44 protein-coding genes (1 of these 44 running past the window's edge) are annotated in these 42397 nt (G+C 41.6%); 25 read left to right on the top strand and 19 right to left on the bottom strand.

Annotated features, from left to right (window positions below; all coding sequences use genetic code 11):
• The 9 genes from ABD985_RS13430 to ABD985_RS13390 all read right to left on the bottom strand — a co-directional run.
• Positions 1-1208: hypothetical protein (locus ABD985_RS13430; protein ID WP_345372534.1), on the bottom strand; the 1208-nt coding region annotated here is incomplete at its 3' end.
• 279 nt (positions 1209-1487) lie between these two features.
• On the bottom strand, positions 1488-3173 hold the full coding sequence (locus ABD985_RS13425; protein ID WP_345372532.1) for a hypothetical protein: 1686 nt from the start codon (positions 3171-3173) through the stop codon (positions 1488-1490).
• Between the two features lie 140 nt (positions 3174-3313).
• A complete protein-coding gene (locus ABD985_RS13420; RefSeq protein WP_345372530.1) occupies positions 3314-4561 on the bottom strand; it encodes a DUF6371 domain-containing protein in 1248 nt (415 codons plus the stop codon).
• A 12-nt stretch (positions 4562-4573) separates the two neighbouring features.
• Positions 4574-5749 (bottom strand): AAA family ATPase, encoded by a 1176-nt coding sequence (locus ABD985_RS13415; protein ID WP_345372528.1) that lies wholly within the window; start codon positions 5747-5749, stop codon positions 4574-4576.
• A 77-nt stretch (positions 5750-5826) separates the two neighbouring features.
• Entirely contained in the window at positions 5827-6123 is a 297-nt protein-coding gene (locus tag ABD985_RS13410) for a hypothetical protein (protein WP_345372527.1), read from the bottom strand.
• 89 nt (positions 6124-6212) lie between these two features.
• Positions 6213-6446, bottom strand: a complete 234-nt coding sequence (locus tag ABD985_RS13405) for a hypothetical protein (protein WP_345372525.1) — start codon at positions 6444-6446, stop codon at positions 6213-6215.
• A complete protein-coding gene (locus ABD985_RS13400; protein ID WP_345372523.1) occupies positions 6443-7597 on the bottom strand; it encodes a hypothetical protein in 1155 nt (384 codons plus the stop codon). The genes ABD985_RS13405 and ABD985_RS13400 overlap by 4 nt, the downstream gene beginning before the upstream one ends.
• Positions 7598-7619: 22 nt before the next feature.
• Complete coding sequence (locus tag ABD985_RS13395) at positions 7620-7901, bottom strand: hypothetical protein (protein WP_345372521.1); 282 nt, start codon at positions 7899-7901, stop codon at positions 7620-7622.
• A 181-nt stretch (positions 7902-8082) separates the two neighbouring features.
• Positions 8083-8298: a hypothetical protein gene (locus ABD985_RS13390; protein ID WP_345372519.1), complete on the bottom strand. Its 216-nt coding sequence runs from the start codon at positions 8296-8298 to the stop codon at positions 8083-8085.
• Between the two features lie 273 nt (positions 8299-8571).
• On the opposite strand from ABD985_RS13390, the gene ABD985_RS13385 reads away from it, so the two are divergent.
• Positions 8572-9375, top strand: a complete 804-nt coding sequence (locus ABD985_RS13385; RefSeq protein WP_345372516.1) for a helix-turn-helix domain-containing protein — start codon at positions 8572-8574, stop codon at positions 9373-9375.
• Between the two features lie 559 nt (positions 9376-9934).
• Here ABD985_RS13385 and ABD985_RS13380 read toward each other — a convergent pair.
• Positions 9935-11065, bottom strand: a complete 1131-nt coding sequence (locus ABD985_RS13380; RefSeq protein WP_345372515.1) for a tyrosine-type recombinase/integrase — start codon at positions 11063-11065, stop codon at positions 9935-9937.
• A gap of 331 nt (positions 11066-11396) precedes the next feature.
• Positions 11397-11822 carry a helix-turn-helix domain-containing protein gene (locus tag ABD985_RS13375; protein ID WP_345372513.1) on the bottom strand — a complete coding sequence of 142 codons (426 nt, stop codon included), beginning with the start codon at positions 11820-11822 and terminating at the stop codon, positions 11397-11399.
• A 258-nt stretch (positions 11823-12080) separates the two neighbouring features.
• Here ABD985_RS13375 and ABD985_RS13370 point away from each other — a divergent pair, with 258 nt between their 5' ends.
• The 4 genes from ABD985_RS13370 to ABD985_RS13355 all read left to right on the top strand — a co-directional run bounded on the left by ABD985_RS13370 (position 12081) and on the right by ABD985_RS13355 (position 16716).
• Positions 12081-12674: a hypothetical protein gene (locus ABD985_RS13370; protein WP_345372511.1), complete on the top strand. Its 594-nt coding sequence runs from the start codon at positions 12081-12083 to the stop codon at positions 12672-12674.
• A gap of 30 nt (positions 12675-12704) precedes the next feature.
• Positions 12705-14141, top strand: coding sequence for a hypothetical protein (locus tag ABD985_RS13365; protein ID WP_345372509.1), 1437 nt, complete (start codon positions 12705-12707; stop codon positions 14139-14141).
• Between the two features lie 350 nt (positions 14142-14491).
• Positions 14492-16279 carry a hypothetical protein gene (locus tag ABD985_RS13360; RefSeq protein WP_345372507.1) on the top strand — a complete coding sequence of 596 codons (1788 nt, stop codon included), beginning with the start codon at positions 14492-14494 and terminating at the stop codon, positions 16277-16279.
• A gap of 5 nt (positions 16280-16284) precedes the next feature.
• Entirely contained in the window at positions 16285-16716 is a 432-nt protein-coding gene (locus ABD985_RS13355) for a hypothetical protein (RefSeq protein ID WP_345372505.1), read from the top strand.
• Between the two features lie 717 nt (positions 16717-17433).
• Here ABD985_RS13355 and ABD985_RS13350 read toward each other — a convergent pair.
• The 8 genes from ABD985_RS13350 to ABD985_RS13320 form a co-directional block, all read right to left on the bottom strand.
• Complete coding sequence (locus ABD985_RS13350; RefSeq protein ID WP_345372503.1) at positions 17434-18225, bottom strand: cation efflux transmembrane domain-containing protein; 792 nt, start codon at positions 18223-18225, stop codon at positions 17434-17436.
• Positions 18226-18305: 80 nt separating this feature from the next.
• Positions 18306-19193, bottom strand: coding sequence for a cation diffusion facilitator family transporter (locus tag ABD985_RS13345; RefSeq protein WP_345372501.1), 888 nt, complete (start codon positions 19191-19193; stop codon positions 18306-18308).
• Positions 19194-19197: 4 nt separating this feature from the next.
• Positions 19198-19566: a DUF3703 domain-containing protein gene (locus ABD985_RS13340; protein ID WP_345372499.1), complete on the bottom strand. Its 369-nt coding sequence runs from the start codon at positions 19564-19566 to the stop codon at positions 19198-19200.
• A gap of 126 nt (positions 19567-19692) precedes the next feature.
• Entirely contained in the window at positions 19693-20874 is a 1182-nt protein-coding gene (locus tag ABD985_RS13335; protein ID WP_345372497.1) for an efflux RND transporter periplasmic adaptor subunit, read from the bottom strand.
• 15 nt (positions 20875-20889) lie between these two features.
• On the bottom strand, positions 20890-25266 hold the full coding sequence (locus ABD985_RS13330) for a CusA/CzcA family heavy metal efflux RND transporter (RefSeq protein WP_345372495.1): 4377 nt from the start codon (positions 25264-25266) through the stop codon (positions 20890-20892).
• A 99-nt stretch (positions 25267-25365) separates the two neighbouring features.
• Positions 25366-25671 carry a DUF6660 family protein gene (locus ABD985_RS21285; protein ID WP_425550444.1) on the bottom strand — a complete coding sequence of 102 codons (306 nt, stop codon included), beginning with the start codon at positions 25669-25671 and terminating at the stop codon, positions 25366-25368.
• Positions 25672-25798: 127 nt separating this feature from the next.
• A complete protein-coding gene (locus tag ABD985_RS13325) occupies positions 25799-26200 on the bottom strand; it encodes a Fur family transcriptional regulator (RefSeq protein WP_345372494.1) in 402 nt (133 codons plus the stop codon).
• A 145-nt stretch (positions 26201-26345) separates the two neighbouring features.
• The gene (locus tag ABD985_RS13320; RefSeq protein WP_345372491.1) at positions 26346-26540 is read right to left on the bottom strand and encodes a hypothetical protein; all 195 of its coding nucleotides are present in this window, start codon (positions 26538-26540) and stop codon (positions 26346-26348) included.
• A 310-nt stretch (positions 26541-26850) separates the two neighbouring features.
• Here ABD985_RS13320 and ABD985_RS13315 point away from each other — a divergent pair, with 310 nt between their 5' ends.
• The 20 genes from ABD985_RS13315 to ABD985_RS13220 form a co-directional block, all read left to right on the top strand.
• On the top strand, positions 26851-27336 hold the full coding sequence (locus ABD985_RS13315; RefSeq protein WP_345372490.1) for a hypothetical protein: 486 nt from the start codon (positions 26851-26853) through the stop codon (positions 27334-27336).
• Positions 27326-29149: a cell envelope integrity TolA family protein gene (locus tag ABD985_RS13310; RefSeq protein WP_345372488.1), complete on the top strand. Its 1824-nt coding sequence runs from the start codon at positions 27326-27328 to the stop codon at positions 29147-29149. Before ABD985_RS13315 ends, ABD985_RS13310 begins: the two co-directional genes overlap by 11 nt.
• A gap of 47 nt (positions 29150-29196) precedes the next feature.
• Positions 29197-29814 (top strand): hypothetical protein, encoded by a 618-nt coding sequence (locus ABD985_RS13305; RefSeq protein WP_345372487.1) that lies wholly within the window; start codon positions 29197-29199, stop codon positions 29812-29814.
• Positions 29815-29904: 90 nt separating this feature from the next.
• Entirely contained in the window at positions 29905-30519 is a 615-nt protein-coding gene (locus ABD985_RS13300; RefSeq protein ID WP_345372485.1) for a hypothetical protein, read from the top strand.
• A 6-nt stretch (positions 30520-30525) separates the two neighbouring features.
• On the top strand, positions 30526-30909 hold the full coding sequence (locus ABD985_RS13295; RefSeq protein WP_345372484.1) for a hypothetical protein: 384 nt from the start codon (positions 30526-30528) through the stop codon (positions 30907-30909).
• Positions 30906-31175 (top strand): hypothetical protein, encoded by a 270-nt coding sequence (locus ABD985_RS13290; RefSeq protein ID WP_345372482.1) that lies wholly within the window; start codon positions 30906-30908, stop codon positions 31173-31175. Before ABD985_RS13295 ends, ABD985_RS13290 begins: the two co-directional genes overlap by 4 nt.
• The gene (locus ABD985_RS13285) at positions 31172-32311 is read left to right on the top strand and encodes a hypothetical protein (protein WP_345372480.1); all 1140 of its coding nucleotides are present in this window, start codon (positions 31172-31174) and stop codon (positions 32309-32311) included. Before ABD985_RS13290 ends, ABD985_RS13285 begins: the two co-directional genes overlap by 4 nt.
• Before the next feature lie 47 nt (positions 32312-32358).
• Positions 32359-33819, top strand: coding sequence for a hypothetical protein (locus ABD985_RS13280; RefSeq protein WP_345372478.1), 1461 nt, complete (start codon positions 32359-32361; stop codon positions 33817-33819).
• 9 nt (positions 33820-33828) lie between these two features.
• Positions 33829-35652 (top strand): hypothetical protein, encoded by a 1824-nt coding sequence (locus ABD985_RS13275; RefSeq protein ID WP_345372476.1) that lies wholly within the window; start codon positions 33829-33831, stop codon positions 35650-35652.
• 19 nt (positions 35653-35671) lie between these two features.
• Positions 35672-35905 (top strand): hypothetical protein, encoded by a 234-nt coding sequence (locus ABD985_RS13270; protein WP_345372475.1) that lies wholly within the window; start codon positions 35672-35674, stop codon positions 35903-35905.
• Positions 35883-36407: a hypothetical protein gene (locus tag ABD985_RS13265; RefSeq protein WP_345372473.1), complete on the top strand. Its 525-nt coding sequence runs from the start codon at positions 35883-35885 to the stop codon at positions 36405-36407. The genes ABD985_RS13270 and ABD985_RS13265 overlap by 23 nt, the downstream gene beginning before the upstream one ends.
• A gap of 206 nt (positions 36408-36613) precedes the next feature.
• Positions 36614-37537 (top strand): hypothetical protein, encoded by a 924-nt coding sequence (locus ABD985_RS13260; protein ID WP_345372471.1) that lies wholly within the window; start codon positions 36614-36616, stop codon positions 37535-37537.
• A gap of 87 nt (positions 37538-37624) precedes the next feature.
• A complete protein-coding gene (locus ABD985_RS13255; protein ID WP_345372470.1) occupies positions 37625-38059 on the top strand; it encodes a hypothetical protein in 435 nt (144 codons plus the stop codon).
• On the top strand, positions 38056-38472 hold the full coding sequence (locus ABD985_RS13250) for a hypothetical protein (protein WP_345372468.1): 417 nt from the start codon (positions 38056-38058) through the stop codon (positions 38470-38472). Before ABD985_RS13255 ends, ABD985_RS13250 begins: the two co-directional genes overlap by 4 nt.
• A 99-nt stretch (positions 38473-38571) precedes the next feature.
• Positions 38572-39240, top strand: a complete 669-nt coding sequence (locus ABD985_RS13245) for a glycoside hydrolase family 108 protein (protein ID WP_345372467.1) — start codon at positions 38572-38574, stop codon at positions 39238-39240.
• 173 nt (positions 39241-39413) lie between these two features.
• On the top strand, positions 39414-40376 hold the full coding sequence (locus ABD985_RS13240) for a DNA cytosine methyltransferase (RefSeq protein WP_345372465.1): 963 nt from the start codon (positions 39414-39416) through the stop codon (positions 40374-40376).
• A gap of 13 nt (positions 40377-40389) precedes the next feature.
• Positions 40390-40536 (top strand): hypothetical protein, encoded by a 147-nt coding sequence (locus ABD985_RS13235; protein WP_345372463.1) that lies wholly within the window; start codon positions 40390-40392, stop codon positions 40534-40536.
• Positions 40533-41291, top strand: coding sequence for an Eco57I restriction-modification methylase domain-containing protein (locus tag ABD985_RS13230; RefSeq protein WP_345372461.1), 759 nt, complete (start codon positions 40533-40535; stop codon positions 41289-41291). Before ABD985_RS13235 ends, ABD985_RS13230 begins: the two co-directional genes overlap by 4 nt.
• 150 nt (positions 41292-41441) lie before the next feature.
• Entirely contained in the window at positions 41442-41978 is a 537-nt protein-coding gene (locus tag ABD985_RS13225; RefSeq protein WP_345372459.1) for a hypothetical protein, read from the top strand.
• A gap of 96 nt (positions 41979-42074) precedes the next feature.
• Positions 42075-42397, top strand: partial view of a hypothetical protein gene (locus tag ABD985_RS13220; RefSeq protein WP_345372457.1) — the 5' portion only. The gene runs 718 nt beyond the window's last position; the window shows 323 of its 1041 coding nt (coding positions 1-323); the start codon lies at positions 42075-42077; its stop codon lies beyond the right edge, outside the window.

The following is a 42397-nucleotide window of genomic DNA, read 5'->3' as shown; positions in this document are numbered from 1 at the left end:
GACGTGTTATCTGATACTGCCAAGGTCGCTAAACTGGAGGTGCCGCTGGAACTTAAATCCGTGAAACTGGAGGTGCCTGTTACAGATAACATACCTGTTATGCTCGTATTATCTGATACTGCCAAGGTCGTTAAACTTGAACTACCTGCTACCGACAAATCTCCTCCTACTGTTGCACCTCCGCTTACATCTACACTCGATAAATCCATTGTTCCGCTGACCGATACATCCGTAAAACTAGATGCGCCTGTAACCGATAATGTACCACCCATCGACGTGTTATCTGATACTGCCAAGGTCGCTATACTAGAGGTTCCGCTAGAACTAAAATCAGTGAAACTGGATGCCCCTGTTACAGATAACATACCTGTCATGCTCGTATTATCTGATACTGCCAAGGTCGTTAAACTTGAACTACCTGCTACCGACAGATCTCCTCCTACTGTTGCGCCTCCGCTTACATCTACACTCGATAAATCCATTGTTCCGCTAACCGATACATCCGTAAAACTGGATACCCCTGTAACGGATAATGTACCACCCATCGATGTGTTATCTGATACTGCTAAGGTCGTTAAACTGGAGGTGCCACTGGAACTCAAATCAGTGAAATTGGACGCGCCTGTTACAGATAGCATACCTGCCAGGCTCGTATTATCTGACACTTCCAAGGTCGTTAAACTGGAGGTGCCACTGGAACTCAAATCAGTGAAACTGGACGCGCCTGTTACAGATAGCATACCTGCCAGGCTCGTATTACCTGACACTTCCAAGGTCGTTAAACTGGAGGTACCACTGGAACTCAAATCAGTGAAACTAGACGCGCCTGTTACAGACAACATACCTGCCAGGCTCGTGTTATCTGATACTTCCAAGGTCGTTAAACTGGAGGTACCACTGGAACTCAAATCAGTGAAACTTGATGCGCCTGTTACAGACAACATACCTGCCAGGCTCGTGTTATCTGATACTTCCAAGGTCGTTAAACTGGAGGTGCCACTGGAACTCAAATCAGTGAAACTGGACGCGCCTGTTACAGATAGCATACCTGCCAGGCTCGTATTACCGGCTACTGATAAGTCTCTATCAATAGTAACCATTTCTGAAAAAATTCCGGCCCATTTGTAAGAAGGTGTACCTAACGTAATAGAGGGGACTAAAGGATAAAGAGCTTTTCCTGAAAAATCAAGTTCTTTTATTGACATCAAAGATCCTGCTGATGAATTCGAATTTTCAGAATTTTTATCTTTCTTTTGAGAAAATCCCACCAAAGAATATAGTGACAATAATAAATAAAAAAGTATACCTTTTCTCATCTAAATAACTGTTTTTGATTCACAACAATAACTTGATTCTGGATAAAAAATCTATCTAACTACTTTCAGGAGATTGTAAAAGTAAATACTTCCCAAACCTACTTTTCTATAGAAAAAAGTCTCTAGAATAATAAATTGAAACATATTCTTATACTCATAATAAATGAGTATTTATTTACCGAAACCAATCCTTACAACCCAAGGTGAAGAATTAACCGGAGTGCTTTCTTGATATGTTAAATTTCTCATAATATTAATTGAATAAGAAAATAACCCACCTATACTAAATTGATGTTTAGCTCCAAAATAAATGGAGCTACACCAGACTCTTTTGTATTCCTCGATTCTATAATCTGAAGCATTAATACTTTCTACCTCCAACTGCAGTGAAGGCCAAAATTGGCTAGGGTTATACATCCCCTGTAATCTACCTCCATAAGAAACTAAATCTCCATATTCTTTTACTCTTGAAAAAGAGAGTAAGGGCATCATCGATAGTACCCATGGTTTTACTTTTTGTTTATTTTGTTTTCCAAAACGATATGAAATATTAGGAGCTAACTCAACTCCTATTGGTTCTTGAATACTTATGTTAAGTTCTCCTCCCAACTTCAAAAATTGACTTAGATCAAAATCAGGCTTAGGTAATTCAACCCTATTAATTTCTTTATCGATGTAGGGCATATCTGTTGAAAAAGAAAAACGAAAATCCCACGGTTCTGATGTACTTTCAAAATCTCCTTTATTCATTCTCAACTTACGAAACAAACTCATTTCAATATTATTAGATGACGTCACTCGAAAAGAATACCCTATTCCTAGTAAATAATCAGCTTTCCAATTCAAAGATTCAATTTTCCATTTGTCCACATATTGCCTTGATACCGTTTGAATGAGTCCTCCATATTCTGCCTGTAGATAAGGCAACCATTTCTTGTTAATAGGCTTGTAACGTAAAAAAAACCTACCACCCAAATCAAAAGCTGTTTGTAGACTATCATATACTCCTAATATTTTTGGACCTATACCAAAAGTGAGTGATTTACTTAACGGAAGCTTCACAGCAGGAGCATACTGTATTTTCATGGAGTCTCCTTGAGGTATACTGAATACTTGTTCTGTATCTATAGATTGAGTAACCAATTTAAATAAGCTAATTAAAGGTTGTGATTTATTGTCACTCAAATACTCTAACCGATCCTTAAAAGTTAATACTTGTTTCAATTTCCCTTTACCCTTTGCCTTTACTTCCTCCATTTTCACTTCTGATTCCCGCTTTAATTTATCTATCTTACGATCACTCAAAACTAAAGGAAAACCCATTCCTACATTTATAAATGGATGCTGCTTTTCTATTCCCCCTTCTATCTTAACATGAAAAAGATATTTTTGAAAAATATTAATATTATACCCTATAGCTCCAGAATATATATGAGATAACTTGCTAGTTTCAACTTTCCTATCACTAGACGTAAGGGGCAATAAAGGTACAGATAATGCATATGCCGATTCTACAAACCATTTTTTATAAATGCTATACCTAACCGCTGACCTCCCCCCTACTTCATACTTAATATTATTATAGTTTTCGACATTCATCAAAGTCGAAATCTGAACAGTCCAATGAGCATAATTTAAATTCCCTCCCAAATAACCTTTCAAACACTTATTGGGAAAAGAAAGAGAAACACCTGTTTCAGGTATAAATTTAAAATTGAAAGGTAAAGTATCTACTTCAGTAGCTAAAGCGCCAGTAAAGTCATTTTTCTTCACCTCTATTTTTTCATATATAACTTGAGATAAAACAGTCGTTTTAACATTTAAAAAAAGGATTATTAAAATCAATAAAAATCTCACTTTCAGTATTATTTTGTTGAGCAAACTTATCTTTCAAAATAAACACAACAAAAACATTATTAGATTTTTAATATTTATTCTTTCTTTTTTCATACATAAAATATAAAACAATGTATACAGTTAATCACTATAGATATAATCTAAACTAGATCATCCCACCAAACCGGATACTGCAAATTCTCCACAATCAGAAAATCCGCCAAGTCCGCCCCTTTCTCCCGCATCAAATGCGAAGCATTATCCTCCAGTATTCGATCTACTCTCACCTCTAACTTCAATCGCTTACGAAGATAAAAAGCGACTTCAGACCATTTCTCATAAGGCTGCAATCCTCCTGTTTTCCCTAAATCAGGAAATAGGATCACTTTTCTCCCTTGTAATACCTTTGCTTTTTCAAGGGTCAATCCGCCCAGGCTTCCGGTGGCTAGCCATAGGTATTGGGGAAAGAAAAAGGAAGCAATCAATGCGGATTTCTCACTTTCTACTACCGCAACAGGTAGTGTTGCCGCCCATTCACGGTTGAGCAGATGTTCTCCAAAGAATGGTTCTGCTGGCAAGGCATAGTTTTCTTTGTACAGCAACTTATGGACAGACGTTACCAAGCCTCTCCCATTCACTTTTACCCGCTTAATGTCGTCTAAGGAAGTGTCCAGGACATTCGGACACTGTCTGTAGGCCATAACTTTTCCACGTCGGACTTGCTGGTTGTGGGCGATATACCAGAAAATAATCGGCGATTGATCAAATCCTCTGAACCGATAGGTACTGCCGGACAGCAAGTAACGATCTATCACTACTCCTGCTCTGCTTTCTCCGAAATACGTATAAAGAAAACCCATCAATGGGTTAGGAATATGCCGGGCATAGGTACGTAAAGGAAGCTTTTGATCTAATAGGGTTGTCTTTTCTGTCTGAGACACCTCTTGTTGTCGTGGTCCATCGAATAAAATACGGCTCGATTGCTGAAACGGAAGCTTATAGGAATCCGTCCATGACTGTATCATTTTAGTGTCTGTCCCGGACGGAGTATGGACCGCAACACGGGTCGAATTGGGTCGGGATAACAGTCTGTTAGGTTGGTGTATAGAGGACAACACCTCATTTTCTCTCCCTATTCCCCCTATATCTGCCACAACAGCGACCGCTTCCTGAAAAGACAGCTTATGATAGTGCTGTACAAAGTGAATAGCATCTCCTCCATGTCCGCAGGCAAAACATTTATACATATTACGACCTACAGACACCGATAAACTAGGTGAATGGTCTTCGTGAAAGGGACAAATCGTCCAATAATCCTTTCCTTTTCGCTTTAAGGAAAGAAAGCGCCCCACCACCTCCAAAATGGAGACGGTACGGACGCTGTCCAAAATAGATTCGAAAGTCAGCATAAGCGATAAGCATTAAATGAATGATGTTGTGGTCGTCGTTGCGGCAGGTTGCAGTAGCATTTCATTGATCATATACATCCCATCCTCTTCCCGCTTATAGACAAACGCATATTCTATCATCTCCTTGATCCGTTTCTTGGCGGTACTTTCGCCAATGGAACGGGCATTTTTATCCAGTTGTACCTCCACCTGATAACTCTTTTCCATACAACGCTTAACGAACTCCTTATGCGTAATCGCTGCCCCGGTCTTAAAGCAAGCCAAAGCGAGTTGCTGTCGTTGTTGCCGCTTGCGGGTTTCCTTATCAAAGGCAAGTGCCGCTGTTTCTTTTTGTTCTCCGGACAATTGGGTTACCCGATGCAGTGTCTTATCCCAACCAAAATAGACTGGCTCAAAATCCTCACTTCCACGAATCATACGAGCCTCAATTTGGTGTATTCCCTCTTTCTTCTTTACCGTGATTGCTCCTCCACACTTTCTGTCTGCCTCACTCCCTAAATGTCCCCGCAACTTGTCTGAGTTGCCGCCGTTGAGGTGCAAGTATAAAACAATCGCCGTCTGTAATTCCTCTGCTTTTCCCATCATGGTATTGATCACCTGAAAGCTTTCCTCTGCATTGTTGGGATCACTCACCAAGTCCGCTATACCGTCAATTAACCACAAATGGGTGTCTGGATATTCTTTCATCAAAGACAGTACTGCTTTCAGACGTTGCGGAGCCGTCATGGTCCGGAAGTTATAAATATGCAGATTGGAAGGTTCCTGCTCTACCCCCAACAGATGACAAACGGTCTTTCTGACCTTGTCGGTATAACCGTTGGGCTGCTCGGTATCAATATAAATCACAGGCTTGCCTTCCGCATAGACAGAACGAATCTCCAGGGTATCCAGCTCATCAGAAATCTCCTCCATAAGGGCTGTTGCGAGCATAAAGGCAGCAATAGACGTTTTTCCAGCTTTCGGCAGCCCCGCAACAAAGGAGATATCGCCCTTAATCGCAAAGGTGCTTTCTCGAATGGTAATCATAGGCACTATTTCAGGAATTTGGGTTTGATGGGTAATCCGGAATCGGTGCAAATAACTTAAGGACATATATTCCGAATCCTGCACAGACTGTTCTTCCACAGCCTTAGTAATACTTTCTTTTGCATACTTTTCGTTCGTATGCGATATATTGATTATACTCATGTAGTTTAAGACATTTGGAAAACCCCTCTCCCGCATTCATGCCGTTGGACAGGGGCTTTTTTGTGGTTAATCATTGATTAGTTGCGGCCAAAATTCTTTACCGATTCCGCATAGATATAGATCTTCCCTCCGGTCGATTCCTGATATCCCTCTAAAGCTCCCTTGTTGAAGAGATTTCTCACCTGGGTTTTGCTCATTCCTAATCGGTTGGCCGCTTCCAAAACAGAGTAAGTGGATTTGTCTACATCCCCATTTTTAAGATCAATGATTTCCTGTCTTAAAGTCTCAATGGTCTGTTTCAATTCATTCGTCTCCGCAACAATGATATCTCGAATGGTTTCTTTAAACAATTCTTTATAGACGTTCTGTGTCATTTTTACTACATTTGGTTATTGAATATAATTAATGAAGCTCCTCCATACGCCCGCCAAGTTGTACGGAGGGGCTTTTTTTCTGCTGGTTGTTATTTTTGGGAAGACATCTTTTCCAGTCTGCTGATTTTCCGTTTGACCTTGCTGTTGTGTTCCCGGATCTTTTCTTCTGCCAACTCCAACAGCATTAGTGCTTGCCGCAACGGAGTTGAAAGCTTTTTGCATTGATGAATTTGCTTTTTGGTTTCCTCTAAAGGATACTTGAAAGCCCACACGTGCGCATCGCCCAATGCCTGCAATGCCTCATTTTTTTCGGTTATTGTCATGTTGTCGCATACTTGTTTAAATACTCTTTTACTTGTAGTGGATTAAAACCGATTCGACACAATGCCCTCATGTCCCGACAGCCACCACGAATGGCCGCAACGATCAAGTCATGCTTACTACTTTCACATGTAATGCCTGTTTCTCTTGATTCTTCTTGTGTTTTCAAAGGTTTTTCAGGTCTTTGAAAGCCAATCTGAACAGGTTCCTGAGCAACTGTTTTTGCACTACTTGCCTCATTACTTGTCTCACTACATGCACTACTTGTCTGTGGAAGTGCCATGACTTGGGGCGCTCCTTTCCACAACTGCATGAGTTCCTGAATACGATAGTTCCCGGTAAACCAATCCTCTTGTTCCCTGGATACCAGCAACTGCATTTCCTCTACGACCATCTTGTGATAATAAGGGATATACCAATTAACCAACAAGATCAATAAGTCCACCAACAACGCCATAACCACAAAGACCATCGCATTGCTTTCCGTATTTGCATTCGCCAATGCTAATGCCTGCACTTTTTCTTCCCGCAATGCCTTCTCATTGCGGTGGTATTTTTCCTCCAATGTCTTTAACTGCTCCTGATAATTGAGCAATTGCTTATTCTCCGATGCCGAAAGCAATCCTCCCCAACGGGTTTCCTTATACTTTTCAATCGCTTCCATCTTGGTGGCTATGTCTTGTTTTTCTTGCTGCAACGAGGTCCACAATGAGTCTTCTTGCTGCTGATAGACCAAAGCAACTTTGCGAACTTCCCCATCCATCTCCTTATACAAAGCTTCTGCTCCATTGACCGACATATACACACTCCCAGCTGAGAATAATAGCGCCAACACTCCCAAATAAATAGAGCTTTTGATACCGCTATAATAGTTGCGGAAACTTACCGTCACCATCTCTGCCTTTGCAAGCTCCCATCCTCCCAACAACACTCCCGCAACACCTACCGCAACCCACTCCGGAAAGAGTTTTAACAATAGGGCAGACATAAACCATATGCTGGTCCCTATTCCCAAGGCAGCCAATAACCAACGAGACACCTCTGCCATTCGCTTAAACTGCTTGTTCCGTTCGCCGTAAAAGCGAGGGGTATTTTGATCCAGAGACTCTTCTACTTGTTTCACATACTGTTTTAGGCTTAATACATCTTTCATGATTCTAGTTTGGGTTACATGATTATCTATTCTGAATAATTAATATTTCTGATTTCATACCCTCCCAAACACACAGCAACAACCCCGCAACAAGCACTGTAACATAAAGACACAATACCCTTATAATCATAGAGGCTAGAATACTAATAGGAACCAAAAAGAAGGTCTTACCTTCAATTTCTATCACAACTTTAAAATGGGGAAATTGAATGACCACAGGTTTGTAGTCAGAGTACTGGTAGATCATAAGCCACAGCTTATAACCTACCAATCGAAGAAAGTCAGCAACGTTGTACACTTTCATGTTTTTGGTATTAAAGGTTTAAAAATGATCCATTGCGAACCTCCAAAAAAATCAATACCTTTAAAGACTTACTTATGAAGAGCCTTACAGGTTACGATTAAGGAAGTTCATTCTTGCCCTTTTGGAGACTTGCTTGCCGGCGGTGATCCATTAGGGCTTTTTCGTATGTAATAATAATCTACTACTTCAGATCCTCATCACTAATCAGGTCTTCCATCTCGACCATAAACATCTCTGCTATTTTCTTTAGTTGAATATAGCTTGGGTCCTTTCTGTTCTCACGAAACATCGCGAATTCTTTTGGGTTAGAACCAATTGCCTTGTACCAGTCCCTTGTTGCTCTAAATCGAAAGCCTCTTTGTTCAATGTTTTGGATTACGTCGTTGATCTTATTCATTGTGTTTTAGCATTTTAAATTTAAAAGTATCATATTTTATATCATTGATATCAATTTACACAACAATGATATTTAAATATATTCACTAAATCAACAATGTGAGTCATATTTTTATCAATAATCATGACATTCTGAAAAGCATCTCTAACGTTTCGCCATACATATGTCATACATATGTCATACATTTGTACTACTGAGTATTACCCAGTAATATTAAATACTACCGAAATACTTTTTACGGCATAGCTAACAACAACAGATTTCAGTGTGATCATGCATAAAACAATATCAGATACTATTAAGGATATTAGAGAACGACTTAGGATAAAGCCTGTTGAGGTAGCGAATAAACTCGGTATGGAGAGAGGAAATTATTCTAGGTTGGAAAAGAGAGGAGATAAGCTGACCTGGGAACAAATCTGTAATATTGCAGATGCCATGAAAATCCCTCCTTATCAGATCATTCAAGAAACCTACAATCTGCAGCCTACTAACAATGGTGAGATTACTTCTCTAGAAAATAAAATCAAACATCTAGAAAGTATTATTGATGCATTAACCAGGAAAGACCGTAGCACCCTTATTTCTCTGGAAAAAGTCGGAGCAGAATATATCTGTATGTTACTTTTGAAAAACATACAAACAATGTTTCTATACCTTAAACCTTATGGCTCCACTATTACAAAAAAAGACTATTGTGAAGGGCTCGCGAATCAAGTTCGACACATCAATTTACAATTGTCCTCTAAAGATAACGTACTCGTATCACAGCTGGTAAAACTTTTGGAACCTTGTCCAGAAGACCGACCCTTAGTTCAATTACTAAAGGAGTATTTACAAGTTGACAATGTCAATGAGTTAATGAAGTATCTTTTATTTAAAGATAATCTTCAGTTAGATATAGTTTTCAAACAGGTAGTAGAACTTTCAAAGATACAATCCAATCATGAAGATGGTAGAACTTATGCAGAGATCACCTTCCTCATCAAAGAGCGAACTGACGAAAAAATCAGTGATAAGGTAATTGAAAAGATGTTCTTTCCGATAGGCGTAGATAGCGAAACTGGAGAAGAATAATAGCATATCGAAAAAAGGGTAATAGCCACCTGCTTAAACATGGCTATTACCTACTCGATAGTTTATTCAGGCAATTGATAGTAAGTATTTCGGGCTTTTCCCTTTTTCTCTATCCACGCCTTATTGACCATTTCTTTCAACAACTCCCTGATCCTACTTTCCTTTAACTAAAGGAGCTCCTCCACCTCTTTGGACTTAATACTTCCATGAGCATACAAGTACATTAGCACTTCCCTTTCCTGCGCATTAGAATCCGACAGTATCCGACGGTTCTCCACCAATTTTAAAGTTAGGTCAGGTTATTTCCCCCTATAGATATAACAACCCTAACCTAACCCTATATATAAAGATAGCCAACCATACACTAGTAGCTACTTCTTTATCAATATCCGAATACATCAAAAGTATCCGACGGTCGAATAGTAAGAATCCGACGGTATCCGACGGTTCTCCTCCAATTTTAAGGTTAGGTCAGGTTATTTTCCCCTATAGATATACTAACCCTAACCTAACCCTATATATGAAGATAGCCACCCAAACACAGGTGGCTATTTCTTTATCAATAATCAAAGCCTGACATTACTTTCTCCAGTTGACTTTCCGGAACATACTTCGCATAGATGAGTGTACTCTTATAATCCTTATGCCCTAGCAAAGTTTGTAAGTCCTTCAACGTACAACCACCTCTCCTCAAAAGGTTGATTGCAAAAGTATGACGGGCAGAATGTGTCGTGATCTGTTTATCAATGCCAGCAATCTTCATAACCTCCTTAAGGTACTGGTTCGTCTTCGTATTACTCAATATATGGTATTGCCCCAATAGCAACTCTTTCGCTCTGGGAACAATTGGAACCGCTACATGGCTTTTTGTCTTTGACATCATTATACGAAACGTATCTTCTCCTTTATAAAGATTGAACTTCGCATAGTCAGAAAAACGAAATCCTGTATAACAAGCGATCAAGAAGTAGTGTAAGACATTGTGTAGCCTTGAGGGTAGCTCTCCACTATCCAGAAAGGCATTTAGCTTCTGTACCTCATCTGGCTCCAGGATCTCCTTCTCTGTAGGCTCATGCTGGAAGCGAATACTCTTGAAAGGATCATTATCCGTCAAATCCCTTTCCCTGGCAATTCGGATATACGTCTTTATCAGCTTCAATTTCATATTGGCCGTATTGCGGTTGTTCCCTTCCTGGAACATCAACCACTCCAACAGCTTATTCAGAAAGTCTTTGGTGATCTGGTTAAATGCCAGTTGCGGTGAGAACTCCCTGATACGATTCAATCTGTTGAGCTGGCAACGATGCGTATCATAGGCAATCTCCTTCATTCGGAAACGTCGGTTGATCTCTTCCTCTGCAAACGAATAGAAGCAATCCGTACTTCCTCCATGATAAGCCTTCTTTAGCAGGTCATACGTGATCGTCACACCCTGCAGCTCCAGACGATCCACAATATCATCCATGGTCCGCTTCGCCTTGTTGAGTTTCATATTGAGGGCCTTATCCCTTGGATGCTCTCGCTTCACTTTATCCAGATCTTTCTCCTCAATCCAGAAGCGAGGATCTATGCTCTCCTTGAGGTTCATGCTATGGACCTTTCGCCCAATAAAGATATTCAGGTAAATGGCACAAGTGCCGTCTTTCTTTTGGTAGCCTTTTCTTAGTGTCAATTTCGTCTTCGTAGCCATGTCTTTTGCCTTGTTATGTTTTACAAATTTTTCCGTGTTCGTGACGATTGTAAACCGATTGTCACAACATTGTAAAGCAAAAGTGGTATCAAGGTGGGCGGGCAGCAATTTCTGTGTAAAAGAAGTATGCCCTTACGGGGCCGTAAGAGCATATTTTGCGCAAAATGCGCATTTTGTAATGAGGGTAGTAGCACCACCAGAGCATGAGTCTGGTGGTTTAAATTACTCATTTAAAGGGCTTTAGCATTTACAAATGCTCGACGTAACCGAATCCGTAACCTCTTGGTGTCAAAATATAGCTGACTGTCGTAACAACCAGCTAACGAAGTGGTTAGGACGCCCTAACAATTACGCCATTAAGCTTTCCCAGTCGGACTTCTTTGCCTCCCCCCATCAGGGATTGGAAACGTTGTATGAAGTCGTCGTGTGCCGCAACGGTCTTTTTGATACTGGACAGTTCTTGAATTACTTTGTCCATTTTTGAACTTAAATTACCATTTTGGTCCTGTTGCGGTATTTTGGGTTCTAACTCTTCTGAATTAAAAGGCTCTCCTTCTCCCTTCAGCAACCAGTTATAGTCTACTTGTGGAAAGTCATCCATCACCTGCAACAGGTTTTTTGAAGGGATTAGGGTTTCCCCTGTAATCCATTTACGAAATGCTCTCTCCCCTACGCCAAAGCGTTCTGCGATTCTTATATAGTCACTTCTGCTTTGGATATCATAGAGTTCAGAAAGTCTTTTTCCTATATTATCCATATCAATGATTGAATATTTTATTCTAAATGAATAATTTTTTCAATTAATAATTGACACTTTGAATTTTTTATTCTTACATTTGAATCGTGTCATCCACAATGTACTTATAATTCCATAAAAATGGAAGAGTGTTTTCAAAGTTGGAACTAAAAAACCTAAAAATAGGCGATTTAAGGCATTGAGGGGAGACTAGACGTACAACATAATTGTACTTACTATTCAATTGTTTTACTCAAAGTTGCTCAAAATTCACGGATTATGACTGCTTCAACTGCCTCAAAAACTGTATTGAATCCAGAATACCAACAATTCTACCCTATTCTTCAATTTATCGGTAAGACTTTCAAAAAACCGGAAGTCTACCTCTTCAAGGAGATCTTTAAAGGTTCTTATCTGCGCTGGGAGTACTTCTATTTTGAGAAGTATTACAAGAAAAGATCCAGTGACCGTTCCTTCCCGGAGCTTTATCTAGACTTGGACAATAAGCATCGATTGATGGTTGCCGAATATGTTGTTGAGGAAACCGCAACGACATTAAGTGCTCAAAAAGTCGCTGACCTAATGACACTCTGGTATCGCTGCTGGTACAACTTCGATAGCGGCATGTGGTCATGGGTATTTGGAGAGGAAGCCCTGGATTATAAAGTCCGCATGAGTAAAGGTTGCGGTGTCAATACGGTCAAGATGTGTTCCCTCTTTACCAAAGTAAAGCGAGCATTTCAATACCAAATGTACCGCTACTGTATGGAAGGGTATAGAGACAACATTCATGGCTTTGAGAAACTGCAACAAGCCAGAGAAAGGGAAGAACGATTCCTGGAACAAATGAATGCTTTTACTGACAACAATTAATTTTCATTTCAATATCAAAACCCAATAACCATGAAAAAACAATGGATGCTAATGCAATGGCAAGATGACCTGCAGCATTTTGCAGATCGGTTGGGAGAGAAGCCCTATTACCTGAAGAAAGCGAAGGAGTATAAGATTGCGATCGTTCTCTCCTATGTGTTTAGTACGCTGAGTGTGCTGACTGCCTTTGTATTTGCTGCTGACTTTACTTCTAAATTGATTCCTGAAGATTGGCTGAGTGTAGAGATTCGTTTTGGAATTGCGGGAATGGTTTGTTTTGTCCTGCTCTATGCTTTGGAGCTATTTAAGCGAAACCTTTGGTCAGAAGTATTTGAGGCTAAACTAAAGAAAAGTGGGTTGCCTTTTCTTGCCGGAGTACTTGCGGTGGTGTTGCTGTCTATGTCTGTCTATCTGAGCGTAAAGGGCGTAGAGCTTTTTACCCGAAAGTCTATGGATAAAGAAGAAGTAATAACTGCTAATTACCAGGATCAAAAAGCAGTAGTTGATCAGGAGTTTGGAGCATTGATCCAGAATGAGCAAAAGGAACTGGCGGATTATAAGGAATCGGTTTCTTACAGAGGGAAAATCAATATCCATAATAAAACGACTCGTAATGTGATTGATGCACATACCGATCGTATCGCAACGCTCCGCAACGACTGGAAGTTGCGGCTGCAAGAAATCAAGACAGATCACGAGCAAGCGTTAACACAAAATGCGACAAGTACGGATAATATGGCTTTCAAGATGATGGTCTTCTCCTTTAGTGTGGAGATGCTGATTGCGGGTTTACTGTACTTTATCCTGTATTTCGAATATCGATGTCTGAAGGAAAGTGGAAATGACCCTAAAGACAATCCGCAACCGCTGTCTATGTACACTCCTGATACCCCAAACCCCAATGATCCGGGAGGAAGGAGAACGCATTCCGAATCGCAACAGGAGTCAGAAGGAAATGTCATTACCATGCAACATCGAAATGCGAATCAGGGAAATTTTACGACAACCGTTAGCAGTTATGCTCCCCTGTTAACGGGTTATCAGATACCGTTAGCACCCCAGGAACAGGTGTTAGCGGGTGGAGCAAATCCATTTCTATTTAACCCGTTAGCGGGTATTGACAAACCGTTAACGCCTTCGGAGAACCCGTTAACGGTCAAAGAAAAAGCGTTAACAGGTAAGGCTCATAATCGTTTTGAGATACACCGCAACGAGGAGCCACAACAAGAAGAGGAAGAGCAAACCAAGAAAAAGGATAAGGAAGATCTCATTCCTTTCTATTGGAGAGAACGGACAGAGTTATGCCATGATCTTGTCGATAAGGCTAAAGGTAAATTAAAAATAACCAATGTCGCACTGGCGAAGAAATACAAATGTTCTGAGGCGACTATTCGCAATGTCAAGCGAGCCATAATCGATGTACCTGCTGAGGAACAGGTGCAACGACAAATGAAAATCAGTTTCTAAACCAGCTATGTCTATCAGTGCAAGCTAAGGCATTATACCTATCACTCACACTTCATTCATTGCCCCTTGCACTGAAAGCAGCATTTACAAGGTGGTTGCACGAGAAGCATCCTGCCGATACTTCTCACCGCAACTACCCATATGATGCGTACAACAAGACTGTCTGCGTCTTGTCGGGTATCGTGGTTCGAGTCCACACGCATCACGAGGAAGAAGAAGCTTCACGCTTCAAGGAGTGGAGAGTATTCTGACTGTGACAGGTCGTTATGCTTCTCCATCTCCAAATTAAAAAGGGAATCATCCCACATTGTTTTTGCTTTATAATTTTGAATAAACTCAATTAAAAACCGATGGTTAGTCAACGAGAAGTTTTCATGCCTTTGCTCAGCGAGGAGCATAGCTTGTATGTGATTACCTACAAGGCTGCCTACCAAAGATGTAAAGCTTATCTGGATGCTTATTTTACCCTGGATGATATCTCCAGAGAGGCTGCTGCTTTCCGTAATGGGAAAGGGCCTTATACAGCAATGACCGCACAACAACTGTGCAATCAGCACCGAAGAATAGTGTTGAATACGATAGATCGTTTGGAGGGTGTAACAGAGGGAGTTTCATTGGATTTACTTCATGAGTTTGAAACTCTTACCAAAGACTTAAAGATCTATCAAGAAGAAGGAATTACCGCTATACGCCTTCACAAGAGCGTTTTACACACCGCATTTGAGTTGTTGCGCCTATATCTGGCGGAATATGAAAATGCTAAGAAACTAAAGCTAACCACTTACTACAATAACCTCCCATATCTACATACCAGACAGTCTTCTTTGGCTTCTCTAACAAGGTGTCACCGCAACACCATGCGAGATCATATTGACCGCCTTAAACAGATTGGTTTTGTAGAACAATACCGTGAGCGTTATTCAGGTGGACTAGAGATTTTGGTCAACTGGGACGTGGTTTTCGGAAAGGAAATTGCTGCCTGGGTGCGCCAATGCTTTGGAAAAAGCTTTGAAGAAACCAAAGAGTTATTCACAATTAGATGTGAACAACTTGAAAATAACTCATCCAAAAAAGACACAAAAAATCCTTTTTTTAAGGGAGTTGCACAGAAATTCACACCTTTATCTTCTGAGACATCTATACAGAACAATAGTAAAGTTATTAAAACAGTAGAGGGTGTTGATAATGTGAATAAGTCCGCAACGACAGTACCTCACGCCCAAAACCAAAAAATTACCAATGATTCGCTCAATCCTATCGCTGGTTTTGGTAACGACTTTTTTGGAAACGAGGAAAAAGAAGCTTTGGAGACCAAAGTACCAAACCGCCAAGGAGAAAATTTCAAACCAGCATCCAACCAAAGTACCTCCCAAACCACCGAGCAGGAACATCCACTGTCTACGCTCCGAAAGAAGTTAGCTCTTTCTCTCCACGGAAAGACCTATACACCAAAACAAAACCGACAAAAACTAACCACAACGCCGCAACAACAGTCCCAACAGCAGGCGGCATCCGTGGAGCAAAAGCCTGTGATCACCACCAAGCCAACGAAAACCATTCAGTACGGCTATAACGAGCGTGAACACGCTTATTACCTCAAATTTGCTACCTACTTCTGGAAATCTGCCCGTAAGAAGCTGTATCCATACCATTTCTTTACGCTTGATCAAGAGGTAGACATGATCCACAAAGTAGCGGAAACTGTCTTCCAAAACTTCCAGAATGACCAAAACTGGCAGCACGAGGACTGGACACGCTACTACAAGCACTGTATTGCGGCACTGGATTTCCAACACCTGGCATTGATCAACTATGGAGCGTATGTCACGCATCCAGCAAGCTATTTCAGCCTGAAGAATACCCGCAACGGCTGGAAACAGAACGTCCAACGTTTTGAGGATTACAAGCAGAAAGCCAAATACTACGCACTGAAAAGTGAATTGAAGAAAATAGAACTTGAAGCTGAGGAATACCGCAACCGAGAAGGAAAGTACCTGGATAAAAGTCCACAGCAACTCTTCCAGATACACAAACGCCGTTTGCTCAAACAGAAAAGTCCAGAGCTACTACAAGCGTTCTACGAGCTAGTAGCCCAAAAGAACATCTATACCCAAAGAAGTTTTGACCTCAAAATCTGATCATCATGAAAAATAGACCGCATGTGCTGCATATCACCTATGTGGATGCCAACAAACGAAAATATGTATGCGATAGCCTAGAGCGAGCTAGAAAGCTCCTCAGTCGCTACACAAAGCTTGACCGGGTCCATACTTATGGCATCTATGAATATGATAAGCAGACAAATACCCAAGGGCTACTCGTTGAGCGTGATCACCTGCAGCCGCTACTTAGTAAAGTCGATGAGTGGTTTGTGCTCTATATTACTTTCGTGGATGGGAATCAGCGGAAATTTGTATGTAATGGAAAACAACGGGTGAACCATGTGGTGAAACAGTTTTTGGGGAGAATACATGATTATGGGGTTTATGAGTATGATAAGGGGAAGGGGAAGCAGGGGATAGAAGTGATTAGGAAAACCTTTAACAAGACTGTAGACAGAACTCTACCTAAGTAGAGAAATGTGTAAATTTCAACAATTCCCAAACAACTCAACATATAGGACATTGGAAGAAACAAAAAACATAATATCAAAGTATTAGAGCTACTGTAGAGTTGCCTATCACTGACAAAAAAGTGGGGCTTTTACTTCCTTAATGGGACAATTTATAGAAGAAACATTCACAAAAAAACTTCAGGATAAAAAGGGCTTTATTGCAACGGCTAGTGGACTAATCGCTAAGTTTCCTTATACAAAAAAGACATCTGCTCTAAGAGTTCAGTCTAGGCTGCGAAGTACGAGCAAGGCGAAACGCTCTTATAGTTAAATAGCAGTAAACTACCAGTTTATTTAACGTTTAGTCCACTAGTGATACTAAAAATGAAGGTTTAACTGTTTTCAAACGAGAAAAACACCCAAAAATCGAGCATTTCATTCAATTTTAAGTATCCAAACTAGGTAAAACCCTCGATTTTAGCCTCCTATGCGTTGCAACAACGCCATAAAAAGTACAAGAAAGATAATTTGCTCAATGAATTTAAGACAAAAATAGGCCCTCATCAGAAAACTTCATTGATACATCTTAAAGTCGGCACAACAATTTTTTCTTATCAAGCAACAGTGGTACCCGATCTGCCCTGAATCTCCCAATAAAACTGTTTAACTATAGTAGTAACTACCTATTCAGGTAACTATATCAAACCTGATAAGACTCTTATTTTCAAACGATGTAATTTATTTTGCAATTTTTAGAATCCTAACAGCTCCTCGCATCACAACCACAAAAACAATCCCCCCAACGATTAAGTCAGGCCATCTGCTTTCGAGCCAGTAAACCAAAGCTCCCGCCAGAATCACTCCACCATTCACTATGATATCATTGGACGTGAAGATTGCACTCGCCTGCATGTGAGCTTCACTACTTTTGGCTTTGCTAATTAACCAAAGCGAAACAACGTTACCAATTAAAGCTAAAAACGAAATAATGATCATCCACTGAAAAAGGGGGACTTCACTGTCACTTATAAACCTACGTAGCACTTCTGAAAACCCTAACAAAGCCAGTCCCATTTGAAAAAAACCGCTAATCTTTGCTACTTTTTTCTTACGGGTTAAGGTTGTGCCAACAGCAAACAGACTTAATCCATATACAATAGAATCAGCCAACATATCTAAGGAATCAGCCACTAATCCCATGGACTTTGAAAGCCATCCCGTTGCCATTTCAATCACGAAGAAAGTAAAATTAATCCCCAATACCCACCATAGTATTTTACGCTGTTGTATTTCATTATTTTTTGCAGACAATGTAGCCTCTATTGTCTCAATCCATTGGTCGTTGAGGTTTAATTGCCTAATTGCTTCCTGTATAGGTTTTACATCATGATAATGAAAGACATCCAGTTTCCGGCAAGAAAGATCAAACTCCAAATGTTTTATCTGATCGAATGATTCCAACTTCATTCTAATCATTTGCTCTTCTGAAGGGCAATCCATTTTACTTATTTTGAAAGTACTTTTATTCATAGAATAGTTTGTTTGTTAATTTGAATACCTTTTTTCTTTGAAAAGACTCTCTTAAAATTAAGATTACAAATTTCCTGTTCTTAATGAAAGCAAGAGCAGTACTTATTATTCCCCCATTCTTTCTCAACCTGTAAAGTGGTGTGTGTGATATTAAAAGTCTGATGTAATTTATCCCTAACGTCATATAAAAGTTGGTCTTCATAACCCTTGGGAATCACGAGATGAGCTGTCAGTGCTGTTTCTGTTGTACTCAAAGCCCATACATGTAGATCGTGTACGTCTTCCACATCTTCTATTGTTTTCAAGTAGTCCTCAACTTCATTTACATCAATATTTTTAGGTACGGCATCGATTACCAACTTGACCGAATCTACCAACAACCCCCAAGTTCCATATAGTATAACCCCAACAATAAGGAAGCTAAGGCAAGGGTCAACCCAAAAAGCATCGGTGTATTTCATTACCAGTCCACCAATTAATACTGCTAATGTTACTCCTGCATCCGCTGCCATATGAAGAAAAGCCCCTTTAATATTTAAATCATGCTGACCTTTCATAAACATAAGTGCAGTACCGGCATTGATAAACAAGCCAATACTAGCGACTATCATAATTGTACTACTTGGTACCGCAATTGGGTTTTGAATTTTTTCAATAGCATCCCAAAGAATAAACCCTGATGCCAAAATGATTAGCAAACTATTGAGAAGTGAAACAAGTATTGTGGTTTTCCTGAGTCCGTATGTATACTTACCACTTGGTTTCTTTTTCGCAATCCAAATAGCTGCCCAAGCCAAAACCAAACCAAATACATCACTTGTATTATGACCTGCATCTGCCAAAAGTGCCGATGAGTTGGTGGCAAAACCATAGAACGCCTCCAATGTTATATAAACAGTATTCAGCCCAATACCAATGGCAAACGCTTTTCCAAAATTGTCATGCGTGTGATTGTGATTATGTCCCATAATTTTATAAACCAGCTTTTTTGAATATTTCTAATATTTCTCCTGAAATAGGCATTGATTTCAATGGCGGAACATTAGCCCCTCCTGTATTACCTAAAGGAATATGTCCAACAAAAGATTTGACACCCCCTACAAGTAACCTTGGAATTTGTCCAATAACTTCTTTAGCATCCTTGATGTGGATTCCAAACAAAAGCATTTTCCAATGAACATAAGTGTGATGATATGGATATGCCTGACCGATAATATGTGCACGCTCCAAATGATTCCATGCTGCCTGAAGATTTCCCGCTTCTAAATTTATTTGATACCCCTTCAATTCTTGATCAAAGTATGGCTTCAGTTTTTTTGGCATCATAGTATATAATTTCATGGTAGTTCAAGTTTTTTATTACGAGTTATTAATCAATTCTAAATCCGTATTAAGTAGCCACATCACAGCCTAAATTAAGAAAGTAGGGTGATGTAGCTAATAATATTACCAGGCTAAACTAGGCATCTAATGCCCATGTCCACCTTTTTCTTTATTCATTTCTGACTTAAGATAAAAAGCACCTTTAGTAACAATATTGGTTGTATCTGAGTCACTACTAAAGGCTGCTACTTCAGTAAGACCCAATTCAGTGATACCTTCTTGAATCTTTACTTTTTCAAACAGAATATGTTCCCCCTCTTTTCCTGATTGAATAAAGTAATAATAATGCCCCTCATCTCTGATGATTGCATCCTCTGGCAGCACCCTACGCATTTGTGGCTCAGTGACAATCTGAGCCTCTACATACAACCCTGGGATCAAGATTTCTTGCTCTTCAAAGTGTCCATGTACACGGATAGTTTTGGTGTCCAAATCCAAATTCTTGCCGACAAGGGAAATTCTTCCCTCATAGACACTTCCATTTTCAAATGCAGGGATAGTGAACAGAATTTTCTGACCTTTTTTCACTTTTGGAATATCACTTTGGAATACCTGCAATTCCACATGCATATGTTCTCGATCAATCACTTCCATAATGACATCATTCGGCGTTACCAATTGTCCTCTGTGTACATTTAGTTGTGTAATGGTACCATTAAACGGGGCTGGCAGATAAACCATTGACTGAATATTTCCCTTTGCAACATGCCCTGGAGAAATTCCTAAAAACCGAAGCTTTTCAGTTAGTGCACTCACTTTTGCACGAGTTCCGTTGTAATCCGATTGAATTTTCTGGAAGGTCTTTTCTGCACTTACCTTTGCCTCTGCCAGTGTCTTTTGACGAACTAGTTCCTGTTCCAAAAAGGTTAATTGGCTTATCGCCTGCAAGTAATCTTGTTGTAGCTGGATGTAAGAAGGGTGTTTAAGCACCACCAGGGTTTGCCCTTTTTTAACTTCAGCTCCTTCCAAAAACCTGATATCTTCCACAAAGCCTTCCATAGAAACATTGATAGAAGCAAGATTATTGGGAGGAAGTTCTATAGCTCCATTGGCTTCAATATTACTACCTAAAGTGTGATAAGAAAATGTTCCAATCTCGATACCTGCCTGTTTAACCTGAATGTCCGTTAGTTCAATCACACCTTCATCGTGATGCTCTTCTTCATGTACATGGTGATCTACTTGCTTACCATTACTTCCACATGAGGACAAGACTATTGTAGCGATTAATAGTATTTGAATAGCCCGATTTATATATATATTCATTATATGTCTTATTTATTATTGTTGACCCTTGATTCGTTCCAGTTCAATAACAGATTGATTGTACAGACGTACTTGTTTAATGTAGTCTGATTTAATCTTTAAAGACTGCTTTACGCCTTGTACAAACTCTACATAACCTATTTCACCCTGACTGAAACTTAATTGGATGTTATTAAGAATAATGTCTGCTTGTTTTAAGAGATTCCCCTCATAAAAAGCCAATGTATTTTTGTGTTTCAAATTAGCTTCAATGAGTGATGAAACTCGCCCTTGATAATTCCTCCATTCCTGTGTATATGTAGCTTGCGCAACCTGCTGTTCAAGTTTAGATACTTCGGTTTGCTTAGTATACTCTCTAAGCCACAATGGAATAGTAACACCTACTGATACACTTTGAAACCGAGTGCCTCGTCCTACAAATTCAGTAGACCCATTTCTATCATAGAACCCTTGTAAGGATTGATTCTGATAACCTACTGTTATATCTGGGTACATCTTAGCTTTGCTCAACATCTGTTGATTTTCTGCGATCTCAACCTGTTGATGGATATAATTGAGTACAGGACTATTCAACAGTGAGTCTTTCAGTAAAAGGGCAGAAGATATACTTCTCTTTCCCCCTTGCATACCATTTACCTTAAAATCATGTGAAATCTGTAATATTGCAGATAACTCATACCGAATACTACTTTGGTCAGCATCATTTTGGTTCAATAAGTTTCTAACTTCCATAAGCTGCGCCTGTGCAGATACCATTTCAAGTTGATTGATTTCTCCCACTTGAACTCTCAATTGAGCTGCTTCCTGAAATTTGGTATAAATGGAATCTTGAAATTGCAAAAGTAATCTCTGCTGCTGTAAGCTTAAGAGGTCATACCAAAGGGTCTTTACCTGAGCAGCCAGCTCATTAGCTGTCATTTTCAATTGAAGTTCAGCTCCTTTAGTTTCTGCTTTTAAAAGATGTGAACGTTTAGAATAAACCGTTGGAAATGAAAAGTTTTGACTTACCCCAAAAGCAAGGTCATTTTCAAAACTATTGTACTTGCCATACTGTGTTTCTACCGTCGTTTTACCTGGATTGAAAGCTGTTTTCTCTAATGCTTTATGGCTCTCAATACGGTACTGACCAGCTTTGATCAGTCCATTATTTTCTAAAGCTAATTGGACAGCCTGATCAGCAGTCAGTGGAAGCTGTGGATCCTGTGCTTTTACATAAGGAATAAATATAAAGAACACTATGCCTGTTGCAATAACCGTTTTGTTTACCTGCCCACTACTCCTGCCATTTTCCATCCATAAGTAGATCACTGGAAGTACTATCAATGTCAGTAAAGAGGCGGTAATGATTCCTCCTATGACTACGGTAGCCAAGGGACGCTGAACCTCCGCTCCAGCTGAATCAGATAAGGCCATCGGCAAGAAGCCTAGAATATCTGTAATAGCTGTTAGAAATATGGGTCTCAAGCGTGAACGAGTAGCTTCTTTAATTCTTTCAGTAACATCTGTTACACCTTCGGATTTGAGATCATTCAAGCTACTAATGAGTACTAACCCATTGAGTACTGCTACCCCAAAGAGAGCTATAAAGCCCACACCTGCAGAGATACTAAAGGGCATTCCTCTGAACCAGAGAGCAAAAATACCCCCTACTGCAGCAAATGGAATAGCTGTATAAATCAGCATAGTTTGCTTAAAGGAACGAAGGTTTATAAAAAGAATGGCGAATATCAAACCTAGTACCAAAGGCACTACAATAGATAACCGTCGTTGTGCCCTTTCCAGGTTTTCAAACTCTCCTCCATAGGTTATTGAATACCCGGGAGGAAGCTTTATTCCTGAAAGTTTACTTTGGATCTCTTCTACAAAAGACTGGGTATCCCGATTACGGACATTTACACCAATTACAATTCTTCGGTAAGTGTTATCTCGTGAAATCTGAGCAGGTGCATCTTCAATAGAAATGTCAGCTACTTCCGAAAGGGGTATTCTATTTCCATTAGCCAGTGGAACATAGAGTTTTTTTACCGCAGCAATGTCTCTTCTTGAGTTCGTAGCCAACCGTAGTACTAAATCAAATCGCTTTTCTCCTTCAAACACCTTTCCTGTGATACCTCCAGAAAATGCAGTACTGACAATCTGATTAAGTGATGAAATGGACAGCCCATACTCTGCAATCCGTTTCCTGTTATAATCAATAACAATTTGTGGAAGCCCTACTACCTGCTCTACCAACACATCTCCTGAACCTTCAACTTGACGGATAATAGAGGCTACTTCATTGCCTTTGTCTTGAAGTACCTCTAGATCCTCTCCATAAATTTTCACGGCAATATCTTGCTTAACTCCCGTCATCAGCTCATTAAACCTCATCTCAATAGGCTGTGAAAACTCAATATCGATCCCTGGCAAAACAGACAATGCCTTCCTCATTTGATTGGCAAGCTCTTCTTTGGAGTCAGTAGTTGTCCATTCAGTTTTATCTTTCAATGTCACCATGACATCAGCACCTTCAATTGGCATTGGATCCGTTGGGATTTCACCTGCTCCTATTTTAGTTATGACCGTCTTCACTTCCGGAAACTGCTCCAGCAGTATCGTCTCCAGCTTGTTCATGTTCTTCGTCATCTCTTTGAGAGAAGTTCCAGGAGCCATTCGGGTTTCCAGTGCAAAGTCTCCTTCGTCAAGCTGAGGTATAAACTCTCCTCCTAAATTCAAGAAAACCAAAGCCGCAATTGCCACAAATCCCAATGCAGTCGAAATAACCCATCCTTTTGCTTTTAGTGCCCATATGATGATAGGTGTATAGCATGTCTCTAGCCAACGCATAAACTTATCTCCCCAAGTTTGCCTATCTAGCTTCTTAGAATACAGAAAAGCTGCCGTAACCATCGGTACATAAGTAAGGCATAAAATCATAGCTCCCAGAATGGCAAAACCAAAAGTTAATGCCATAGGTCGGAACATTTTGCCTTCAATGCCAGTGAGCGTAAGGATAGGGATAAAGACTATAAGAATGATAACCTGACCAAAAATGGCAGCATTCATCATTTGAGAAGATGCTTTTATGGCGACTTGATTAATCTGTTCTTTCTGTTTGGAAGGCGCCAACTTTTGTATGTCACCAAACTTTTTGAGCATCAACACCACCATAAACTCCACAATAATAACAGCCCCATCTACAATGATTCCAAAATCAATTGCTCCAAGGCTCATAAGATTAGCGGACACTCCGAAAGTGTTCATCATACCCAAAGCAAACAGAAAGGAAAGTGGAATGACAGACGCAACGATAAGTCCAGAGCGGAGCGTACCTAGAAGGAATACGAGTGCAAAAATAACAATGAGGCCTCCCAAAATAAGGTTTTCTGAAATTGTTGAAGTAGTTTTTTCAACCAGCCTGGTACGATCTAGGAATGGCTTTATTCTTACTCCTTCAGGTAAGATAGGCTGAATTTGGGCTATACGTTGCTTTACCTTATCCACTACTTCAGCTGAATTAGCACCCTTGAGCATCATCACCATCCCAATAACGGTTTCACCTTGACCATCAACCGTTGCAGCCCCATATCGGGGAGCGGTACCTATCCCCACCTTACCGACATCCTTAATAGTTACAGGTATACCTTCTCTTTTGGTAATTACGATATTGCTGATGTCTGTAAAATCTTTTACTAACCCTTTACCACGTATATAATATAGATTAGGTCCTTTTTCAATATAGCTACCTCCAGTATTCTCATTATTGGTTTGTAAAGCCTCAAAGACCTCGGGTAGCGTAAGGTCAAAGCCATTTAGCTTATTTGGATCAATAGCCACTTCATATTGCTTCAGGTAACCGCCCCAGCTACTAATCTCAACCACCCCCTGAATCATACTCAGTTGCCTTTTAACAATCCAGTCTTGAATTGTCCTCAATTCTATGGCATCATATTCAGCTTCATACCCTGGGTCAGTTCCTAATGTATATTGGTAGATTTCACCCAAACCCGTCGAGATAGGCCCCATCTCTGGCGTACCCAAGCCGTCTCCAATATTTTCTTGAGCCTCTTTCAGTTTCTCCCCCACCAATTGTCTTGGCAAGTAAGTTCCCATATCTTCTTCAAAAACCACCGTCACTACCGACAATCCAAACCTTGAAATGGATCGAATTTCGGTCACCCCGGGAAGGTTTGCCATAGCTAACTCCACCGGATAGGTAATAAATTGCTCAACCTCTTGAGCAGCTAAATTTTGAGATGTAGTAATAACTTGCACCTGATTGTTGGTAATATCAGGTACTGCATCGATAGACACTTTTGTAAGTGAGTAAATCCCCCAGCCTGCTATAAATAGTGTAAACAGGCCAACGAATAGCTTATTCCTAATGGAAAAAGCAATAATTTTATTGATCATAAAAAATAATTTAATATCAGTTTAAACATACTTTGAGCCAGCCTTGAACAAGGGACAATCAGTTATGTCCATCTTGTAAAGACGCAAAAGTGACTGATATTAAACTTGAGGTGGGTGAAGTAATTGAAAAGTATATCCCTGTTCTATATGATTATTATAGACGCTTTTTTGAATAGAAAGCGAAAAATCTTTGACTAGAAATATTGTGTACTTCTGATATACAATAAAATGTGAATGACAACAATGACAGGCACAGAATGGAGAGCATGTGTCGTGATGGTCAGAATCTCTTTGATGCTGCTTTGCTTCAATGGAAATAGACTCATAAGATGACGGCTCATCCCCACAAGGGACTAATGAGAATATCACAACCAACAAAGACAATATGAATACACCAATTCTCATGCGTACACTTCTTATTTTTTAGGGTAATTTGAATTACAAAAAAAGAAAAACCTTTAACTTATTTAAAGGTTTCACCTCAATGATACTACAAGAATAGAAAAAAATGCCTGCAACCAATTTGCATTCTTTAAGAACAACTCGCACAGGTTCCCCTATATACCATATTGACACTATCTGCTTTAAACCCAGAAGGAACCTTTGTTTGAGGAATCTTAGCATGAGATAAGCAATATGTTTCTTTGCACTTAACACAATGAAAGTGAATATGTTGATCTTGTGGTTTACATTCACAATTCTCTTCACAAATAGCATACTTCACAGCGCCTGTACCATCATCTATACTATGAATCAGCTTTTTTTCTTCAAAAGTCTTTAATGTCCTGTATAATGTTGCTTTATCAGCCCGTTCTAACACCATTTCAATATCACTAAGACTTAATGCCACACTTGAGTTTAGTAATGTTCTTAAAACCAATATTCGTATTGGAGTTGGTTTGATATTGCGGTTTTCCAGTTTTTGTTCATCCATGATTTTTATGTTAAACAGTTGCAGTTATGACCTGAATGCGGCTCTTATTATAGATCATATACAAATATAGTGAAGCAGTACTTATTTTCTTTTGAAGTGAATATAAATAATAGTCCTCCTTTGATTAAGTATAATTTTCATGTCCCTAATCTTCTTCCACCAACCGAAACCTCCTAGGATCCCCATACTCCTCTTTAAATCGCTCAAACTCTACAGGCGATAGCCGCTCTCTGGTATCAATCCCGATACGCTTACAGAGAGCGGCTACTTTGTTTCTACCGATACCATATAGAAAGGACAAATCTTCTTTACTGACAAAAGGGCCAACATTCATTTTCATAGCTTCTGATAGTGATTAGGGCTTGCAATCGATTCTTCACAAGCAGCGTGGATTAAAAAATAATATTCTGATCATTCGACTTACGCAATATAATATTTCCAAGACAGACAAATTGATGCTTTTGCTTCAACTTGCATCGTTTTGCACATATTGTCGTATTTCGCTCTTTTTTGCACTGAAATAGCTCGTCTTGCTTTGTCTTTTTTCAAGATGCTTCGCTTCGCAAAAGGCGATTTGCACCCCTCAAAAATCCCCTTCATATTTGACATGAGTATTCCGGAGTAGCATTGTAAAATCAACAAACTACTTCATGAAAAATTTAACCTGGATCGCAGGAGCAGGAGGCCTTGCCGCTTTGGGCTACTGGTATTACAACCATGTGGTGGAGCAGGTAAAGAATAGCGTTTCGACGAGCATTCAATCCTTCAAGGTGCATAAGGTGAGTTTGAGAGAGCTGGTCTTTAGACTGCAAGTAGGAATCCGAAATGATTCTACCTGGGGCTTTGATATGGAGCACCTCAACGTAACGGTTGCGGTGATGGAAGAGAACGGATCCACTACTGAAATTGCCAATGGTATTCCACTGCAGAAGGTACGAATCGAAGGGAATGGAAAAACGACCTCGCTACCTGAGATTATCATCAAGGCATCTACCTTGAATGTGGGGGTTTTGGCCTTGTCATTCCTAAGCAGTAAAAAGGTTCCTAAGATGGTGGTCACTGCCAAAGCGAAGGTGGGTGGAGAAATGATTGAAGAAACAGAAGTATTTGACCTGAATGAACGGAATGAAAATTAAGTACCTGGACGGCGGTTTGGGCGTCGTGGCAAACAGGAAACGAAAGCTCCGTTCGGGCAAAGAATATGAGCATCTGTTTCCCAAACCCAACAAGCTGGACCCTTACCTGAAATACAACGGAGATACGTATGATACGATCGCCTTTATGGAAGACATTGTCCGAAAGACTTTGCCGGATACCAAGGGGATCGCAACGGTGCTTCAGGGAGATTCCCTGAGGAAGACAAGTAAGAATATTTTTGACTTTATCTATCGTCATATCCAATACAAACCGGATAAGGCGACAGAGGAGGAACTGAGAAGACCTGCCCGATCGTGGGCAGACCGGAAAACGGGCGTAGACTGTGACTGCTATAGTATTTTTATCTCTAGCATTCTACATAACCTGGGCATACCCCATGCTTTCCGGAAAACGAAATACTATGGAAGAAGCTACTTTCAGCATATCTACGTGATTGTACCTAAGCAAGAGGGGCTTTCCCTAAACAAACGAGAGAACTACATCACCATAGACCCTGTGCTGGATCACTTCGACCAGGAGAAACCGTTTTCACAAAAGCATGATTTGCTCATGCGACCATCCAAAGCAACAATGAATGGCTTTTCCTCCGGTTTGGGAGGGTTGGAGGGAATGCCCATTCGTTATTTAGATGGCCTGCAAGAAAGGGAGCCTGTGTATTACAGTCCCGATGCGGTACGCTACCAACAGTCTTATGGCTTAAACGGAGCCTTATTCTTTGATGGCGTAGATTACTATGAGCCGCTGATTGGAATGAACGGGCAACCGCAATTGGGTTTCCTGAAAAAAATAGGCAAGTCCAAGTTCTGGCAAAAGGCAAAATCCTTTGCCGGAAAAGTCGTGAAAGTAGCGACGCCATTGGTAGCTTCGGTGATTCCTGGCAGTGGACCTGTCTTGAATGTGGCTTCTAACTGGCTCAACAAAAAGCCAACAGCTACTCCTCAGGAAGTGAAGCCTGTAGGCATTCAAAGCGGTGGAGAAATCCCGGCATTGAATCCTGCTTCTATCCAACTCAACAAGAAAGAGGGTGTCAACCTGGTAGCCGCAACACCTCAGAAACCAGACTTCTGGCAGCGAGTTAGTTCCGGCATCCAAAAGTTAGTTTCTCCTGTACCTGCTGTCACTCCTGCGGGAACTCCACCTACAGGAGTCGTACAGCAAGCTATTCCAGTGGATAAAAATCCCGGCTTCGCCAGTCTTTTGGCAAAGGTGGAAGACTATAAAAAGCTTTCAGAAAAATACCGCTCGGTATTGGATACGATTAAAGAAGGCAAAGGAGAAGATGGCAAGCTGCAGATGAAAGAGCTCTTCGATATTGTCAACAATGTTAGCAAGGGGATCTCACACGAAGAGGTGATGAACCTCTCCAAGGCAGTGGGGGTTTCTGCAGAAGATGCTCAAAAGTTTGCGGCATTACTTGCCAAGAAAGAAGTCAATGCACTCGCTGCTAAAACAGCCACCAAAGAGGATGTAGCCAATAAGCTCGATAAGGGCGATGCAGAAAAGTTGATCAAGGCAGAGGCTAGTAAAGCCTATGCCGCATCCCGACTATCTGCAGAAAAGGCTAATGCCAAAATGGAAAAGGAGCTGATAGCTGCCAAAGCATCCGCTGACCTTGCCAAGATGGAGGCCAAACTGGAAGCCAAAGAACTGGTAGAAAAAGCAAACCATGAAACACAGCTTCGATTGGCTCAATTGGAACAGAAGCAGGGAGGCGATCCACAAAACCAGCAAATGTTGTGGATGGGAGGATTAGCTCTTGTAGGGGTAATACTATTCATGCAAAAGAAATAAGCAACCCAACAACCATTATCAATCAAACCAACTAAACAACCAACAACTTGAAAGACAACTATCAAAAAGCACTCACACACGGAGGTGCCATTGCGGCAGGTGCTGCCCTGGGTAAGTTGACACTCTCCAAGATGCCTAGTCCCATTGTGGCCATGGCTGCCTTGGCGGGAGGAATTTACCTCTATGCCTCAGGGAAGGGTAATCCGGCATTAGCGACCGGAGCCATGACCGCAGGCGTAATGGGTACCCTAACCCATGCTTCCGTACAAGAAAAATTACCGTTCCTAAAAGGATTGGATGGAGATGGCCTGAATGGCATTAATGGAGGCGTTGGCCAAATCGTATTCGATGCCCAGGGCAATCCTTACCATGTCGGTGGGATCAATGGCGCCATGGGTAATACGCAACTCGTGCAGGACCAGTATGGCAACAGCTACTACACTGTAGGTGGATTGGCCGGAGAGGATGAGTTCGATGACTTTGAAGACCTTAGCGGTACCGAAGCTGAAATCGACAACCTACTAGGCATTACTGCAGGCATGGCGGGTGAATACGAAGAGGAAGACGAAGACCTGGACGGTATTGACGGAGATTACGATGATGACCTGGATGCAGAGTTGGCAGGCCTTGATGGCGAAGACGATGCGATCATGGACATGATGTAAGCTGCTTCACCTTTCTAACAACGTTCCCCTATTCTGGGGGAACGTCCTACCCTTGACATTTCATTATCAATCAATAAACGAACTAACAACTTGAAAACACAAGACACTACCAGAGAACAACGCTTCCTCTTTAAGAAGGCTCAGAAAGCAGGAGATATTTTCGAAGCAACCCGAAGAGAGATCCTGGAGGGTAAAGCCCGCTTTATGGATGCCGATGTGACCCACCGTCACGACATTACCAATGGTGCCGGTATCTACAACCTATTGCTGCCTACCAACGACAAGATTGTCGGCATCTCAGACTTCCAGGGCAACCAGCTAGACCCAGGCATGAACGTAGCGGCTGGAAGAATCAAGATTGGTTACGGTAAAGCCGCAACAGCAGGAAATCCGAAGCCACAAGACATTGTCTATTCCAGCAAAAAGGGAGACTTCCCTAAGGAACTATTGAATGCCAAACTAATCGTCATTCAGGATTCCAAAACCCTTATGAAACTTCCGGTCGAACGCTTTACTGTAGGGGCTGACTCTTCCAAGGCACAGGGGGAAGAAGATGCATTGGCACTTTCTACCTTATTGCTTTTGGCAGAAAGAAAGGAGATCAAGGTGCAATTGGAGTTCCATCCTTCTCAGGAAATGCCGGATGGCGCAGATGCTCACTTCTTTGAGGTACGCTTTATCGGAACACAAACCGTATCAAAGTAATAGCCGATGAGTAAGGAAACATTTCTGCAAGTTCAGAAAGTCAGCTATGCGGCAGGTACTCCAGCGTCAACCCTCTACAAGGAGTTGACGCTGAACAGTGCCTATGAGCGATGCATTGGTGTTTGCATCTATCCAATCCTTAAAGGAGGGATTGATGTATTCCGCTTAGGGCTTGCCGATAACAACCAGGATTACATTAATAACATCCATTACAAGGCATTGGAGTCTGTACCGGAAGCAGGATTAGAAATCGGTCAACGATTCCATAAGGTGTCGTTCCCAGCGGGAGGACATCGTATCAAGATTCGAACAGAGATCCCGACGCAGCTTGCCACAGACCTGACTTATGACTTTGTCTTTTTACTGGAAAGAGAAGCGAAAGCGTCATGAGTTCACCCATCGTAGAAATCAATATGGATACTCTGGTCGAAACAGGGGACACCTTCTCTTTGACCAATGTCGTAGGATTCTCCATCACCAATAGTGGTCCTTCCGATGCCTTTCTGGGATATGTAGGCAGTGGAAAACCAATTGCTTTAAAAGCAGGAGAATCACGAGAGTTTCACCCTGTAGGGTATCAGTTCAAAGGGCAGATGGAAGTAGCCTTTGACAAAGTAGAGGTAGGATTAATAGAGGTAATCAAATACGTGCGATGAGATCAGGAGTAGGATTAAAAACCAAAGCCATTAACCAACAAGCGGTAGAACCTACCGTGGTACGGGTATCCGATGGCACACTAAAATATCCCGTGATCCATCCCAAGTATACTTACTTGATTCCTTCCGGTACACTGCTATTGGATTGCAAGGAAGAACGCTTTTCTGAGTTTGACCTTACCCATGAAGGTAACATTCACATGGAAGCTTTTCGGGTAGCCAATGGAGCACATATTCGGTTGATTGTTCGTCATACTGCTACTGCAGAAGACCTTTCAGTCACCTTTGATCGAGCCATTACGGATACTGCTTCTGTGACGATTCCCGGAGAACAAGAGGTCACGACCCTGGATATTCATGTGATCAAGCATGATGAAGATGAATACGAGTATATCGTCTTTGTGGCAGGTATTGAGGATGGACAGCTGAAAACGATCTCTACCCGATTGAGTACGCTAGAGTCCGGAACCGGAAAGGCAAGCTGGGAGAATGTATCGGGAAAGCCCTCTACATTTCCACCCAGTACACACACTCATGATTGGAGTAATGGAGTTACCGCCAAGCCTTTTAATCAACTGGGTACTGAGTTTAAGAATAACGGTGGTAGTCTGGAAGTCCAAAGCATTGATGCTTCTAAAATCAACAACCTACCTACGGGTGGAGGAAGTGGCGTTTCCAACCTGGACGAAGCGATGGCTGCAGGCACCAACTTAACCGCCAACTATCAGGTAGACTTGCCCGAAGATGGAAACTTCACGATTCGGGGCTTCGGTACATTTCTAGGCGATACGGATGGTCAACTCAGTGTAGGCTCCTCTTTTGGGAAGCTCAAGGGAACCGATGGTTTTGGAGGGTATTCTGAAATTGAGGCAGGTGAATTTATGGGCTTTATGGCTGCGTCTGACGGGTTTGATAATTCCCAGCTCTCCATCACAGGGTCAGGATTGACCTTGGAAAGTTCTTCAGGAGTTTTTGGCACCTTGACAGATTACTCAGCCCGAATGACGGATAATAATCACTACATCACCTTGCTCAGAGGTAAACAACTACTCGGAACTTTTATCGATGCCTTGGAAGCCGAAGGAGTGATTACTACTCCACAGAACACCAATCTGAAAACAGCCATAGGTCTTTAAGCCTATGCTGTAACACAATTAAACTTCACTAAAAACAATCATAATAAATGGGAGTATTTGGAAGACCCACTTATGAAAAACAAGTGCTTGTCGATGGTCCATACGCAGGAACCGTTGACCTAGCCAATAAGCTTGGAGCCTTGGCTGCCACATCTCCAGGCAAACAAGCCAAGCTATTTATTTGCAACCAAAAGACTTTTAACGGCTATAAAAACTCCAATCAAAAAGTCTATGGCTTTGCCCAACAAACTTCGGAGCGATACGTCATGGAGGAAATAACCTCTCATGGCAGCTTTAACCACGGCAGTCAGGTAGCAGGAACTACTGCCGATCATTGGAAGCATATCTATGCTGCCCGTCACGTAGAAGGTGGTACGGGTAAATACCTGCACGACATTAAGCTGTTAGGCTTTTTGGATAGAGCCAATAATAACAGCTGGAAAGGATCCAACCGTTTCGTGCTATGCTCTGCCACTCCGGTACAGGCGTTCCGTGCCAAGGTAGCCAACCCATACTACCCCAATGCCGGAAACCCATTCAATGAAAAGAAAGGAGAAGGCTTTGTCTTTGCCATTGCCGGAACCATGGGAGAAGACAAGTTCAATGATCCAACGGCAGAAGAAGACATTCTCGACTATATCAATATCGTGTATACCGACAAGAACAATACGGCCAACACGATGGTGATCAACCGTTCCAACGTCACTATGTCTCATCCTACCTATATCGCTTCCCTGAATATGACATTGGTCTATACCAATTTCTATTACGAAGGAGAGACAACCGTATCGGGTGGAGGTCCAGGAGGTGGTACAGGTAGTGGTAGTACACACAATGCCTGGACATGCAAGGATGCCAAAATTGAGACAAAAGATAAAGACGGGACTTCCATAGGTTCTATTGACGGATGTGCCTATGAAGTGAGTGTAGGCTATGGCATCATTGGTGGCATGGACCTTTCTGCATCAGCCAGTGCTTTGGGAGCTACGGTTACACTTAGCTGGAAGCTCGCAAGTGGTGCCAGTGTGGATAGCAATACAGGTCAGTTACAAGAACTGATCAACGGCAATTGGGTAGAACCAACCGGAGCACCAAACGCCAATGTATTCAATACCGATGGGGAGGCTAGTATCCCAGGGGTTACTCCAGGCATTCACGCTTACCGCATCGCTTATGTAGAAAACGGTAAACTCAAAACGACAGCAGTCAGAGAAATCTATATGGGAACATCCGTTTTCACAAGATTTGATGCCACCCAAAGCGACAGCAACTCTTTGAACCCACAATGGAATACCAGTGTGGCCGGTACGGAGCAAAAAGGCTTTGCCCTTTACCGCAGAGAAAAGGGAGCTGAAACCTTTGTATTTGTCACTGAGCAGACCAATTCCTCCGCTTTGAGTCACCAGGATACCGGAGCTGTCAAAGGCAAAGAATACCAGTACTACATCGAAGTGACTATGACCAACGGCGAAGTGTATGCCGCAGAATCTGACTATTACCTGTACTAAACCAAAAAGATGAGCTTACAAACAAAAATCAAAGGACTTAGAAGAGAGGGATCTGTTTTTAAGGTATTGTTGGAAGATACCTTCTCCTCATCCTCTCCATTCAATGTGCTGTTTATGATCAAGGATATGGAAACGAATCGTATCCATTTCCCGAAAGAGCAAGCACAACCTGCAGGAAGCCGTGATTACCTTACCCTGGATACGGCAGACCTAGCCGATATCGGTGGCAACAGCATGACGGATCGTTATTTCGGAGCCAAGAAAGAAGGTAAGTTTGTGATTATTGCCGTGGCCTCTGATCACGCTTCTACAGCAGACATAATCCAGGCATACGCCACAGAACCTACAGCCGCTTTCAAGCGTGCCTATCTTCCTTGGAGTGAATCCCCGGACAGCGTTGCCAAAAACGTGCAGGACTTTATTCCTGTAGAGATGTACGGCATCTATGAGCAAGCCGATGGAAACCTTCGTTTGCATATGACTCGTGCTGCCTTAATCGAAAAAGGCATCTATGAACCTTCCAAGGATTACGTACTGGAAATGGAAGTCAACGGCAGAGGCTATGCCAAGACGATCCCGGCAAAACAAATGGAAGTAGGCGTTGTCCTGGATGAGTTTAAGATTCCAAGAGCCTATATCCATTCAGCCGATAATACCAGAAAGGAAATCAAAGCGTTCAGGGCTAAGCTTAAAAATGGATCCAACAGCATTGATGTACCGATCATCAAAGTACCTACCAAGCAAGCCAACAACTGGGGAGGTATTAGTATGACTGTCCCTTCTCACAATCAGGAACGCAGCAACACTGATGGAAGCCGTGATGTAACGCTTCACTTCTGTGATAGCTCCTATGGCATTGCCAGTGGACTATTATTAGGCCCTGGCATTATTCAAACAGCGGTAGAAATCAGGGTATACGATGCCAAAGGCACAGCTAGAAAGTCAGCTGATAAGCAATACCGTTTCTTTGTTGCTTCTGAAGAAGTGAGTGGAGAGAACTACGGAGAAATGCACTTTAATCGACTGCTCGATGGCTCCACATGGCCTTATGCTTTCTATGCGAATTTGCTATTCCGTGCTCCAGAACTTGTCGGTTACGATGGCTTTGAATATGCCGGAAATACCCTGGATGCCCGTAATCAGTTTGCCTTGGCTCCATTCAGTGCTGATGAGTGTACCAATGCCCACAAAGATATCAGCATTACCAAGAAGTCATCCACTTCAAGCAAGAAGCTGCAAAGCGGCTATCCTGCACCTGGATTGACCTGGACACCCAACAAAGCCGTGACGCTTAATCAATGTCAGGTAAGATTGATTTCTTACAAGTTGAATAAGGCAACCTATGGCTCCGTTCACGACAAGATTCCAAACACCCAACACAATGTGCTATTGAAGAACAAGTCAGCGGATCCATCATGGGGAATTGTCACTTATGCTTCTGGAGATGCGTATGTTCGCTATGCTTTGAGAGTGACCAACGATGTCACCGGTGATCTGGAATATATCTTTTCTCCATTCTATCCGATTGCTCCAGACCCCGTCACGTTGACGACCGAGAATCAGAATGATGTCAAGCATTTGGATTATGGGGAATATGTGCGCTTGATGTGGGATGCCAAAGGAAGGGCTGTCACTGCCAAAATCCAAACCAAGGTATGGGGTGGATCCTGGACAACCCGAAAGACCCTTAGTAATGGATCCGTCAACACCTACAATTATTACCCAAGTACCAACGAGATCGACAATGGATTTCAGGTACGTATTCAGCTCTCCAACACAGAAGGCAGCGTAACTTCCAACGAAGAAGATATCCTAACCTGGGGAGAAGTCTAACCCATACTTTCAACCAACCATGATGTCATTTATTGATAAGATAGGAGTCGCCACCATTTCGATGGCGGTTCCTTTAAGCATGATCTCTACGCTCAGCAATTTAGAACTCACCATGAACGACGTGGATGCGATCACCCTGATCATGACCTCCTCCCTTTCCACGACCTGGCTACTGCTCCGCATTTACCGAGAACAAAAAGAGATCAAGAAACTGAAAAAAGAAGAAGAACATGACAAAACCAAAGCGTCTTGAACCCATCCCCACCATACGGGTGGATAGCCAAAAGAACCCTGTGGCCAAGCAGATTGTGGAGGAAAAGCAAAAGAAACAACAGGCTCAGACAGTCCACTCTCTGAAAGCTAAAGTAGGTCAACTGAGCAGACTCCTTCGCAGTGCTCAACACAAGAACCGAAAGATGCTACAGCAACTTCGAAACGAGCGAAAGAAAGGATCCACGGGAAATAAAAGAGTTCGTACCTACCTCAGCAAGATCAAAGCCCAGAACATTGCGATCTCCCGACTAAAGAAAAAGCTATCGGTACTTTCCCGCAGAGTAAAAGCGGCATCCAGAAAGCGACCATCTTCTAGTCGCAGACGATCTTCATCCGCAGCAAGAAAGAGAATGGCAGCCTTGAAGAAAAGAAGGGCATTACTCGCCAGACGTAGAGCCGCAGCATTGAAGCGAAAAAGAGCATTGGCAGCGAGAAAAAGGGCTGCAGCAGCAAGACGAAGACGACCAAGGAGAAGGAGATAGAGGGATGTCATAATCCACAATCAAACCTCGCCTAGGGTTGAAACCCCAGGCTCTTTATGAATTGCCACGTTGTGGCGATCTATACTAACGATTAACGAAAGAACAGATCACCACGAAGTGGTATCTCTAACAGAGCCCGGGGTTTCAACCCTGGGCGGGAAAGAGAAGGACTATTTATTTCCCTTCAACTAAAACACAACGCCCCGATGAACACCACCACCATCAATCAAATCAGCAAGCTACTCGTTCTGGACGAATACGGTTTTGATGTACTCGCAGACCTACAAGGCGAACGAACACTACTCTACGAAAACATCAAAAAGGAAAGTGCGGAAAGCATTACCAAGTTTCTAAGAGAGATCGCCCATAGCTTTGAGTTAGACCAACTCTATGTCCACAGAAGGAAAAAGAATGGATCCTCCGCCAAGCTATTGGATGAATATACCATTGTCCGCTTATCCGAAAGTGAATACCCAGGACTCTCCGGAATACAAACGCCTAGCGTTCCTGCACCTTCTTCGCACCCAGGCATGGATGACTATAAAAACTTTGTGATTAACCGCCTCGAACGAGAGAATAACTCCCTTCAAAGCAAGCTGGAATACCTGGAAAAAGAGAATCAGGATCTGAAAAAGGAAAACTTCAATCTGGAAAAGCAATCGGCTTTCAAGGACAAGGAGTTTGAGCTGATCCAACGTCAGGTAGAGCTGGAAAAAACAGGCGGCATGAATGGTGTCTTGGAGAAAGTCGCTTCCAACCCTGTACTCGCAGGACTGGCAGGAACCGCACTTGCAAGAGTGATGGGCATTGACCAACAAGCTCCTCAACTACCCGTCACCATGAACGGAGATACAGACGACATGCCACAAGTGAAAATGGAAGGAGCAGAAGAAAGTGCAGCCGCAGAGGTAGGCGAAAAGATCAAAGAGTGGCTACAGACACAAACAGATGAAGTGGTGAGTAAGTACTATGTGCTTACGCAAATCATCGGGGCTAACCCTTCTATCCTGGACAAGATATTATCAAAATTCAAAGTAAACCATGAAGGCAAAAGTAACCATTACCCTGGAGGTGAAGAACCAGGAAGAGGCATTGCGGAAAGCGAAAGCCTTACAGCAGTTGGGCAATAACCTCACCGAGTCCTCACTCGCCATTGTAGCAGGTAAAAGCGGCCTGAGTGGTATCAACCAAAAGATTAAGCTATTCCAGAATATGATATGAGCAACCTCATGAATCTTACCCCTCAGGGGATGGCTGCCAATGCCGCCAAGGATGTACTACTCGACAAGCGGGTACTCATCGGAGCAGGGACATTGGTGGTGCTTGGCATCGCATGGTATTGGTCACAAAGGGCCAATACCGATGCCAAGATTACAGAAGTCAGCAAACAGGTAGGCACCGGAACACGAGAAGGAATGGCCGTAGAGTTAGCCATGCGAATGTATGCTGCCATTGACGGATGGGGCACTGATGAGGAAGCCCTCTACGAAGCTGCCAAACAGATGCGTTTGTACCAAATCCCATTCTCAGAAGTGGCAGGCTACTACAACAAGCTCTATGGGGATCATCTGATCAGCGACCTGCAAGGAGACTTGAGTGCTTCCCAGATGGTCAAATTCAACCAACTACTTAACCAACGAACCACACTATGACAGGATTATTGATCGGAGGGGCATTGGTCGCAGCATTGCTAATGACCAACAGCAGCAAACGATTGGAGATTACCCAACCCCAAAAGCCTACAGGTCCCTTGACGATTGCTACAGAAACCAAGCCTGCTCCACCATCGGGATTCCCCTTACGCTATGGCTCCCAAAACAACTATGTGAAACGGCTACAACAAGCCATGCTGAAAATTGGCGATGACTATGTAAAACAGTCGATCAACAAAACGGGAGGAGCCGATGGCAAATGGGGACCAGGTACCGAAAAGGCAAGAGTGCATATCGGTTTTCCGGCACAGATTGACCAAACCTTTTATCAGTCCATTCTAAAGATGGCTGCCAACAACCAAAAAACAGATGCCTCCAGCTGGTGGAATTGGGCAACTTTAGTACTACCCTGATTTCTGAATCAGAACCCAACTTTTGTGCATTATCAAACGTGCCAGACACGCCTGTGGCATGTTCCTACAGCTTTTTTCAAATAAACTGATGAAGAAATCATGAGACGACATGAAAGACCAAGAAACGGACACTTATACACGCATATGACTACCTTCGAATACATTTTCAACAAAACCATGAGCCACGAAGGCTACTACGCCAATGTCTCCCAGGACCGTGGTGGAGAAACCTATCGAGGCATTGCCCGAAAGTACTGGCCCAATTGGGAAGGATGGACCATTGTCGATCAGGAAAAGCGAAGCAAAGGAGGTTCCCTTCCTCACAACTACAAGATCGTAGATGCTACCCTGGATAAACTGGTCCTTGCCTTTTTCAAGCAGCACTACTGGGAAAAGCCTCTTTTCCACAAAGTAAGAGACAAGCAACTTGCCGGACTGCTCTTTGACTTCTACGTTAATTCCAGAAGTTCTGCCGTAAAAATCATCCAGCGTACCCTCAACGAGCACTTTGGTCAATCGCTTAAAGTCGATGGTATTATGGGCAACAATACCTTATCTGCCATCAATGCCGTCAATGGACGAATGCTCTTCAACCAACTGGTGGAAGAGCGTAAAGCCTTTTACCAACGCATTGTGGATAGGAACCCATCACAGTCCATCTTCCTAAAAGGATGGTTGGCAAGAGCACAGAGCTTCGCTTACCAATCGATCAGCGGGATACTACTGGTGGCTGCAGGGGCATTATTCTATTGGATGAAATACCGATAGAGAAAATTTAAACTACTTCAGAATACTCATTTATAGCCCAACCACAGGTGTTGGGCTTTTTTCAAGATGATCATTACTACAGGAATAATCTTGACCTATCTCATAAAGAGACTACTCAGATACTTGAAGCAAGTCCGTAATCGGATTGGGCAAAACATAAACATATTAGGTATATGAAAAAGAAGGGATTGATATTACTCGACTTGTTTTCGGGAGCTGGTGGTTTTCATAAAGGCATCATTGAAGCTGGTATACATATCAGAAAAAGTTATTTCAGTGAAGTGGATAAGCATGCAATCAATGTTTATAAGGAACACTTCCCAAAATCAAACTATCTAGGAGCAATTGAGCAAGTCACAGCAGATAAAATCAAAGAAACACCCGACATTATCACCTTTGGATTCCCTTGTCAGGATTTATCAATCGCAGGGAAAAAGAAGGGTATGGCAAAAGGAAGCGGAACAAGAAGCGCTCTCTTTTATGAAGTCATTAGGATTGTGGAAGAGCTTATCGAACAAAAACGCTATCCTAAGCTACTACTCTTCGAAAACGTCAAAGGACTTATCTCTCACAACAACGGGAAAACATTCCAACAGGTCCGAGAAGCCATTGCCAACCTTGGGATTTATAGATATGCAGAATGGCAACTCCTTAATACTTCATGGTTTTTACCCCAAAATAGAGAAAGGGTGTTCTTTGCAGCACATCTTGGAGAAGAAAGTGGGAGAAAAATATTTCCTATTGAAGGAAACAGTCAGGAGAATAATAAAGGCAAAAAGAGCGAAAATACTTTCGCTTTAACAACCAGGGAAGGAGCCTTAACCAATTCATCAACCTATCTTTCTATACCTATTGCCTCAACTCAGTTTATTAAGCACAAGCAGAATGGAAAACGATGGAAACAAAATGGGGATGATATGTATACCATCACATCTACAGACCGTCACGGAATTTGGGATGGAAAAAAAGTAATCAGAAAATTAACCCCTACTGAATGTGAGAGGCTTCAAGGATTTCCCGATGATTGGACTATTAATGCCCCGGAAACACAGCGGTATAAGTTAATGGGAAATGCGGTATCCGTGCCTGTAGTCAAAACCATTTTTGAAACATGGAAAAGAAATGTAAAAATTTAAACTCACAGCTATTATGATGGAATTACTAGCAATTGCAGGCTTAGGAGTTTTGTTCTTCGCCTCAGGAGGAAAGGAGAAGAAAACAAACTCCTTAAAAGGAGTTGATCAACAAAAAGTCTCCTCTAAAGTAAAAGGAAATATACGAACCTTTGAGCTATGACACTGGAAGCGATCTCAGACAAACTGATCAAAGGTGGTTCACTTACTAATGAAGAAAAAGCATGGCTTAAAAACTACGATCCCAAACGAGGCAGTGGACAAGGCTTACTTTACGAATACTTTACCCCTGATTATGTATGCGATTTGATGTATAGACTAGCGGTACATCATGGATATGACGAACAAGGGAGCGTTCTGGAACCCGCTGCAGGGATCGGTCGCTTTCTGGAAGTGATCCCAGAACGTATACACAATAAAGTTACAGCTTTTGAGATCAACCCTCATCTATACCATGCAGCCAAAGCACTATACCCAGAAGCTAAATGGTACAATCAATACTTTGAGACTGCTTTCTTACAGCCCCCTCGTTTTACGACCACACTAAAAGATTCAGCTACTTGGTTGCCGGATGCTCCTTATGATTTAGTGATTGGCAATCCTCCTTATGGAAAACGGCAGAACCGTTATAGCTTCTATTTTAAGACAGAGAATTGGAATGGGAAGAAGGTCAATGTGAAAGGAGCTTTTCCACAGTTGGAAACCTTCTTTATCTACAAGTGTTTGAGGTTGCTGAAAGAAGGTGGACTATTGGTATTTATTACTGCTTCTGGGTTTCTGCGGAATGGAGGGGTGTATGACAAAAGTAAGGAGGTGATTGGGGAAATGGCGGAGTTGGTGGATGCTTATCGCATGCCAAAGGTGTTTGGGAGTACGGATGTACCTACGGATGTGATTATTTTGAGAAAAAAATATTAATTGTTATATATCAAGATCATTATTTTCTATTTTCGTATGACATTTAAAATCACCATTATTCATACAATGAAAATAAAAAAGTTTCATTCTTCATTACTTAGGAATAAGTCCTATATGGTGTTTATTGTATTGTTACCAGCAATTTGAATAATGAAAGAAATATTTAATAAAATATTAGAAGAACCAAAAGCGATTATAGCATTATGTGCTGTAATAATCTCTCTAATTTCATTAGTGCTTTCTATAGTTACAGCTTATCAAAACAGAAAGAATAGTAGATTAGGAGTTAGACCTTTAGCATATATATATCCTCCTGATTATGAAGATAGAATTGCTGTGATTATTCAGAATAAAGGCACTGGTCCATTGATTACTAAGGAACTGAAGTTTACGAGAGATAATAATGAAAAAAAAAGCTACTTGATTGATTTTATGCCTGACTTAGAGGATGGGTATTATTGGGAAACATTTAGTAAAGCATCAAAAATTATTTTGAGGCCATCTGAAGAAAAAACATTACTTGAGTTTAAAGGAGATATTAATGATCCAAAATTTATAAAACAAAGGGATGAAATAAGAGAAGCTTTAAGTAAGGTGCAGTTAAAAATGAAGTATACAAGTATATTTAATGAAAAAAAACCTTTCAAGCTGGATTATAAGTTGACTTGGTTTGGAAGAAATAAATAAAAAGCTGGTAACATTAGCTATCATCAATTCTCTGCGCACGCGCCAATGCACTTGATGCTATCAATGGCGTTGTAGGGCATTTGGAATAATGACAATATGAACATTGAAAACAAAAAAATATGGCAACAAGCCAGTGGAGATACTGATCGAAATTATTCAAAGATTTGTTTGAAATGGGATGTAATTTTAAATGGACCTGGATATGCAGGAAAATATCCTGATTGTAATGACATATTAAAAAAGCACGGCTGGACTTCAAGGAAACGGACTGATATTAGGCGTTTTGCTGAACAAATGAATGAAGGGGATATAGTCATTCTTAGATTAGGGACTAAAAAAATTTTAGGAGTTGGCGAAATAGTTGGTGAATATGAATGGCTTGAATGTTTTGGAGATATAGATGGATGGGATTTACAACA

The sequence above is a fragment of the Algivirga pacifica genome (genome assembly GCF_039543525.1).
GTDB classification, from domain to species: domain Bacteria; phylum Bacteroidota; class Bacteroidia; order Cytophagales; family Flammeovirgaceae; genus Algivirga; species Algivirga pacifica.
This window is presented reverse-complemented; position numbering and strand designations above follow the sequence as displayed.

Bases quoted from the DNA above. Each gene is read 5' to 3' on its own strand.
- ABD985_RS13225 (WP_345372459.1), top strand. From the start codon at position 41,442: ATGAAAGAAATATTTAATAAAATATTAGAAGAACCAAAAGCGATTATA.
- ABD985_RS13390 (WP_345372519.1), bottom strand. From the start codon at position 8,298: ATGAATAAGATCAACGACGTAATCCAAAACATTGAACAAAGAGGCTTT.
- ABD985_RS13405 (WP_345372525.1), bottom strand. From the start codon at position 6,446: ATGACAATAACCGAAAAAAATGAGGCATTGCAGGCATTGGGCGATGCG.
- ABD985_RS13380 (WP_345372515.1), bottom strand. From the start codon at position 11,065: ATGGCTACGAAGACGAAATTGACACTAAGAAAAGGCTACCAAAAGAAA.
- ABD985_RS13235 (WP_345372463.1), top strand. From the start codon at position 40,390: ATGATGGAATTACTAGCAATTGCAGGCTTAGGAGTTTTGTTCTTCGCC.
- ABD985_RS13415 (WP_345372528.1), bottom strand. From the start codon at position 5,749: ATGAGTATAATCAATATATCGCATACGAACGAAAAGTATGCAAAAGAA.
- ABD985_RS13260 (WP_345372471.1), top strand. From the start codon at position 36,614: ATGAACACCACCACCATCAATCAAATCAGCAAGCTACTCGTTCTGGAC.
- ABD985_RS13420 (WP_345372530.1), bottom strand. From the start codon at position 4,561: ATGCTGACTTTCGAATCTATTTTGGACAGCGTCCGTACCGTCTCCATT.
- ABD985_RS13290 (WP_345372482.1), top strand. From the start codon at position 30,906: ATGAGTTCACCCATCGTAGAAATCAATATGGATACTCTGGTCGAAACA.
- ABD985_RS13335 (WP_345372497.1), bottom strand. From the start codon at position 20,874: ATGAATATATATATAAATCGGGCTATTCAAATACTATTAATCGCTACA.
- ABD985_RS13340 (WP_345372499.1), bottom strand. From the start codon at position 19,566: ATGAAATTATATACTATGATGCCAAAAAAACTGAAGCCATACTTTGAT.
- ABD985_RS13250 (WP_345372468.1), top strand. From the start codon at position 38,056: ATGACAGGATTATTGATCGGAGGGGCATTGGTCGCAGCATTGCTAATG.
- ABD985_RS13400 (WP_345372523.1), bottom strand. From the start codon at position 7,597: ATGAAAGATGTATTAAGCCTAAAACAGTATGTGAAACAAGTAGAAGAG.
- ABD985_RS13375 (WP_345372513.1), bottom strand. From the start codon at position 11,822: ATGGATAATATAGGAAAAAGACTTTCTGAACTCTATGATATCCAAAGC.
- ABD985_RS21285 (WP_425550444.1), bottom strand. From the start codon at position 25,671: ATGAGAATTGGTGTATTCATATTGTCTTTGTTGGTTGTGATATTCTCA.
- ABD985_RS13410 (WP_345372527.1), bottom strand. From the start codon at position 6,123: ATGACACAGAACGTCTATAAAGAATTGTTTAAAGAAACCATTCGAGAT.
- ABD985_RS13295 (WP_345372484.1), top strand. From the start codon at position 30,526: ATGAGTAAGGAAACATTTCTGCAAGTTCAGAAAGTCAGCTATGCGGCA.
- ABD985_RS13385 (WP_345372516.1), top strand. From the start codon at position 8,572: ATGCATAAAACAATATCAGATACTATTAAGGATATTAGAGAACGACTT.
- ABD985_RS13325 (WP_345372494.1), bottom strand. From the start codon at position 26,200: ATGGATGAACAAAAACTGGAAAACCGCAATATCAAACCAACTCCAATA.
- ABD985_RS13255 (WP_345372470.1), top strand. From the start codon at position 37,625: ATGAGCAACCTCATGAATCTTACCCCTCAGGGGATGGCTGCCAATGCC.
- ABD985_RS13355 (WP_345372505.1), top strand. From the start codon at position 16,285: ATGAAAAATAGACCGCATGTGCTGCATATCACCTATGTGGATGCCAAC.
- ABD985_RS13240 (WP_345372465.1), top strand. From the start codon at position 39,414: ATGAAAAAGAAGGGATTGATATTACTCGACTTGTTTTCGGGAGCTGGT.
- ABD985_RS13365 (WP_345372509.1), top strand. From the start codon at position 12,705: ATGAAAAAACAATGGATGCTAATGCAATGGCAAGATGACCTGCAGCAT.
- ABD985_RS13345 (WP_345372501.1), bottom strand. From the start codon at position 19,193: ATGGGACATAATCACAATCACACGCATGACAATTTTGGAAAAGCGTTT.
- ABD985_RS13280 (WP_345372478.1), top strand. From the start codon at position 32,359: ATGGGAGTATTTGGAAGACCCACTTATGAAAAACAAGTGCTTGTCGAT.
- ABD985_RS13285 (WP_345372480.1), top strand. From the start codon at position 31,172: ATGAGATCAGGAGTAGGATTAAAAACCAAAGCCATTAACCAACAAGCG.
- ABD985_RS13360 (WP_345372507.1), top strand. From the start codon at position 14,492: ATGGTTAGTCAACGAGAAGTTTTCATGCCTTTGCTCAGCGAGGAGCAT.
- ABD985_RS13245 (WP_345372467.1), top strand. From the start codon at position 38,572: ATGAGACGACATGAAAGACCAAGAAACGGACACTTATACACGCATATG.
- ABD985_RS13265 (WP_345372473.1), top strand. From the start codon at position 35,883: ATGACAAAACCAAAGCGTCTTGAACCCATCCCCACCATACGGGTGGAT.
- ABD985_RS13310 (WP_345372488.1), top strand. From the start codon at position 27,326: ATGAAAATTAAGTACCTGGACGGCGGTTTGGGCGTCGTGGCAAACAGG.
- ABD985_RS13395 (WP_345372521.1), bottom strand. From the start codon at position 7,901: ATGAAAGTGTACAACGTTGCTGACTTTCTTCGATTGGTAGGTTATAAG.
- ABD985_RS13275 (WP_345372476.1), top strand. From the start codon at position 33,829: ATGAGCTTACAAACAAAAATCAAAGGACTTAGAAGAGAGGGATCTGTT.
- ABD985_RS13270 (WP_345372475.1), top strand. From the start codon at position 35,672: ATGATGTCATTTATTGATAAGATAGGAGTCGCCACCATTTCGATGGCG.
- ABD985_RS13350 (WP_345372503.1), bottom strand. From the start codon at position 18,225: ATGAATAAAAGTACTTTCAAAATAAGTAAAATGGATTGCCCTTCAGAA.
- ABD985_RS13330 (WP_345372495.1), bottom strand. From the start codon at position 25,266: ATGATCAATAAAATTATTGCTTTTTCCATTAGGAATAAGCTATTCGTT.
- ABD985_RS13370 (WP_345372511.1), top strand. From the start codon at position 12,081: ATGACTGCTTCAACTGCCTCAAAAACTGTATTGAATCCAGAATACCAA.
- ABD985_RS13320 (WP_345372491.1), bottom strand. From the start codon at position 26,540: ATGAAAATGAATGTTGGCCCTTTTGTCAGTAAAGAAGATTTGTCCTTT.
- ABD985_RS13315 (WP_345372490.1), top strand. From the start codon at position 26,851: ATGAAAAATTTAACCTGGATCGCAGGAGCAGGAGGCCTTGCCGCTTTG.
- ABD985_RS13230 (WP_345372461.1), top strand. From the start codon at position 40,533: ATGACACTGGAAGCGATCTCAGACAAACTGATCAAAGGTGGTTCACTT.